Source organism: Acinetobacter sp. SH024, from assembly GCF_000163635.1.
Classification (GTDB): Bacteria; Pseudomonadota; Gammaproteobacteria; order Pseudomonadales; family Moraxellaceae; genus Acinetobacter; species Acinetobacter pittii.
Window position 1 is genome coordinate 265,411 of the sequence record NZ_GG753600.1, and the last position, 57,671, is coordinate 323,081.

The 57,671-nt window shown below is 37.3% G+C and carries 56 protein-coding genes and 1 pseudogene (2 of these 57 only partly in view); 20 read left to right on the top strand and 37 right to left on the bottom strand.

Features of this window, described 5'->3' with window-relative positions:
• The 3 genes from HMPREF0013_RS0105085 to HMPREF0013_RS07185 all read left to right on the top strand — a co-directional run.
• Positions 1 to 187, top strand: the final stretch of a protein-coding gene (locus tag HMPREF0013_RS0105085; RefSeq protein WP_002113731.1) for a 3-oxoacid CoA-transferase subunit B. The gene continues 455 nt to the left of window position 1, outside the view; 187 of the gene's 642 nt are visible here — the last part of the coding sequence; the start codon falls outside the window, past its left edge; the stop codon is at positions 185 to 187.
• 116 nt (positions 188 to 303) lie between these two features.
• The gene (locus tag HMPREF0013_RS07180) at positions 304 to 1,713 is read left to right on the top strand and encodes a short-chain fatty acid transporter (RefSeq protein WP_002113591.1); all 1,410 of its coding nucleotides are present in this window, start codon (positions 304 to 306) and stop codon (positions 1,711 to 1,713) included.
• 65 nt (positions 1,714 to 1,778) lie between these two features.
• Positions 1,779 to 2,951, top strand: a complete 1,173-nt coding sequence (locus HMPREF0013_RS07185) for a thiolase family protein (RefSeq protein ID WP_002113802.1) — start codon at positions 1,779 to 1,781, stop codon at positions 2,949 to 2,951.
• Between the two features lie 48 nt (positions 2,952 to 2,999).
• Here HMPREF0013_RS07185 and HMPREF0013_RS07190 read toward each other — a convergent pair whose 3' ends face one another.
• The 4 genes from HMPREF0013_RS07190 to HMPREF0013_RS07205 all read right to left on the bottom strand — a co-directional run bounded on the left by HMPREF0013_RS07190 (position 3,000) and on the right by HMPREF0013_RS07205 (position 6,093).
• Positions 3,000 to 3,893, bottom strand: coding sequence for a LysR family transcriptional regulator (locus HMPREF0013_RS07190; RefSeq protein WP_003651675.1), 894 nt, complete (start codon positions 3,891 to 3,893; stop codon positions 3,000 to 3,002).
• A 233-nt stretch (positions 3,894 to 4,126) separates the two neighbouring features.
• Entirely contained in the window at positions 4,127 to 5,020 is an 894-nt protein-coding gene (locus HMPREF0013_RS07195) for a LysR substrate-binding domain-containing protein (RefSeq protein WP_002113716.1), read from the bottom strand.
• 558 nt (positions 5,021 to 5,578) lie between these two features.
• The gene (locus HMPREF0013_RS07200) at positions 5,579 to 5,800 is read right to left on the bottom strand and encodes a hypothetical protein (protein WP_014206692.1); all 222 of its coding nucleotides are present in this window, start codon (positions 5,798 to 5,800) and stop codon (positions 5,579 to 5,581) included.
• Positions 5,801 to 5,910: 110 nt separating this feature from the next.
• Complete coding sequence (locus tag HMPREF0013_RS07205; protein ID WP_002113649.1) at positions 5,911 to 6,093, bottom strand: hypothetical protein; 183 nt, start codon at positions 6,091 to 6,093, stop codon at positions 5,911 to 5,913.
• Positions 6,094 to 6,497: 404 nt separating this feature from the next.
• Here HMPREF0013_RS07205 and HMPREF0013_RS07210 point away from each other — a divergent pair, with 404 nt between their 5' ends.
• Positions 6,498 to 7,916, top strand: coding sequence for an aspartate ammonia-lyase (locus tag HMPREF0013_RS07210; protein ID WP_005802236.1), 1,419 nt, complete (start codon positions 6,498 to 6,500; stop codon positions 7,914 to 7,916).
• Positions 7,917 to 7,970: 54 nt separating this feature from the next.
• Here the strand turns inward: HMPREF0013_RS07210 and HMPREF0013_RS07215 are convergent, their stop codons facing one another.
• On the bottom strand, positions 7,971 to 10,175 hold the full coding sequence (locus tag HMPREF0013_RS07215; protein WP_002113754.1) for a TonB-dependent siderophore receptor: 2,205 nt from the start codon (positions 10,173 to 10,175) through the stop codon (positions 7,971 to 7,973).
• Positions 10,176 to 10,691: 516 nt separating this feature from the next.
• On the opposite strand from HMPREF0013_RS07215, the gene HMPREF0013_RS07220 reads away from it, so the two are divergent.
• Together HMPREF0013_RS07220 and chrA are read left to right on the top strand one after the other, a co-directional pair.
• Entirely contained in the window at positions 10,692 to 11,978 is a 1,287-nt protein-coding gene (locus HMPREF0013_RS07220; RefSeq protein WP_002113740.1) for an MFS transporter, read from the top strand.
• A 183-nt stretch (positions 11,979 to 12,161) separates the two neighbouring features.
• Positions 12,162 to 13,511 carry a chromate efflux transporter gene (gene chrA / locus HMPREF0013_RS07225; RefSeq protein ID WP_005076109.1) on the top strand — a complete coding sequence of 450 codons (1,350 nt, stop codon included), beginning with the start codon at positions 12,162 to 12,164 and terminating at the stop codon, positions 13,509 to 13,511.
• 83 nt (positions 13,512 to 13,594) lie between these two features.
• On the opposite strand, the gene HMPREF0013_RS07230 is transcribed toward chrA, so the two are convergent.
• On the bottom strand, positions 13,595 to 14,203 hold the full coding sequence (locus HMPREF0013_RS07230; RefSeq protein ID WP_002113669.1) for an FMN-dependent NADH-azoreductase: 609 nt from the start codon (positions 14,201 to 14,203) through the stop codon (positions 13,595 to 13,597).
• Between the two features lie 95 nt (positions 14,204 to 14,298).
• On the opposite strand from HMPREF0013_RS07230, the gene HMPREF0013_RS24300 reads away from it, so the two are divergent.
• On the top strand, positions 14,299 to 14,694 hold the full coding sequence (locus HMPREF0013_RS24300; RefSeq protein WP_001983845.1) for a winged helix-turn-helix transcriptional regulator: 396 nt from the start codon (positions 14,299 to 14,301) through the stop codon (positions 14,692 to 14,694).
• Here the strand turns inward: HMPREF0013_RS24300 and HMPREF0013_RS07235 are convergent.
• Complete coding sequence (locus HMPREF0013_RS07235; protein ID WP_000331400.1) at positions 14,691 to 15,545, bottom strand: helix-turn-helix domain-containing protein; 855 nt, start codon at positions 15,543 to 15,545, stop codon at positions 14,691 to 14,693. The two genes, HMPREF0013_RS24300 and HMPREF0013_RS07235, sit on opposite strands and share 4 nt — an antisense overlap.
• Positions 15,546 to 15,711: 166 nt before the next feature.
• Between HMPREF0013_RS07235 and HMPREF0013_RS07240 the strand changes: the two genes are divergently transcribed.
• Positions 15,712 to 16,629 (top strand): DMT family transporter, encoded by a 918-nt coding sequence (locus HMPREF0013_RS07240; RefSeq protein ID WP_002113912.1) that lies wholly within the window; start codon positions 15,712 to 15,714, stop codon positions 16,627 to 16,629.
• Between the two features lie 33 nt (positions 16,630 to 16,662).
• On the opposite strand, the gene HMPREF0013_RS07245 is transcribed toward HMPREF0013_RS07240, so the two are convergent.
• From HMPREF0013_RS07245 to HMPREF0013_RS07260, 4 genes are all read right to left on the bottom strand, one after another.
• Entirely contained in the window at positions 16,663 to 17,667 is a 1,005-nt protein-coding gene (locus HMPREF0013_RS07245) for a homoserine dehydrogenase (RefSeq protein WP_002113700.1), read from the bottom strand.
• A 109-nt stretch (positions 17,668 to 17,776) separates the two neighbouring features.
• Positions 17,777 to 18,568 carry a sulfite exporter TauE/SafE family protein gene (locus HMPREF0013_RS07250; RefSeq protein WP_002113934.1) on the bottom strand — a complete coding sequence of 264 codons (792 nt, stop codon included), beginning with the start codon at positions 18,566 to 18,568 and terminating at the stop codon, positions 17,777 to 17,779.
• Positions 18,569 to 18,762: 194 nt separating this feature from the next.
• Positions 18,763 to 20,418 carry a bifunctional protein tyrosine phosphatase family protein/NAD(P)/FAD-dependent oxidoreductase gene (locus tag HMPREF0013_RS07255; RefSeq protein ID WP_002113927.1) on the bottom strand — a complete coding sequence of 552 codons (1,656 nt, stop codon included), beginning with the start codon at positions 20,416 to 20,418 and terminating at the stop codon, positions 18,763 to 18,765.
• Positions 20,419 to 20,427: 9 nt separating this feature from the next.
• Complete coding sequence (locus HMPREF0013_RS07260; protein ID WP_002113836.1) at positions 20,428 to 21,123, bottom strand: MBL fold metallo-hydrolase; 696 nt, start codon at positions 21,121 to 21,123, stop codon at positions 20,428 to 20,430.
• 191 nt (positions 21,124 to 21,314) lie between these two features.
• Between HMPREF0013_RS07260 and HMPREF0013_RS07265 the strand changes: the two genes are divergently transcribed.
• The gene (locus HMPREF0013_RS07265) at positions 21,315 to 22,586 is read left to right on the top strand and encodes a sigma-54 interaction domain-containing protein (protein ID WP_002113519.1); all 1,272 of its coding nucleotides are present in this window, start codon (positions 21,315 to 21,317) and stop codon (positions 22,584 to 22,586) included.
• Positions 22,587 to 22,655: 69 nt separating this feature from the next.
• Entirely contained in the window at positions 22,656 to 23,567 is a 912-nt protein-coding gene (locus tag HMPREF0013_RS07270; protein ID WP_002113810.1) for a bestrophin family protein, read from the top strand.
• 48 nt (positions 23,568 to 23,615) lie between these two features.
• Here the strand turns inward: HMPREF0013_RS07270 and HMPREF0013_RS07275 are convergent, their stop codons facing one another.
• From HMPREF0013_RS07275 to HMPREF0013_RS07300, 6 genes are read right to left on the bottom strand one after another with little or no spacing between them, the layout of a single operon-like run.
• The gene (locus tag HMPREF0013_RS07275) at positions 23,616 to 24,674 is read right to left on the bottom strand and encodes a 2,3-butanediol dehydrogenase (protein WP_002113553.1); all 1,059 of its coding nucleotides are present in this window, start codon (positions 24,672 to 24,674) and stop codon (positions 23,616 to 23,618) included.
• A 29-nt stretch (positions 24,675 to 24,703) separates the two neighbouring features.
• The gene (locus HMPREF0013_RS07280) at positions 24,704 to 25,489 is read right to left on the bottom strand and encodes an acetoin reductase (protein ID WP_002113744.1); all 786 of its coding nucleotides are present in this window, start codon (positions 25,487 to 25,489) and stop codon (positions 24,704 to 24,706) included.
• A gap of 26 nt (positions 25,490 to 25,515) precedes the next feature.
• A complete protein-coding gene (lpdA, locus tag HMPREF0013_RS07285; protein ID WP_002113563.1) occupies positions 25,516 to 26,919 on the bottom strand; it encodes a dihydrolipoyl dehydrogenase in 1,404 nt (467 codons plus the stop codon).
• 10 nt (positions 26,920 to 26,929) lie between these two features.
• Entirely contained in the window at positions 26,930 to 28,465 is a 1,536-nt protein-coding gene (locus tag HMPREF0013_RS07290) for a 2-oxo acid dehydrogenase subunit E2 (protein WP_005076132.1), read from the bottom strand.
• Position 28,466: 1 nt separating this feature from the next.
• Positions 28,467 to 29,486, bottom strand: a complete 1,020-nt coding sequence (locus tag HMPREF0013_RS07295) for an alpha-ketoacid dehydrogenase subunit beta (protein WP_002113812.1) — start codon at positions 29,484 to 29,486, stop codon at positions 28,467 to 28,469.
• A 13-nt stretch (positions 29,487 to 29,499) separates the two neighbouring features.
• Positions 29,500 to 30,462 carry a thiamine pyrophosphate-dependent dehydrogenase E1 component subunit alpha gene (locus tag HMPREF0013_RS07300; protein ID WP_001177517.1) on the bottom strand — a complete coding sequence of 321 codons (963 nt, stop codon included), beginning with the start codon at positions 30,460 to 30,462 and terminating at the stop codon, positions 29,500 to 29,502.
• A 362-nt stretch (positions 30,463 to 30,824) separates the two neighbouring features.
• Here HMPREF0013_RS07300 and lipA point away from each other — a divergent pair, with 362 nt between their 5' ends.
• Together lipA and HMPREF0013_RS07310 are read left to right on the top strand one after the other, a co-directional pair.
• On the top strand, positions 30,825 to 31,811 hold the full coding sequence (gene lipA / locus HMPREF0013_RS07305; protein ID WP_002113898.1) for a lipoyl synthase: 987 nt from the start codon (positions 30,825 to 30,827) through the stop codon (positions 31,809 to 31,811).
• A 156-nt stretch (positions 31,812 to 31,967) separates the two neighbouring features.
• Positions 31,968 to 33,107, top strand: coding sequence for a hypothetical protein (locus HMPREF0013_RS07310; RefSeq protein WP_002113737.1), 1,140 nt, complete (start codon positions 31,968 to 31,970; stop codon positions 33,105 to 33,107).
• Positions 33,108 to 33,155: 48 nt separating this feature from the next.
• Here the strand turns inward: HMPREF0013_RS07310 and HMPREF0013_RS07315 are convergent, their stop codons facing one another.
• The gene (locus HMPREF0013_RS07315) at positions 33,156 to 33,908 is read right to left on the bottom strand and encodes a TenA family transcriptional regulator (RefSeq protein WP_002113940.1); all 753 of its coding nucleotides are present in this window, start codon (positions 33,906 to 33,908) and stop codon (positions 33,156 to 33,158) included.
• A 320-nt stretch (positions 33,909 to 34,228) separates the two neighbouring features.
• Here HMPREF0013_RS07315 and HMPREF0013_RS07320 point away from each other — a divergent pair.
• Positions 34,229 to 35,457, top strand: a pseudogene (locus HMPREF0013_RS07320) (GGDEF domain-containing protein).
• 229 nt (positions 35,458 to 35,686) lie between these two features.
• On the opposite strand, the gene HMPREF0013_RS07325 reads toward HMPREF0013_RS07320, so the two are convergent.
• The 8 genes from HMPREF0013_RS07325 to HMPREF0013_RS07360 all read right to left on the bottom strand — a co-directional run bounded on the left by HMPREF0013_RS07325 (position 35,687) and on the right by HMPREF0013_RS07360 (position 43,091).
• The gene (locus tag HMPREF0013_RS07325) at positions 35,687 to 36,403 is read right to left on the bottom strand and encodes a hypothetical protein (protein WP_002113891.1); all 717 of its coding nucleotides are present in this window, start codon (positions 36,401 to 36,403) and stop codon (positions 35,687 to 35,689) included.
• Positions 36,404 to 36,732: 329 nt separating this feature from the next.
• Positions 36,733 to 37,824 carry a chorismate synthase gene (gene aroC / locus HMPREF0013_RS07330; RefSeq protein ID WP_002113712.1) on the bottom strand — a complete coding sequence of 364 codons (1,092 nt, stop codon included), beginning with the start codon at positions 37,822 to 37,824 and terminating at the stop codon, positions 36,733 to 36,735.
• A gap of 12 nt (positions 37,825 to 37,836) precedes the next feature.
• Positions 37,837 to 38,844 carry a 50S ribosomal protein L3 N(5)-glutamine methyltransferase gene (gene prmB / locus HMPREF0013_RS07335; RefSeq protein WP_002113580.1) on the bottom strand — a complete coding sequence of 336 codons (1,008 nt, stop codon included), beginning with the start codon at positions 38,842 to 38,844 and terminating at the stop codon, positions 37,837 to 37,839.
• A gap of 236 nt (positions 38,845 to 39,080) precedes the next feature.
• Positions 39,081 to 40,286 (bottom strand): tryptophan synthase subunit beta, encoded by a 1,206-nt coding sequence (gene trpB / locus HMPREF0013_RS07340; protein WP_002113726.1) that lies wholly within the window; start codon positions 40,284 to 40,286, stop codon positions 39,081 to 39,083.
• 36 nt (positions 40,287 to 40,322) lie between these two features.
• A complete protein-coding gene (locus HMPREF0013_RS07345; RefSeq protein WP_002113937.1) occupies positions 40,323 to 41,510 on the bottom strand; it encodes a vWA domain-containing protein in 1,188 nt (395 codons plus the stop codon).
• A gap of 15 nt (positions 41,511 to 41,525) precedes the next feature.
• Positions 41,526 to 42,377, bottom strand: coding sequence for an AAA family ATPase (locus HMPREF0013_RS07350; RefSeq protein ID WP_005802253.1), 852 nt, complete (start codon positions 42,375 to 42,377; stop codon positions 41,526 to 41,528).
• A 29-nt stretch (positions 42,378 to 42,406) separates the two neighbouring features.
• Positions 42,407 to 42,793, bottom strand: coding sequence for a hypothetical protein (locus tag HMPREF0013_RS07355; RefSeq protein ID WP_002113949.1), 387 nt, complete (start codon positions 42,791 to 42,793; stop codon positions 42,407 to 42,409).
• The gene (locus tag HMPREF0013_RS07360) at positions 42,786 to 43,091 is read right to left on the bottom strand and encodes a YcgL domain-containing protein (protein ID WP_005069366.1); all 306 of its coding nucleotides are present in this window, start codon (positions 43,089 to 43,091) and stop codon (positions 42,786 to 42,788) included. The genes HMPREF0013_RS07355 and HMPREF0013_RS07360 overlap by 8 nt, the downstream gene beginning before the upstream one ends.
• 466 nt (positions 43,092 to 43,557) lie before the next feature.
• Between HMPREF0013_RS07360 and HMPREF0013_RS07365 the strand changes: the two genes are divergently transcribed.
• Positions 43,558 to 43,722: a hypothetical protein gene (locus tag HMPREF0013_RS07365; protein WP_002113596.1), complete on the top strand. Its 165-nt coding sequence runs from the start codon at positions 43,558 to 43,560 to the stop codon at positions 43,720 to 43,722.
• Between the two features lie 72 nt (positions 43,723 to 43,794).
• On the opposite strand, the gene HMPREF0013_RS07370 is transcribed toward HMPREF0013_RS07365, so the two are convergent.
• From HMPREF0013_RS07370 to HMPREF0013_RS07380, 3 genes are all read right to left on the bottom strand, one after another.
• Positions 43,795 to 44,130: a hypothetical protein gene (locus tag HMPREF0013_RS07370; protein WP_019767826.1), complete on the bottom strand. Its 336-nt coding sequence runs from the start codon at positions 44,128 to 44,130 to the stop codon at positions 43,795 to 43,797.
• 178 nt (positions 44,131 to 44,308) lie between these two features.
• Positions 44,309 to 44,575 (bottom strand): hypothetical protein, encoded by a 267-nt coding sequence (locus tag HMPREF0013_RS07375; RefSeq protein ID WP_002113521.1) that lies wholly within the window; start codon positions 44,573 to 44,575, stop codon positions 44,309 to 44,311.
• Between the two features lie 97 nt (positions 44,576 to 44,672).
• Positions 44,673 to 45,524: a LysR family transcriptional regulator gene (locus HMPREF0013_RS07380; RefSeq protein ID WP_002113762.1), complete on the bottom strand. Its 852-nt coding sequence runs from the start codon at positions 45,522 to 45,524 to the stop codon at positions 44,673 to 44,675.
• A gap of 118 nt (positions 45,525 to 45,642) precedes the next feature.
• Between HMPREF0013_RS07380 and HMPREF0013_RS07385 the strand changes: the two genes are divergently transcribed.
• On the top strand, positions 45,643 to 46,317 hold the full coding sequence (locus HMPREF0013_RS07385) for an FMN-dependent NADH-azoreductase (protein WP_002113554.1): 675 nt from the start codon (positions 45,643 to 45,645) through the stop codon (positions 46,315 to 46,317).
• 460 nt (positions 46,318 to 46,777) lie between these two features.
• Here the strand turns inward: HMPREF0013_RS07385 and HMPREF0013_RS07390 are convergent, their stop codons facing one another.
• The 5 genes from HMPREF0013_RS07390 to HMPREF0013_RS07410 form a co-directional block, all read right to left on the bottom strand.
• Positions 46,778 to 47,902, bottom strand: coding sequence for a ribonuclease D (locus tag HMPREF0013_RS07390; RefSeq protein WP_002113905.1), 1,125 nt, complete (start codon positions 47,900 to 47,902; stop codon positions 46,778 to 46,780).
• 332 nt (positions 47,903 to 48,234) lie between these two features.
• Positions 48,235 to 48,831, bottom strand: coding sequence for a recombination mediator RecR (gene recR, locus HMPREF0013_RS07395; protein WP_002113756.1), 597 nt, complete (start codon positions 48,829 to 48,831; stop codon positions 48,235 to 48,237).
• Positions 48,832 to 48,840: 9 nt separating this feature from the next.
• Positions 48,841 to 49,170: a YbaB/EbfC family nucleoid-associated protein gene (locus HMPREF0013_RS07400; RefSeq protein WP_002113538.1), complete on the bottom strand. Its 330-nt coding sequence runs from the start codon at positions 49,168 to 49,170 to the stop codon at positions 48,841 to 48,843.
• A gap of 265 nt (positions 49,171 to 49,435) precedes the next feature.
• Positions 49,436 to 49,672, bottom strand: coding sequence for a hypothetical protein (locus tag HMPREF0013_RS07405; RefSeq protein WP_005802261.1), 237 nt, complete (start codon positions 49,670 to 49,672; stop codon positions 49,436 to 49,438).
• 169 nt (positions 49,673 to 49,841) lie between these two features.
• Positions 49,842 to 51,029, bottom strand: coding sequence for an O-succinylhomoserine sulfhydrylase (locus tag HMPREF0013_RS07410; protein ID WP_002122188.1), 1,188 nt, complete (start codon positions 51,027 to 51,029; stop codon positions 49,842 to 49,844).
• Between the two features lie 136 nt (positions 51,030 to 51,165).
• Here HMPREF0013_RS07410 and HMPREF0013_RS07415 point away from each other — a divergent pair, with 136 nt between their 5' ends.
• On the top strand, positions 51,166 to 52,251 hold the full coding sequence (locus HMPREF0013_RS07415; RefSeq protein WP_002122234.1) for an alpha/beta fold hydrolase: 1,086 nt from the start codon (positions 51,166 to 51,168) through the stop codon (positions 52,249 to 52,251).
• A gap of 113 nt (positions 52,252 to 52,364) precedes the next feature.
• Here the strand turns inward: HMPREF0013_RS07415 and HMPREF0013_RS07420 are convergent, their stop codons facing one another.
• The gene (locus HMPREF0013_RS07420; protein WP_002122151.1) at positions 52,365 to 52,829 is read right to left on the bottom strand and encodes a hypothetical protein; all 465 of its coding nucleotides are present in this window, start codon (positions 52,827 to 52,829) and stop codon (positions 52,365 to 52,367) included.
• Positions 52,830 to 53,683: 854 nt separating this feature from the next.
• On the opposite strand from HMPREF0013_RS07420, the gene HMPREF0013_RS07425 reads away from it, so the two are divergent.
• The 3 genes from HMPREF0013_RS07425 to HMPREF0013_RS07435 all read left to right on the top strand — a co-directional run bounded on the left by HMPREF0013_RS07425 (position 53,684) and on the right by HMPREF0013_RS07435 (position 55,760).
• On the top strand, positions 53,684 to 53,953 hold the full coding sequence (locus HMPREF0013_RS07425) for a YARHG domain-containing protein (protein WP_002122146.1): 270 nt from the start codon (positions 53,684 to 53,686) through the stop codon (positions 53,951 to 53,953).
• A 17-nt stretch (positions 53,954 to 53,970) separates the two neighbouring features.
• Positions 53,971 to 54,384, top strand: a complete 414-nt coding sequence (locus HMPREF0013_RS07430) for an HIT family protein (RefSeq protein WP_002122141.1) — start codon at positions 53,971 to 53,973, stop codon at positions 54,382 to 54,384.
• Positions 54,385 to 54,641: 257 nt separating this feature from the next.
• Positions 54,642 to 55,760 carry a porin gene (locus HMPREF0013_RS07435; protein ID WP_002122289.1) on the top strand — a complete coding sequence of 373 codons (1,119 nt, stop codon included), beginning with the start codon at positions 54,642 to 54,644 and terminating at the stop codon, positions 55,758 to 55,760.
• A gap of 109 nt (positions 55,761 to 55,869) precedes the next feature.
• On the opposite strand, the gene HMPREF0013_RS07440 is transcribed toward HMPREF0013_RS07435, so the two are convergent.
• Entirely contained in the window at positions 55,870 to 56,460 is a 591-nt protein-coding gene (locus HMPREF0013_RS07440; RefSeq protein WP_002122193.1) for a YidB family protein, read from the bottom strand.
• A 99-nt stretch (positions 56,461 to 56,559) separates the two neighbouring features.
• Positions 56,560 to 57,021: a DUF6231 family protein gene (locus HMPREF0013_RS07445; protein WP_002122130.1), complete on the bottom strand. Its 462-nt coding sequence runs from the start codon at positions 57,019 to 57,021 to the stop codon at positions 56,560 to 56,562.
• Between the two features lie 39 nt (positions 57,022 to 57,060).
• On the opposite strand from HMPREF0013_RS07445, the gene HMPREF0013_RS07450 reads away from it, so the two are divergent.
• Positions 57,061 to 57,671, top strand: the 5' portion of a protein-coding gene (locus HMPREF0013_RS07450) for a DUF2797 domain-containing protein (protein WP_005076175.1). 259 nt of this gene lie beyond the right edge of the window; 611 of the gene's 870 nt are visible here — the first part of the coding sequence; it begins with the start codon at positions 57,061 to 57,063; its stop codon lies beyond the right edge, outside the window.

Genomic DNA, 57,671 nt, shown 5'->3' on the forward strand with positions numbered 1-57,671 from the left:
AAAGATCGTTAAAAACTGTAGCCTACCTTTAACAGGTAAAAGTGTGGTTCATCGCGTCATTACTGACTTAGGTGTAATGGACATTACACAACAAGGCGTAGAGCTGATTGAACTTGCTAAAGATGTCACGCTTGAACAGATTCAAGCTGCTACAGGTGTTGAGTTTTATAAAACCTTAGTCGCTTAAATTTTAATTTTTAGTAAGCCAGATAAGACTTAAGTTAGAAAGTGAGCTTAAGTCTTAGCCCTTTTAAGCACCGGATGTGCTGTCTATAAATAAGAACGAGAAGGATTTTTTCAGCTATGGAAAAACAGCAAGGAATTTTTGAAAGATTTGCTCTTCGGATTAGTGACTGGTCTGAAAAATGGTTTCCTGATTCATATATTTTTGCATTACTTGGCGTCATTATCGTGTCAGTTGCCGCTTTAGGTATTGGTGCACCTATTCACGATGTTGCGACTTCCTTCGGTAACGGTTTCTGGAGTCTTATTCCCTTTACCCTGCAAATGACGATGCTCATTATTGTAGGTTATGTCGTTTCTGTATCTAAGCCCGTAAAGTTCCTAATCCAAAAAATGGCACGTATTCCAAATTCTGGACGTGGTGCTATTGTTCTAGTTGCAACCGTCAGCTTGTTAATTTCACTGGTCAATTGGGCAGTAAGCACGATTCTTACTGCACTTTTAGTGATTGCATTAGCAAAACGTAAAGAGCTGAATATGGATTACCGTGCAGCGGCAGCGGCAGCAATTATTGGTATGGGGGCAACTTGGGCACTTGGAATCAGCTCTTCGGCAGCACAGCTTCAAGCGAATAAAACCAGTTTACCTGAGTCAATTTACAACCTAACTGGTGTTATTCCATTTACTGAAACGATTTTCCTTTGGCAATCAATTGCGATGACCATTATTTTGGTCATTGTTTCAATCGCAATCGCGTATTGGTCAGCTCCAAAAGGTAATAATGTTAAAACGATTGATAGTTTTGATGTGCAGTTTGAAGAAGACAAACCACACGAGGAAAAATCTAATCGTCCAGGTGACTGGTTAGAAAACTCGCCTATCTTAACGATTATTGTGGTTGCATTAGGCTTAATCTGGATGTTTTTTGAGTTTTCAAAAAGTAATCCAATCATTGCTATTTCAAGTTTAAACACCTACAACTTTGTGTTTTTAATGCTTGGTTTAGCGTTACATGGCACACCACGAAACTTCTTAAATGCTGTTTCAAAGGCAGTTCCGGCTGTCTCAGGAATCTTAATTCAGTTTCCACTTTACGGAAGCATCGCCTTTATTATGACGCAAGCTTTAAACAGTCAAGATTTATCACTGTCGCATTATATAGCTGAGTTTTTCGTTTCAATCGCCTCAAAAGAAACCTTCGCAATTGTGATGGGAATTTACTCTGCCATCCTTGGGTTCTTTGTGCCATCTGGCGGTGGAAAATGGATTATTGAAGCCCCATATGTCATGCAAGCAGCAAATGATTTAAAGGTTCATTTGGGTTGGTCTGTACAAATTTATAATGCAGCCGAAGCTTTACCAAACTTAATCAATCCATTCTTTATGCTTCCAATGTTAGGAATTCTAAAACTAAAAGCAAAAGATGTGATTGGTTTTACAGTCACTCAGCTCGTTGTGCATTTTCCATTAGTTTTATTTTTATTATGGTTCTTTGGAAGAACACTTAGCTACACCCCACCTACTTTTTAATTTACTGGCGCCTTTAGTTTCGGCTAAAGGCAAATTTAGCAAATACATCAATAAGAGATATTAAGATGAGTTCAATTGTTATAGTTTCAGGTAGCCGTACTGCAATGGGCGGTTTTCAAGGCAGTCTATCGGCTTTAACTGCACCAGAACTTGGCGCTGCTGTTATCCGTGAATCTATTCAACGTGCAGGTGTTGCACCTGACCAAGTAGATGAAGTTATTTTTGGTTGCGTATTAAGTGCAGGTATTGGCCAAGGCCCTGCTCGGCAGGCGATGCGTAAAGCTAGTGTACCTGATCATGTCGGTGCAGTTACCATTAATAAATTGTGTGGCTCTGCCATGAAAGCGGTGTTAATGGCATCAGATACTCTAAAAGCAGGCAGTGCCAATATTATTGTAGCTGGCGGTATGGAATCTATGACCAATGCGCCTTATATTTTACCCAAAGCTCGCGGTGGTTACCGTATGGGTCACGGTGAAATTAAGGACCATATGTTTTTAGATGGTCTTGAAGATGCAGAAACAGGCCGCTTAATGGGTTCGTTTGCGCAAGACATGGCAAACACTAAAGGCTTTACACGTGAGCAAATGGATAACTTTGCAATTTCTTCACTTAAAAAAGCGCAAACTGCGATTACGGAAGGTTACTTCAAAGAAGAGATTGTTCCTGTTGAAGTAAAAACACGTAAAGGTGTCGAAGTTATCGATCAAGATGAGCAACCATTAAAAGCGAATCTTGAGAAGATCCCAACATTGCGTCCAGCTTTTAGTAAAGATGGGACAATTACAGCAGCTAACTCAAGCTCAATTTCTGATGGTGCTGCTGCATTAGTACTCACCACTGAAGAATATGCTCAAAGCCATGGTTTAAATACTTTAGCAAAAATTGTTGCAACTTCTACTCACTCACAACATCCAAGCGAATTTACCATTGCTCCAATTGGTGCAATTCAAAAAGTACTTGAGCATGCTGGCTGGTCTGTTGATGAGGTAGATGCTTGGGAAATTAATGAAGCTTTTGCAATGGTCGCAATGGCGCCAATTCATGAACTCGGGATTGACGAAGCAAAAGTAAACATCCATGGCGGTGCTTGTGCTTTAGGCCACCCAATTGGCGCAACTGGCTCAAGAATTATTCTTTCTCTTATCTATGCTTTAAAACGCCTTGGTAAGAAGAAAGGTGTTGCTGCGTTATGTATTGGTGGTGGTGAAGCTACAGCTGTTGCAATTGAAGTCTAAAAATCAAACCACGCAGAAGATGTAAGAATTTTTCTTACATCTTCTTTTTTAGACTTTAAAAAGTTCATAACAGGTTTGACGGAACCATTTATGGCTACTTTTATGATGGCAAGACATATGCCAATGTTGTTTAACATCATAAGTTGGGAAGTCTAGAGGTGCTGGTAAAATCTGTAAATTTTCTCTCACCAATAAGACTTGGCTTAAATAATACGGCACTGTTGCGATCGCATCTGTTTCTTGAACGACTAATCCCACTCCAAGATAGCTCGGTAATCGAATTAAAATATTTCGATCCAATCCTTTGTTCTGTAATTCATTTTTAATATGGTAATGCCCAATTCCCGCGTCAATGTCGATATGATACTCGCGCATATAATCATCTAAAGTAAAATTATTTGGGTCTAAACGAGGATGGCTCTTAGAGCTAATCACCACATAATGTTGTTTAAAAAACTTTTGTTGATAAAAGCCTTCTTCTAATTGGGGTAAAAAGCCAATTGCAAGATCAATCTCACCATTTGCCATTTGATAGCTGGTTTCTGGTGTAATCGGCCTAATATTCAAGCGAATTAAAGGCGCTTTCTCTTTTAAATAGTTTGTTAATTGCGGTAATAAAACCAGATGAGATACATCTGTCATTGCAATTGTAAAAAGCTGATCTGAAGTTAGCGGATCAAAGTTCACACTAAAGTTATTAATGCTTTCCACTTTATCAATAACTTCACTAATGAGCGGAAAAATCTCCTTTGCTAATTCGGTTGGGATCATCTCATTCCCAACACGAATAAAAAGTGGATCATTAAAATGCTGACGGATTTTGTTCAGTCCATTACTAACGCTCGGTTGTGTAAGGCCAATAGCATCAGCAGCCATTGAAACACTTTTAAACCGATAAATATGATAAAAAATATTTAGTAATCTACTATCTAGATCAAACAAAATTGTCTCCGTCTGGATCAAATAATCCATTCAAAAGGAATGAAATCAGGCACAGCAAATATAAAAATGCTCACTAGATTTCTGAATTATTGATATATGGTCTAAATTAACAAAGAATCTAGACCATGAGCAATGCTTTATAAAGCCTTTCATCACAAAGACAAAGGTGTGAGCTCTTTAATTGATTACTTTGTATGTAAATATCTTGAAGACATCACATATCATTATAAATTTTAATCATGCTGAGTTTGGAAGCCCTTCCAGATTTGCTGAACTGATTTGTTATCGCTCAAGTTATTTTTAAAAATGTAAATATCTTGCGGCAGGCAGTATTCATTATGGTCCAACATGACCAATTTTCCGGTAGCGAGATCTTCCTCTACATTAATTTTTGGAATCCATGCTACACCTAAACCTTGTAATACAAGCTCTTTCAAGTTGGTAGCATTGTCAGTTTCATATAAGGTTTTATAGATCAGTTTACCTTCAATCAATTGATCGACCAATTTGCGCAAATAAGCATGTTTACTATAAGCAAGTAATGAAAAATTACTCTGAATTGTATGCTTAGGCGTATGATCTGCTTCGGTAGCTGACACTGGAACAATCTCTGTTTCTGCGATCTTGATGCCACTTAAAATATCATCACCAACTCGATTAATATTAGATCGATCTGCATAACAAATCATAAAATCGCAGGCACCTTCTTTTAAAAGAGATAAGCCTTCACCACTATTCGTTGCGACAATTTCAATTTTTAAATCACGCATAAATGTTGGGAACTTTTTTAAAAAAGTGGTTAAAAAACCAGATGCTAATGAGTGGACAACACAGAAACGAATCGTAGATTCGGTTTCATTTTTGATGTTTTTAATCAGCTTTGCTGTTTCTTCTACCTGTTTCTCAATATTTTTAGACATCACCAGCATAATCCGTCCAATGTCTGTAAATTCAATATTATTTTTATTATTTCGAATAATAACTTCAGCTCCGATCATCTCTTCTATTTGCTGAATTCTACGCGTAAACGCAGATTGACTAATAAATCGTTTTTCGGCTGCTTTTGAAATAGAACGCTCACGCTCAAGTGTCAAAAGGTCTTCTACCCAACGTACTTCTAAGTTCATTTTATGCATTCCCTTTTTATAGTTATGTCCTTAATCTGTCTGGTTGGGAAGCTGAATAAATAGCTGAATAAATAGCTGAATAGATGAATAAAAACTATAAAACATGGGAGTACCTGCAAAAATGCGATGGAGGGTTGGCAAAGCCAAACAATAAAAGTAAGTATTTAAATAATTCTGACATAGAAAAGAGCGTAAGAGAATAAAAGACTTTGATTTAACTCAACAACTCATACAAATATAAAATTATTACTCTAAAAATTATTTTAAATCAAAAAGTAAGGAGCATATAACGCAAGTAAATAACAAGTTTTAAGTTAATAAAAAATAGAAATAATCCTATGCTTTAATCATGTTTTATTTTTTATAAAAAAGTCCGCACCTTGGGGAAGAATACGGACTGTAAAACTGAAAATGACTATCTTGCTTATTTCAGGAATTAAGCTCTTTGACTCAATAAATTCATTTAAATCAGAAGATATGCTTGTAGTATAGCTCAGTCCATAAAACCTGACTATTCTACTAAAGTATTTAACTTAAGATTGAATAAAAACCGAATTTCTAATATTCACCAATGAGGTAATATAACTTTCTTGAAATTTCAACCATCATATTAGAAGTATATTGAGTAATTTCAAAAACTTGCTTTTTCTGGGGATTGAACACCATATTGTCGTTTTCATCACTAAAAAAGATATAAGTGGTGTATTTATCCATATGGTGGATATGCTCTTTTAAGCTTAATTTTTCCCCAGAATTGGGATCATAGGCGATAAACTTCATTCTCATGAATTTTGTCTCTATACATACAGTCTTTTACCCAAATTTTAAGAAAATCTAGATAAAACAATATTTTGATGGATAATATGGAATGGTTAACCTAAGAACTAAGTCTACTTGTAAGATATGGGCACAATACTATTAGCTTTGTTTACAGAGGTTTCAGCAGAAGCGATTGATTGCTCTGCTTCTTTAAGCAGACGAGAAGTTTTAGACTCACTTTTCTCTTCACCATGGAAAAGCACATAGTATGTAAAACTTCCCAAAATAATTAATGCGGCTGTGACTTTTAACATAAACTTAAAACTAAGATTTTTTCGTATTATAGTGTTTTTTATGTGAAATGCATCACATTTTTATATGAATTTGTTAGATAAGCTTCACTTTAAAAGCTAATAATAAAGATAATTAAGTTGATATTTCACTTAAATTAACTAGTCTTAATTTTTACAATGGGTTTCTTTCAAAAATTAGATGACCATTCATTGTATCAAGCAAATTTTGAAATTAACTTCATCTAAATCTTAAGTTTTTAATTTATAAAGTTAAATTAATAGTTGAAAATGAACTTTCCTAGTTAGTTGACTATAAAATTAAAAAATTGATATGCAAAAAATGCATAATCAACTTGATAAATGCATTAGAAGTGAAGCATTTCGAAATCTAATATGAATTATCTTCTTTACTAATTCGAAGTTTAATGATGAACGCTGAAATTACCACCCGTATTGAGAAGGATCTTATTGGTTATAGAGAGATCAATAATAACGACTATTACGGAGTTCAAACATTACGTGCTCTAGAAAACTTTAATTTAACTCAAAGCAAGGTCGGAAATTTCCCTCACCTTATTAAAGCCTTAGCAATGGTAAAGCTTGCTTGTGCTGAAGCGAACTATAATTTAAAAAGTTTAGATCAGACTAAATTTGAAGCGATTGAATACAGCTGTAATCAACTTATTCGTGGTAATTTTCATGACCAGTTCCCGATTGATATGATGCAAGGCGGTGCTGGTACTTCAACCAATATGAATGCAAATGAAGTATTAGCAAACGTCGCTTTAGAATATATGGGACACGCAAAAGGCCAATATCAATATTTGCATCCTAATAACGACATTAACATGTCACAGTCAACAAATGACGTGTACCCTACTGCGATTCGCTTAGGTTTGTTATTAAGCTTAGATGAACTAAATCTTCCTTTTAACAATTTAATCTTAAGTTTCCGCAATAAATCTCAAGAATTTGCTCATATCCTAAAAATGGGCCGTACACAGTTACAAGACGCTGTGCCAATGACATTAGGTCAAGAGTTTGGTGCTTTTGCAGTAACTTTACAAAAAGACCTTGAACAAATTAACACGCTTATTCCAAATGTTTTAGCGTATATGAACCTTGGTGGCACGGCGATTGGTACGGGAATTACTACTGAATATAGTTACCGTGAACTTGCGATTCAAGCGCTTGCAAAAATTTCTGGTAAGAAAATTAAGTCTGCTCCTGATCTAATCGAAGCAACTTCAGATATGGGTGACTTTGTTCTTTTATCTGGTTTATTAAAGCGTACCGCAACTAAACTTTCAAAAATTGCCAATGACTTACGTTTACTTTCAAGTGGTCCACGTACTGGCATTAATGAAATTAATTTAGAAGCTCGCCAACCGGGTAGCTCGATCATGCCGGGTAAGGTAAACCCAGTTATACCTGAAGCAATGAACCTTGCTTGTTTCCAAATTATTGCAAATGACTTGGCTGTAACTTTAGCTGCTGAGGCTGGTCAATTACAGTTAAATGCAATGGAACCACTTATTGCATTCAAACTATTTGAATCGATGGATTTGCTTGGTAAGGCAATGGCAATGTTCCAAAGTAAGTGTATTGATACAATTACGGCGAACCCTGAGCATTGTAAAGCTTTGGTTGAAAACTCAATTGGTATCGTGACTGCACTTAACCCATATCTAGGTTATGAAACTACAACTCGTATTGCTAAAACTGCAAACGAAACTGGACAAAGCGTATTGGCTTTAGTTCAAAATGAAGGTTTATTATCGGCACAAATGCTTGATGATATCTTGTCGATTAATAATATGGTTAAACCAAAAATGTCGGCTTAATTACTGAAATAAAAAAGGAGCTTTTATAAGCTCCTTTTTTATTTGTTTTATATTTTAAAAACTGAAAGTTGTAGAGAACTGAGCTGTACGTGGATTACCTAAAAATAAATAGTCATCACCCATAAATGCCCCTACATCACGCCAATATTTCTTATTAAACAAGTTATCAATATTGAATCTAAAAGTTGTGTCATGCCCCGCAAAATTTGTTTTATAGGCAGCACCAATATTAAAGACGCTATAACCACCTACTTTTGCCGTTCCCTCTTTGTTTGCATATTTACTGCTACTGTATTGCATACCACTGAGTAATCTTAACCCTTCAACGGAAGGTACTTTATAAGATAACTGCGCAGTTGCGCGGACTTTTGGTACATTTTGAGTTTGATGCCCTTTGTAGCTGTCATTATCAATATCAACTAGACGAGATTTGGTATAGGTAATACCTGAACTTACATCGAGTTTATCAGTTAAAGCGCCTGTTAAACCTAATTCAATACCTTGATTGTGTTGTTCACCTTGTGAAACAAAATCGAAAGTTCCTTCTGCATTCACTTTGCTATATTGATTGTCTTGTTTTAAATCAAAAATAGCTGCTGTTACTAAGAAGTTCCGAATTTGTTGCTTAATACCAATTTCATATTGTTCAGAGTTTTTAGGAGATAGAACTTCTAGAGCATTATTAGCGAACCACGGAGCTTCACCACCATCCGATAAACCTTTGGCATATGAAGCATAAAGGTTAGTCCCAGCAGTTGGACTATACATGAGCGCTAATTGTGGCAAGAACTTGTTTAAGTCGGTATCACGACTTTGTTGCCCATCTGAATTATAAGTTTGCTCATCAAGATGAATAAGTTTTCCACCGAGTAAAGTTGACCATTGATCATTAAATTGAACTCGGTCAGATATAGTAAATGCAGTCTGATCACTTTCTAAGGCTTTATAGCGATCACCTAAGCTTTCCGATGACGGACTATAGTCAATCGTATCTTCATAGATATTGCCTGTTCCTACCACTACATTCAGTGGTGTATGGTGCTTTAAGGTTTTATATGTACGTTGTAATTCGAAAGCGATTTGATGCTGGATATTAGCAGTGTTGAATTGACCATTTAACCCAGCAGCGAACTGGTTAGTAATACGTGTATCATCTGGGCTGCGGAAGTCATAAATGTCATAATTTCCGTGTTTATCAAAAGTATTGCCCAAACCAGAATATTCACAAATATCGTTATAACATCCCCATGGAAAAGCACTATTATCATCAATCACAACACGGCTTTGTGATGCACTTAAGGTACCATTCCATTGATCGTTAAATGCATATTGATATTTCAAACTTGCATTTACACTGTTATTTACAACAGGTTTACTCCAAGACTGATAACCCAATAAACGGTCTTGATCTACATTTGTTGGTACTTCTTGTCCATCAAGCAGTTGATAACCCGGTACTGAACGTTGACTTTGATGCTGGGCTTCAATATCAAACAATAATTTAGAACGCTCATTAATTTTCCAGTCTAAAGCAACTGAACCAAATTCTCGTTTACCATTTGCGTGATGAACATTTGGATGGATGCTTTCATGCGCTAAATTGATTCGATAACCAAAACTATCATTAATAAAGCCGCCAACATCTGTTGCTAGTGTATAACCGCCTTCTGAATTTGCATCTACAGCAATGTTTTTAACATCGGCAGGCCGTTTGGTGACATAGTTAACCACACCACCTGGTGTCGACATTCCACTTTGAATTGCAGAAATGCCTTTTAAGATTTCAACTTGTTCTTTATTTTCTAAAGCCACGTTTTGTTCGCCACGTATAGTATGGCCATTAATGAGATAACTTGAGCCTAAATCAAGCGCAAAACCACGTGCTACAAAATTTGGATAGTAGCCAATTGCAGCGTAGCCATCCCCTAACGAAGAATCGTTTTTAATAACATCAGTTAAAGTTTTTGCGTGTTGGTCTTCTATACGCTCAGAGGTAATGGTTGTAATAGATGCAGGAACTTTCTTTAAATCATCAGTTTGAAAACCTGATAAATTAACTTTTTTAGACGTATATAGTGCATCATTATTTTGTGTAGCATTCACAGTAATGGTTGGGAGCTGCGAAACCTCCGCTTCATTTGCATAGACGACAGATGTTATGAGTGCAATAGATGAAGCCAATGCTGTTTTAGAGCATGTCATGAAGTGAAGATTTATCGAACGTCTTTCCATTGAATAACTACCTGCCATACCGTGCATAATTCTAAAGCGCTAGAAATGAGTGCGGAGTCTATTTTTAGCCACGCAAGAATACAGCTACATATATTGAGAAACAATACATTCTGTACTTTTTCGATTAAGTGTATTTGATACAAATTTTATGAACTTATCATTATATAAATTTCATTTATTTTATTAGAAATTGACGCTATAACTTTTTAAGTATTACCAAATATTCGAAATAAACTTAAGCTCGAAATGAAACTTAAAAGGAGAAATAAAATAGAAAAGTACCGTTGTAAATTAGCTCACTGATTTTAAATAGAATTAATTATTAAGTTAAATGAAAGGAAGTGTTCGATCATTGGTAAAATTATCTTTAAATCGAACAAAAGGACGTAATTTTACTAGAAACGAATTTTAAAATTAGAAAAAATGAATGGTTAGGAATTTAAGGAAGTGCTCAGGATTGAGTGATATTTAAAGTTTCATTCTATTTTCTATCCAGCATATCTAAAAATTCCTCATTTTTGTCTGCAAAATGATGGAAGAAATATGACATACACTCAGGAAGAAAAACGTAGCAGAATACGTGGGATTGTAGGCGCAGCCTCTGGTAATTTAGTTGAATGGTTCGACTTTTATATCTATGCAGTATTTGCTGCCTACTTTACTCAAGCATTAACAGCACCTGATATGGATAGTACGACTAAATCTATCTATGTTTGGGGCGTATTCGCTGCAAGCTTTTTTATGCGTCCTATTGGTAGTTGGGTATTTGGACGAATTGCAGACCGGCATGGTCGAAAAAAGTCGATGGTCATCTCAATTTGTCTGATGGCTTTGAGTTCTTTTCTATTTGCAGCCCTACCTACTTATGACCAAGTCGGCTTATTTGCCCCTTTTCTTTTACTGGTAGTGCGCTTACTTCAAGGCTTATCGGTTGGTGGTGAATATGGTGCAGTAGCAACATATATGAGTGAATTAGGATTAAAAGGCCAACGTGGTTTTTACTCATCTTTCCAATATGTCACCCTCTCTGGTGGTCAGTTACTCGCAAGCTTACTTGGTGTAATTTTATTAACGTTCTTAAGTGAACAACAATTACATGATGGTGGATGGCGTATTCCGTTTGTTATTGGTGGTATTGCAGCAATTTTATCTTTGCTTGCACGTAGTCGTTTAGAAGAAACGCTTTCTCATCAAGACAGCGAACGAAAAGAATCTGGCAGCTTAAGAGAACTCTTTAAGAAACATTGGAAAACCTTTTTATTGGTGGTTGGATACACTTCTGCTGGTTCATTAACGTTTTATGTAGAGACCGTTTATTCAAAAACCTATTTAACCAATTTAGGGATGGATGGAAAAACCGTTGGTTATATCATGACCTTCGCCCTATTTGTCTATATGTGTGCTCAACCTGTATTTGGTGCTATTTCCGACCGTATTGGGCGACGCTCTTCAATGTTGGCCTTTAGCTTATTGTCTGCGATTTTTATCTACCCAGTCATGGTGATCGGGATGCGTGCCTATATTGATTCGCCGATCATTATTGCCTTGCTACTCATTTTTATGATGATGTTACTCAGTTTCTATACATCTATCAGTGGCTTGGTAAAAGCTGAAATGTTCCCACCTCATGTGCGAGCTTTAGGTGTAGGATTTTCTTATGCGGTGGGTAATGCGCTGTTTGGTGGTTCTGCACCTTCAGTTGCCTTACAGTTTAAAGCTGCCGGAATTGAAAATACCTTCTTTATATATGTCATTGTCATGCTGATTATCTGTTTCTTATGTAGCCTTGCGCTTCCTAAAAAACCAGATTATTTAGAACATGATCATTAAAAAGTAAAAGATAGATATTCTTCTAGAGATTTTTTAGAAGAATATCTTTTTAAAATAATAAGAAAGTCATTTTTGTTCTGTATGCTATAGCTGCCTAGCACATCTAACTTATTCAATTAACTAAAAGTTACTAGTTTTTGATGTTCTTGATCCGTATGAATCAATTTTTTGATGGGATAAAAAATGGAAAACGAAAAATCCCCTTTACCTGAAAGTATTATTCAAGTCACCTTCTGGCAAGCCTTTTTATTTTGGCTCAAGCTCGGCTTTATTAGCTTTGGGGGACCAGCTGGACAAATTGCTGTGATGCATCAGGAACTCGTTGAGCAAAAACGCTGGATATCCGAAAAAAGATTTTTGCATGCCCTGAACTACTGCATGTTATTACCTGGTCCTGAAGCACAACAATTAGCAACCTACATTGGTTGGCTTATGCATAGAACTGCTGGAGGATTAGTTGCAGGTATTCTATTTGTATTACCCTCCTTATTTATTTTAATTGGGCTGTCTTGGGTTTACATAAAATTTGGAGATGTTCCTGTTATTGCAGGCATTTTCTACGGGATCAAGCCTGCCGTCACCGCAATTGTCTTTCATGCAACATACCGTATAGGTAGCCGCTCACTTAAGAATAAATTTTTATGGTTCGTCGCAATTGCTGCGTTTCTTGCCATTTTTGTCTTAAAGCTCCCTTTCCCGCTTATTGTTTTATCAGCAGGTATTGCTGGCTATTTAACAAGTAAAAAATACCCGGAACTATTTTCCTCAGCAGCAGGACATAAATCTAGTCAAAAAGATTATGGTTCGGCATTTATTGATGATGATACCCCGCCCCCAGAGCATGCTAAATTCCATTGGCCACGGTTAGCTAAACTTATTTTTGTAGCAATCGCTTTATGGCTATTGCCAATTTTAGCTTTAGGCGCATATTTTGGATGGCATCATTCTTATACTCAAATGGCGTGGTTCTTTACCAAAGCTGCTTTACTTACGTTTGGGGGGGCCTATGCAGTTTTACCTTATGTCTATCAAGGAGCTGTAAATCATTTTGGATGGCTTTCACCTACACAAATGATTGATGGTTTAGCTTTAGGTGAAACTACACCGGGTCCACTGATTATGGTAGTGGCTTTTGTTGGCTTTTTAGGAGGCGTCAATCATTCATTACTTGGCTTTGAGCATCTATTTTTTGCTGGAGCACTTGGTGCAGTCATTGTGACTTGGTTTACCTTTCTCTTTTCATTTGTATTTATTTTTGCGGGTGCGCCCATTATTGAATCTACACATAATGAAATTAAATTTACTGCGCCACTCACTGCAATTACCGCGGCTGTGGTCGGTGTAATTTTAAATCTCGCACTATTTTTTAGTTATCACGTGTTATGGCCACAAGGCTTTTCAGGGCATTTTGACATTGTTGCAGCCTTCATCACTGTTGGTGCATTTATTGCTTTATTCCGCTTTAACGTGAACGTGTTATATGTGATTTTTGCATCAGCGCTGGTTGGACTCGCTGTCACTTTTTTTAGTTAACTATTGATTTAAATATTTTTTAAATTCAGAAAATCTTATCAATAAGGCCGAACAGTTTCTTTTCTGTTCGGCTGTTTATATTTTTACCCCGCTAATTGTGCGATTTGTGCTGCTGCATTATCTAAGGCAGCTTGACGTGCTTCTGGGCCGAAAGCGATCCCTTCCGCGCGCACAAAAGTGATATCAGTCACCCCAATAAAATTGAAAAACGCTTTGATATAAGTTTCTTGATAGTCTAAAGCTTCGGCTGGTGAACCTTCTGAATACACACCACCACGCGAAGAAGCAATAATGACACGTTTCCCTTCTACTAAACCTTGAGGACCGTTTTCCGTGTAACGGAATGTTTTACCAGCAACAGATAGACGGTCAAGCCACGCTTTTAACTGTGATGGGAAGCTAAAGTTATACATAGGTGCGCCAATTACAACGATATCTGACGATAAGAACTCATCCAAATATTGGGTGTTTCTTGCAACACGTTGTTGCGCTATTTCATTATTAGGTTCAACACCTTGCCATGCTAAAAACTCAGCATCAGACAAATGAGGAATTGGCTCTAAAGCAAAATCGTGATGAATAATTTCTGCATCTGGATAAGCTGTGCTGAGCTGACGAATAACAGATGAGGTGAGTTGGCGGCTAACAGACTGCTCACCTAAAATACTTGTGTCAATTTGAAGTAGTTCCATCGCTTATACCTACAGTATAAAATTGTTACTTGAGCTAATTATGTTACTACTATTATTCTTATGCACAAGAAGGCACATTTAGGGAACCAAGTAATATGACTGTAACCATACCTCATGATATCCAGAGTTCAGATTGCCAAAGAGTTAGTCAAGTATTGGCTAGAGTTGGAGAGAAATGGAGCATACTCATTGTAATGACACTTGCATCACATCCTCATCGCTTTTCTGAAATAAAGAGACGTATCAATGGAATATCGCAGCGTATGCTTACATTGTGTTTGCGTGGTTTAGAACGAGATGGGTTGGTTAAACGTACAGTTTATCCTGTAGTTCCACCTCATGTTGAATATGAATTAACTCCACTGGGCCATTCACTTACAGAACCCGTAATTGCTTTAGGCCAATGGGCTCAGCAGCATATTGCGGATATTGATGCGGCAAGAGCTGCATTTGACGCAGCTCAGGAGAAACCAATTACATTAGACACTTAACGTAACTGCGAAGGACTCATGCCATAAAACTGTTTAAAGCGATGACTTAAATGGCTTGCTGAACTAAACCCACATACTAGAGCAATATCTTGCAAAGAAAGCTGAGATGACTGAATTAGTCCTTTGGCCTTAGTTAAGCGTCTTTGCATGACATATTGGTGAGGCGCCATATTCATGGACTGCTTAAACATATGAGCAAAATGGTATTCGCTTAAATTCACAACATTTGCCAAATCAGACAAAGTGAGTGCCTGATCTAGATGATCTTCAATCCATTCCTGAATATATTTGAGTTTATGAGGTGCCAGCCCACCCTTGATAGTAGGCTGTTGCCATTGAACACTGCTATATTTTCGAATTAAGTGATTCAACAATAAACTGGCAGTGGTACTCATTTGCAAATGATTTGAAGAATCTTGCCAATCGCAATCTAACAAGAAAAATTGATATAACGCCCGAATCCGTTCATCGTCATTAAAGACAACTTCGTTTAGTTCAATTTGATTCGGCTCTTTGTCCCATATTTTTTCAGCAACATCACGCAAATGTTGGTCGGTGTAGTACAAGTGGACAAATTTAAGTCCACCACGTATGTCCCAAGTCGACTCCTGATGCTCGGGCAATAGGCAAAAACGTCCTGGTCCACCGCCATTTTTCCAGCCCGCAGGTGTTTTTTGATAGCTTTCATAACCATCTTGAATATAAAGACTTAAAGTGTGGTGATCGCTACAGACACTTACACGATCTTGCTGATTAGACCAAAATGCAAGTTGCATATTTTCATCAAGCACCACAGTTTCGTGAAGCTTGGCTTTAGACTGCTGCAGCTGTTCTAAAGTTTGATAAGCCATGCAAAATTAAAACGAATATGATTGAGCTTAAGTTAACCATATTCAGCAAAATTCAGCTAGTTTAGATCTATAAAAAACGCAAGATCTTGCATGTACAACACAAGAATATATACGTGAAAAATGAAGCAATCCTAGATACTTAAGTTTGGTAATCGAGGATGAAGTTATGAATATTTTACTCTATGTTGCGGTGGTGTTGATTTGGGGAACAACATGGATTGGAATTGCCGTTCAAAGCCATTATGCAACACCAGTTGTCGCAATTTTATGGCGTTTTGCCATTTCAGCCTTATTACTGTGGGTTGTTTTACTATTTTCAGGAAAATTACAGCGAATTGCTTTAAAAGATCATTTGTTCTGTATGCTGCAAGGCCTTTGTGTTTTCGGCCTAAACTTTATTTGTTTTTATACCGCAGTTAAATATGTAAACAGCGGTTTAGAGTCCGTTATTTTTTCGATGGCCGTTTTCTTTAATGCTATTAATGCGCTAATCTTTTTTAAGCAAAAACCATCACCAAATTTTGCCCCAGCTGCAATTCTAGGACTCATAGGTATTGTTTTACTGTTTTGGCATGACCTTGTTAATAGTCAGTTTAATGCACAATTATTAATGGGTATCGGTCTGTGTGCAGTAGGCACTTACGGTTTTTCTTTAGGGAACATGATTAGTGTTAGACACCAAAAACGTGGTCTAAATATCTTTTCAACCAACTGTTATGCAATGACTTATGGCGCATTGGTGATATTAAGTCTAGCTTTATTTACTGGCCAAGATTTAATGCCTCCAATGAATTTCCCATTTTTAAGCTCGGTACTTTACCTAGCAGTATTTGGTACGGTTATTGGGTTCTCTGCTTACTTTTCTCTTGTTGGACGAATTGGCGCAGCCAAAGCAGCCTATAGCACGTTGCTCTTTCCTTTAGTTGCTCTAACAGTTTCTACTTTCTTTGAAGGATATGTATGGGCTTTAAATGCGGTATTTGGAATTTTATTAATCTTACTTGGTAACTACTTAATGTTTAGTAAGTTAGAAATTGGAAAAAAGTTATTTAATAGTCAAAAAAATTGTGAGAAGCAGGCCTAAAAGCCTGCTTTTTTTATAAGTAATAATTCATCTCTAGCAGCCCGTTTTAAGCATCAACTCAAAATCTTTTAAAGCCGCGGCTGCTGTGGCTAAAGGCGCAGATGCCCCTCCACTGACAACAAATTCCCCCATTTCTTGCGTTAACGCCCGAATGCATTTATTGGAACCTTGCAGATGAGCAAAAGGATGATTTGCTGAAACTAAACGTAATTCAACACCGGTTTGAATTTGCTGATTCTTAATATGAATAAAACCGACCAGACGAGGAATTACATTTTCTTTTTTCCAATCACGAATATGATCGGCAGTCACATGACTAATTCCTTGTCTTGGAATATCTTGAATTTTTACATCAGCCCCCAAAACAGTATTGGCTAGTATCGTAATTTTGGCAGCAGTATCCCATCCATCTACTTCGAAAGAGCTGTCAGGTTCTGCAATACCTTTTGCTTGAGCTTTTTCAAGAGATTCTGCAAACGCACATTCATGTTGCAACATATCATTCAAAATAAAATTCGTGGTGCCTGTAAACACACCTTCTATTTCTAAAATTTGGCAGCCAGCTAAGTTATATTCAAACAAATCAACAGTTGGTAAGGCAGCAGCTGTTGCACCGCTAAAAAATAGTTTTTTATTGTGCTGAGGTGCCAAGTTAACTAATTTTTTACCATCTACGACTAAAGCACCTTTAGATACCGCAATCGCATTCATGCTATGTGTTAAAGCATAATCTAAATAAAATAGGCCTTTTCCACCTGTTACATAGTCACTTGGCCCTGTCTCAATAATGACATCTGCTTGAACCTGTTCTAAAAACTTTTGCTCAGTTAGGCCTGCTTGATATTGTGTTTTATCTAGCCACTTTGAAGCTTGTAAACCTTCTTGATCAATTAAGCCTGACGATGAGTTACAGACACCCACTAAACGGGCATCAATTTGATATTTTTGTTTATAGTAGGTCGTTCGATTTAAAAGGAGCTCTGCAATTTGTTGTCCAATCCGTCCAAAACCGCAAATTGCCAAGTTAACTCGCTTCATATCACTTTCTCAAAAATTTATATGGTTTAAATCAAATTTCCAAAGAGAATTTTAACATCTCGTCTTTGGAAAATTGCTAACTACAGAGATAGTTAAAATACTATATTACTTAGATATTTGTTAGATTAACTATCTTAATGACCATATAAATTGCGACAGCAAAAACCATTAAAGCAAAGACTTTTTGCACAATTGCAGACGGAATAAAACGAATAGCTCTGCGCCCTAATAACATACCAACTGCACATGCGAGCGCAAACGCACTAGTAATGCCTACTGGATAGTGAAAACCCTCTGCAATATGCATCACAATACTCATTCCACTGATGAGAAAAATAATCATAAGTGAGGTTGCTACAATGCTATGCATATCCAAATTTGTGACTTTTCTAAGCGCTGGCACAATTACAAAGCCGCCACCCACACCAAGCATCCCAGTTAAAAGCCCCGCAATAATTCCAATGCCCGCAAGTACACCACCAGTTTTAAAATTCCAGATAAAGCGTCCTGTACTTGGATTGACCTGACACGGCGGGTTATGAAAATCTGATACTCGGTTACTGATAAGTCGATAGCCCACTGTAAACATGACTAAGCTGAACATTAACATGAGCCAAACAGGTGAAATCGCGTTGGCTATTAAAATGCCGATATGTGCCATAGGAGCACCAATTAAGGCAATCCAGATCGCAGCACGATAACGAACAATCTTTTTAAATAAGCCTTCAATGGTTCCAATGAGTGTAGATAGCGCAACCGCCAATAACCCAATCGGCGCAGCTTGAGCCACGCTCCAGCCTTGACTGGTCATAAGCGCGGGTACAGCAAGAATACCCCCACCTGCACCAGTAAGACCAAGTAAAAAGCCAATCACGATGCCTTCAACGACAAGTAATAACATATCAAAAGCCTAAAATTGCATATACATCATTTGCAGTAGACTGCTGGTTAATGAGTGAGTAGATCTCGTTTTCTTGCGAAGCTTTAGTCGCTTCTCAGGACAAAGCGTTGCTTTACTTATCCTCTTCCACTCGAACATAGTTCTCGTCTTCTTGCGAAGCTTTAACCGCTTCTCAGGGCAAAGCGTTGCTTTACTTATCCTCGCTCAGGTTTGACCATCCACTCGCGGCCTTTAAGCATGCCTTGCCAATAAATCGGTGGTAAAATCTGTTCTTTAAGTAGCCAAGCCAAACGAGATGGCTTTTGCCCATCAATTATCCATTTCGGAAAACTTGGAAGTAATTTGCCGCCGTAGCCAAACTCAGCCAGAACGATTTTTCCACGCTCTACGGTGAGTGGACATGAGCCATAGCCGTTGTATTCACATAAATTTTGCTCACCGTTCAGTTGTGCGAGAACATTTACTGCAACGATCGGAGCTTGTGCTCGTGCCGCAGCAGCAGTTTTGGCATTAGGTGCATTCATTACATCGCCTAAAGCAAAAATATTGGCATGTTGTGTATGTTGTAGGGTTTGAGGATTCACGCTCACCCAGCCTGCTTCATCAGTGAGTGTGCTGGCACGAATAAAGTCTGGGGCTTGTTGCGGTGGAACAACATGCAACATATCGAAATCAGTCTCGACCAATGCTGTATTTTCATTGTTCACTACCTTAAACCATGCTTTTTTTGCAGGCCCATCTACTTTGACAAGTTGATGGTTAAAATGCAGTTCAGAGCCATATTTTTCGACATATTGCATTAGTGCAGGTACATATTCCTTCACACCAAATAAAACAGCGCTAGTGTTATAAAAATGAATAGAGATATCTTTAAGTTTGCTTTGCTTTAACCAGTAATCGGCTGAAAGGTACATCGCTTTTTGAGGAGCACCGGCACACTTAATCGGCATAGGTGGTTGGGTAAAGATTGCCTTTCCACCGTTTAGCTGTTGCACCAGTTCCCATGTATACGGCGCCAAGTCATATCGATAGTTAGACGTCACCCCATTTTTACCTAAAGTTTCGACTAAGCCTTCAATGCCATGCCAATTTAGTTTTAAACCAGGACAGACGACTAAGGCTTTATATTGAATGGGTTGGCATCCTTCCAAAATAACTTGATTATGCTCAGGATCGAATCCGGCAACTGCTGCTTTCATCCACTTCACTTTTGAAGGAACCACACTTGCCATTGAGCGTGCGGTTACTTGTGGTTTGAAAATACCGCCACCGACCATGGTCCAGCCCGGTTGATAATAATGGGTATCTGCCGGATCAATAATCACAATATCTAAATGAGGTTCACGACATAAAAGACTAGACGCTACAGAAATTCCTGCTGCTCCGGCGCCCACAATCACAACGCTATAACAAGGAATTGTCGCTGGTTCATGATCACGTTTTAAAATACGTGGCACTAAGCCTTTTAAGTTAAAACCAAGTTTGTTACCTGCTTCTACTAACAGTGCTGCATCTTGTGGAGCAACTTCAGCCAAAGCCCATAAACTGATTGCACGCATACCAGAACGGCAATACGCTAAAACGGGCTTCTGAGCATTCTGATAAAGCTGCTTAAACTCGACAACTTGTTGGTCGGTAATTTTGCCACTGATAACAGGCTGATAGATTACGTTTAGGCCATGTCGCTGAGCTGCTTCTTCAATTTCAATCACATTGGGTTGATCTGCACCTTCTCCATCTGGACGGTTACATATAAGAGTTTTTATTCCTTGGCCTGCAATTTTTGCAATATCGTTGGCAGTAATCTGGCCAGCAACATAAAAATCTTGATTAACTCGTTTAAGTTCCATATTGCCACCTTATAATTGTGAAATTGAGCCGCAAGCCTGATTGGCAGGAAGTGCTTTATCGATTTGTTTTGGATATGGCAGGTTTAAGTTATTCATCAATTTAATAAAATCTTCTCGTGAGCGATTCTGACCTAAACGTGAGTTATTTAAACGTTCATTACCAATTGTTGAAGACAGGCGACCTTTGTAATCGTGTCCCGGATACACAATAGTGTCGTCAGGTAGGCTAAAAAGTTGTCTATGAATACTGTCATAAAGTGTGCCCGCACTACCTTGCTGGAAATCGGTTCGACCGCAGCCGTCAATTAATAATGCATCACCAGTGAAAATCATGTTTTCAACTAAATAACTCGTACAAGCATTGGTATGACCTGGTGTATAACGTGCTTCAATACTGAGGTTGCCAACTTTAAGCATGCAACCATGAGTAATTAAAATGTCTCCGCAACTTACTTCTGAGTTTCGATGTAAAACCGATTTGCAATGGAAACGTTCGCGAAGTAAATCTGCAGCGGTAATATGGTCTGCATGAACATGAGTATCTAAGGTATAGATGAGTGTAAATTGATGCTGCTCTAATTCTTTTGCATAAATCTCTATATCTGATGCAACTGGGTCAATTAAAACAGCCCCTCGTGTTTCTTCACACCCAAGCATATATGTATAAGTCGAACTTTCTTTTTCAAAAAACTGCTTAAAGAACATGATTTATACCCTAATAGTTTATTTCTTTCCTATATTTTGCAAATAAGATGCCAATTATTTGAAATTAAATAATAAATATAAAAATCAAATATTTAAAACAATAAGTTGAATTAAATTTAGAAAACAAACTCAACTTGATGTTCCTTTGAAACTCAAGTATGTTTCAATGAAACGATTGTGAAACACATGAAATGGCAAAGTTAAATTTTGAGTCAGAACAAGATTTTTTTATTTTATTTGAGCAATTAAAAGCTTTATTCCCAAATGCGAGTCTGTTTTTAGCAGACACAACGACTCAAGCAATTCACTATAAATTTAATACAGATGACATTTCTGTAGAGAACATGGCAGCGCTTATTCAAGATCATCATAATCAGTATCTTGAAATTAATACTCCTAAAATGAGAAAGCGATTTATCTATCAAGAACATGATATTTACATCGCAGAGCATCGCATTATCGGGAAATTGCATATTTTACAGCCCGTTAGCATAGAGAATGATATTGCTGATCAAGGAGAGCTAACAGAACAATTGGAAGACTTGGCTAAAGTTTTTAATAGTTGTTCACCAGAAATGACTCGCATGTTTTCAATTATTCAAAGAGTGGCAATTACTGAGTTTCCTGTGCTCGTCCGCGGCGAATCTGGTAGTGGTAAAGAACTTGTGGCAAAAGCAATTCATGATTATAGCCAACGTAAAAATAAGATTTTTGTAGCGATTAACTGTGCAGCTTTAAATTCTAATATTTTAGAGAGTGAACTCTTTGGGCATGTGAAAGGTGCTTTTACGGGAGCAATTCGTGACCATAAAGGCGTTTTTGAACGTGCCGCAGGTGGAACACTGTTTCTAGATGAAATTGCCGAGATTCCTTTAGAGCTTCAAGCTAAATTATTAAGGGTGTTAGAAACAGGTGAATTTACTCCTGTAGGTGGTGAAAAACCAATTCAAGCCAATGTCCGTATTATCACTGCAACGCATAAGGCGCTACGCGAAGAGGCTAAGGCTGGGCGTTTCCGTCATGATTTACTCTACCGTTTGCGTGTGATTCCAATTTTTATACCACCACTCAGAGAGCGGAAAGTCGATATTCCTCTCATTGTCGATCAGATTTTAAAAGAGAGCTCAACTCAACTCGACACCATGCCTCGTCATGTCAATCAAAAAGCCATGCAAGTTCTTTTAAATTATGACTGGCCAGGAAATGTTCGTGAGCTTAAAAACACCCTTCTTTATGCTTTAACCATGGCAAATGGTAAAGATGAAATTGAAGTCGAAGACTTACCAAATGAACTCTTAAATGCGGAGGATTACGTTAAATTACCCGAGACAAATACAGAGCTTAGTCCAGAAAATGTACAAGCAGCTTTAGAAAAATATAACCATAACTTGAATATGGTCGCGAATATTTTTGGTATTAGCCGTACTACTCTTTGGCGATACAGACAAAAGCATAAGCTTTAGCTAGGTATTTAGCTCATCTAAGGCGTATCATATTGTACTTGGTTAGGTTCGTTAGTTCAAAGGCTTTATATGATTGTCCGTGATAAAAGCAATGTATTTAAATTATTATTTGCTTGGAAAGGAACAATTTTGCCGAAGGTTTTGCCTGCACTGAGTTTTGTTGTACTTATTTCAGCATGTGTGGTCTGGCTCTCTTATTATCATTGGATTCAAATTCCTACCGTACCCGCGATCGGATTTACCATCTTTGGTGTGATTCTTTCGATTTGTACGGGTTTTCGAAATAATGCGTGTTATGACCGATGGTGGGAAGGTCGCAAACTTTGGGGTGCACTAATTGCCAATGCTAGACATATTGTTAGAGATAGCCATGTTCTAACCAATGAACAACGTGAACATTTAATTCATCAGGTCTTAATTTTTAGTAATTTACTGCGTGATCGTTTACGTCAACAAACAGTCGAACCCACAAAATTTCTTGAACATGCCTATTTAAATAATTCTTCACTTAATTATTTAAATGAGCATATTAATGCCCCTCAGTTTGTACTCGAAAATATTCAAAAAGATTTAGTTAAAATACTAAAAGACGGCGAAATTAGTGACATTATCTATAGCACGCTAAATCGACATATTATTGAGCTAGGCAATATTCAAGCGGGTTGTGACCGTATTGCTGGGACACCTTTACCCTACTCATATTCAGTACTTTTACATCGCGCTGTTTATTGTTTCTGTTTCATATTACCGTTTAGCCTTGAAGCAGCTTTAGGTATTTGGACACCGCTTATTGTTGGCTTAATCGCTTATATGTTTTTAGGGCTAGATGCTTTAAGTGCTCAAATTGAAGAACCTTTTGGTTTACAAGAAAACGATTTACCGCTCGATTCAATTGTGCGTTTGATTGAAAGAGAGTCTCTAAGCTCTTTAGGACAGCCATTACCCCCTATTATTGAAGCCCAAAACAACAATTTACTTTAATAAAAAAGAGCAAATCATCGCTCTTTTTTTATAGGCTTAAGTGTCTATTTATGGATGTACGATAATCTTAACGGCGGATTCATTGTTATGAATTAAGGTTTCAAAACCTTGTGAAATCAAATCATCCAGTTGAATGCGCTGCGTAATAAAAGGTTCAAGATTTATTTTACCTTCTTCAACCAGTTTAATAGTCTCCTCATGGTCATTTACATAGGCAATAGTGCCTCGTACATCAAGCTCTTTCATTACTACACTATGCACATTAATTGATGCTGGATGGCTCCAAATCGAAACAATAACTATAACTCCTGTTGGTTTCACTGCCGCAACCAAAGTATCTAATACCTTGTTAACGCTACTACATTCAAACGCGACATCGACACCATCACCATTAGTAATTTTCATGACCTCAGAAACAACATCAACTTCTGACGGGTCTAAAATATAATCTGCAACTCCCGACTCTTTGGCTTTTTCTTTACGTTTGGCACTTAGTTCGGTAATGATGACCTTAAGACCTTTGGCTTTTAAAATTGCCGAAAGCAACAAACCAATGGGGCCTGCACCACCAACCAGTGCAATATCACCAGCCTTTGCACCACTGCGCACATAGGCATGATGACCTACCGATAACGGTTCAATTAGTGCCGCCTGATCTAGCGGAATTTTATTGGAAATTGGATGCACCCAACGGCGTTTAACCGCAATTTTCTCCGATAATCCACCGCCACGTCCGCCTAAACCAATAAAGTTCATATTTTTGGAAAGATGATAATTATCGCCCGGTCCAGTCGGCACATCATCGGACACAATATAAGGCTCTACGACGACATGCTGACCAATTTCAATATCATCAACACCTTTACCTACAGCATAGACGACACCTGAAAACTCATGGCCCATAGTAATCGGTGCAGATTCGCCTGAAATAGGATGCGGATGTCCACACGGGGGAATAAAAATTGGCCCTTCCATAAACTCATGTAAATCTGTACCACAGATTCCACACCAAGCCACCTTAATGCCTACAGTGCCGGGAGTGACTTCTGGTTCAGGGATATCTTCAATGCGAATATCGCCTCTGTCATAAAAACGCGCTGCTTTCATTATTATCTCCCTCAAATCAGGATGTTGTTTTAGCGATAGACAATGCCGCCGTCCGTTAAAATGGATTGACCCGTAATATAGTCCGAATCATTACTTGCCAGAAAAGCAACTAATGCGGCTACATCGTCTGGTGTTTGGGCTCTACCTAAAGCAATACCTTCCACATACTTTTTATAAGTTTCACCAATTGCGGCACCGGTAATTTCAGCAAAACGTTTATCGATTTCAACCCACATATCAGTTCCGACAATTCCGGGGCAATATCCATTTACCGTAATACCGTGACTGGCATATTCTTTTGCCGCAGCTTGGGTAAGTGCTCGTACCGCAAATTTGGTTGCCGAGTAAATACCGAGTAAAGCAAACCCATCGTGGCCTGCAATTGAGCAAGCATTAATGATTTTTCCTTTATGTTGACGTTGCTTAAATTTTGCAGCAGCAGCCTGTATTCCCCACAGCACGCCGCCAATATTAATATCAACAATTTTTTGGAATTCATCAGGTGTGATATCCGCAATCGCTTGTACTTGTGCAATTCCAGCGTTATTAATCATGACATCAAACCCACCAAGTGTCTGCTCAGCATGATTTATAGCGGCATACACTTGCTCGCGGTCACTTACATTAGCAATAAATATGCTCGCATTTACACCTAAAGCTTGAATTTCCTGCTGCACATCGTTCAGTTGATCTTGTTTCATATCAACTAAAGCAATATGTGCTCCTTCTTGCGCCAAGCGCAGGGCAATCCCACGGCCAATGCCTTGAGCTGCCCCAGTCACTAAAACGACTTTATTTTTTAATCCCTTAACCATGTTCAACTCCTGTAAATTTAGAATTTCTACATATGAATCGCTCGTTGCATTGAAGCCAAAATGGATTCATGCATGGCTTCTGATAATGTTGGATGTGGGAAAATCACTTGAGCTAAACTTTCATCAGTTGCTTCTAGATATTTCGCAATCGCAAAGCCTTGAATATGTTCGGTCACTTCATGACCCACCATATGTGCACCAAGTAATTCACCCGTTTCTGCATGTATCACCGTTTTAACGAAACCTGACGCATCTCCAATTGCCAAAGCTTTACCATTTGCAGTTAAAGAAAACTTACCGATTCGTATAGGTAGATTCTGAGCTTTTGCTGCATTTTCCGTTAAACCAATACTCGCCACTTGTGGATGTGTAAAAATACAACCCGGTATCTGGCTACGATCGAGTGAATGGACGTTTGCTACACCAGCGATTTTCTCGACACATATCATGGCTTCATGGCTTGCTTTATGGGCAAGACACGGTGCACCAGCCACATCACCGATGGCATAAAGCCCTGCTACATTGGTTTTACAATAGTCATCAATTGCCACAAAACCTTGTGGATTGAGTTCGACACCTAAATGTTCTAGTCCTAGCCCCGTGGCATTAGGCTGTACACCAATTGCCGAAAGGACACGGTCAAAAACAATCGTTTGAACGTCATTTGCCGTTTCAATCACACAGTGAACTTGACCATTTACAATTTGAATACTTTGAACGACAGCATCAGTTAAGACTTTCATTCCTTTTTGTTCAAACTGCTTTCTGACAAATTGAGCAACTTCTGCATCTTCGGTTGGTAAAATCTGCTTGGCTAAATCAATAAGCGTGACCTGACACCCCAAGTCTTGATAAAGGCTAGCAAACTCACTACCAATTGCACCTGAGCCCACAACCAGTAAACTTTTCGGTAAATCCTCTGGCACAAGCGCTTCTTTATAGCTCCAGACGTACGTTCCATCGACAGGAAGTTGAGGAACATGTCGAGCTTTAGCTCCAGTTGCCAAAATAATATGGGGTGCGCTCAAAGCCTGACTTTTACCTTGAGCATCGGTCACTTCAATTTTTTCTTTCGCCGTAAGCTGAGCACGACCATTAAAAACAGTGACGTGATTCTTTTTTAGTAAGTAATCGATACCTTGTACTAATTGAGCTGACACTTGTCTGCTATGTTGCACAAGCTTTTGAATATCAAAATCGAGTTGCGATACCTGAAAACCAAACTGTCCTGAATGTTTAAACTGTGTTGCGAGCTCTGCCCCTGCAAGCAAAGCTTTAGTGGGAATACAGCCCCAATTTAGACAAATTCCGCCTAAATGTTGCTCTTCTACAATTGCGGTTTTTAACCCGAGCTGGGCTGCACGAATTGCAGCCACATACCCACCCGGTCCCGCGCCAATCACAATTAAATCAAACTGAGCTTCTGACATGCGGGTTCTCCTACACCAAAATTAAAGCAGGGTTTTCAACAAACTGCTTAAAGCTGGCCAAGAATTTCGCCCCAACTGCGCCATCAATGACTCTGTGATCACATGACAATGTCGCTGTGACAATCTCACGAACCACTACATTGCCATTTTCGACAACAGCGCGAGATTCCGAAGCACCTAAGGCCATAATTGCACCTTGCGGTGGGTTAATAATGGCATCGAACTGTTTAATGCCTAACATTCCTAAATTTGAAATGCTAAAGCTACCACCCTGAAACTCGTCAGGTTGTAACTTGCCAGTCTTAGCACGGGTTGCCAAATCACGCATGTCATCAGAAATTTGTGCCAAAGATTTTTGATTCGCAGCTTTCACAATGGGTGTAATTAAACCGTTTGGAATCGCTACAGCCACCGAAATATCCGCTTGAGAGAACTGTAAAATTGATTGAGTCGCCTCATCAAATTGAACATTCACTTCAGGTACTTTAATCAGTGCCGCAGCAGCTGCTTTAATTAGCATGTCATTAATAGAAAGTTTGACTTGAGGAACCGTTTCATTAATCTGCTTACGTAATTTTTGCAAAGCCTCTACGTTTAGATCGACCACTAAGCGGAAATGCGGCGCATTACGTTTTGCAGCCTGTAACCGTGAAGCAATCGCTTTACGCATCCCATTCATCGCCACAGTTGTAACGGTCGATTGTGGTTGAGCTGCACATTGCACAGGTTGTTCATTTACCGACGTTGGGTTATTACGATAGTAAACTGCTTCAACATCTTCTTTACAGACGCGGCCACGAGTACCTGAAACACGGCAGTCATTTAGGTTAATGCCCCATTGTTTTGCTAAACGGCGTGCTACAGGCGTCGCTAAAATTTGGCTATCATCAGCTGTAGATTTAACCACTTTAGTTTGAGTTTGCTGCTTAACATCAGGCCATTGACCACCAGCAGCTTGTACAGCTTTCTGGATGTCTTGAACACTAATACGTCCTTCACGACCAGAACCTGTGACTTTTGCCAAGTTCACATTGTGCTTTTCTGCAAGCTTTAACGCATGCGGTGTTGTAAACAACTCATCAGATGCTTGATAGCCTTGTAATGACTCGGGTACAGCGTAGTCACCTTTAGCAGTCTTTACTGGAACTGAAGCACTTGCAGCTACAGGCTGTGGCTGTTCTGCCTTTTCAGTAACAGGTGCAAATGTTTCCGCTTTACTTTGCTCCGAAGGTGTTTCAGGGGCTTTAGCTGCTGAACCACCTAGTGATGCAATAAACTGCTCAATTTCTGCATCAGAAATTTCACTATCAGCACATACCGCAATAAGACCACCAACAGGTAAAGTATCACCATCTTTCGCTAAAATTTTACGGAGCGTTCCTGCAAAAGGCGCTTCTAATACATTGACGATTTTTGTGGTTTCAATTTCACAAATTTCATCGCCTTTATTAAAGCTATCGCCTTCTTTAATCAACCATTGGGCAATCGTGCCTTCTTCCATGGATAATCCCCATTTCGGGATCTCCAGCGTTTTAATTTCGCTCATCCTAAGCCTCCAATGTTTTTCGCACAGCTTGCTCAATACGCTCTACACTTGGAATCCATTCTTTTTCTAAAACCGGAGAGAATGGAACAGGCGTATGTGGTGGCGTTACGAGTTCAACAGGTGCTTTTAAATAGTGGAAACCTTTTTGCGCGATCAGTGCAGCCACATCATGACCAAAGCCACAGCGTGCTGCTGATTCATCCACAATAACCACACGCCCAGTTGATGCAACAGACTCTAAAATTCCTTCTTCATCCAGAGGTGAAATTGTGCGAGGGTCTACCACTTCAACCGAAATGCCATCTTTTGCCAATTTGTCTGCTACTTCATTGGCACGGTGTACCATCAACCCTAAAGCAATAATGGTCACGTCTGTCCCTTCACGGGTGTAATTTGCTACACCAAAAGGAATGGTATAGGCAGCATCTGGAACTTCGCCTTTAATGTCATAGAGCATTTTATGCTCACAGAACACCACAGGGTCGTCATCACGAATGGCCTGAATTAATAGCCCTTTCACATCATATGGGCTAGATGGAACCACAACTTTTAAGCCTGGAACCGCGGCAAATACGTTATATGGTGACTGAGAATGCTGAGCTGCCGCAGAAAAACCTGCGCCAATCATGCCACGTACAACCATTGGCGCTTTTGCTTTTCCGCCAAACATATAACGGAATTTAGCGGCTTGGTTATAAAGCATGTCATGACACACGCCATAGAAATCCATAAACATTAAATCAGCAACAGGACGTAAACCTGTTGCAGCCGCACCGGCGGCCATACCGATAATTGCAGACTCGGTAATTGGTGTATCAATCACACGTTCTGAACCAAACTCCGTCCATAAACCTTTGGTTACACCAAGTACCCCACCGAAGCCTTCAAGCTCGTTCTCTTCGGTATTTTTACCGCCGTGCCCACCACGAACATCTTCACCAACAACAAATACGGTTGGATCACGACGCATTTCTGATTCAATGGCTTCTTTAATTGCATTACGAAAACTTTTATTTGGCATCTTTACTATTCCTTTAGTAAGAGACATAGACGTCAGTAAGGAGTTGTTCTGGTTTTGGATAAGCCGCAGCACGAGCTTTAGCAACGGCGTCATCAACATTCGCCTTAGAAGCTGCATCAATCTCGTCTAACTTAGCTTCATCAATTTTGCCTTTAACTTTCTCTCGGAAAATTTTCAAAGGATCTTTATTTTCTTTGATGAACTCGACTTCTTCTTTAGAGCGAATCAAGCCAGGATCACCTTCGAAGTGGCCATAAAAACGGTTTGTAATGGTTTCAATAACACTCGGACCTTCACCACGACGTGCACGTTCAATGGCAGTTTGAGCAGCTTCATAGACGGCAAAGAAATCGGTCCCATCAACTTTAACTGCAGGTAAACCAAAACCTGCTGCACGACCAGCAATGTCCTTGCTTCCTACAGCGTAATCATGACCAGTCCCCTCACCAAAACCGTTATTTTCGAAAACGAAAATTACTGGAAGTTTAAGTACAACAGCCATGTTCATCGCTTCAAAAGTAAGGCCTTGGTTTGAACCACCATCGCCTGTAAAAGAAAGTCCGACACCACCAGTCTTTAAGGTTTTCGCTGTCAACGCCGCACCAATGGCTAAAGGAGGTCCACCACCCACAATCCCGTTGGCACCGAGCATACCTTTATCTAAATCGGCAATATGCATAGAACCGCCTTTTCCACGACATAGCCCGTCATCTTTACCGAAAATTTCCAGCATCATGGCGTGAATGTCACAGCCTTTTGCAATACAGTGTCCATGTCCACGGTGTGTTGAAGTGATATAGTCTTTGTCGGTTAAATTTTCGCAAATCCCGACTGCTACAGCTTCTTCACCACTGTATAAGTGAATAAAGCCAGGAATATCACCATTGGTATTTTCTTCGTGAAGTCGATCCTCAAATTCACGAATATCGCGCATGCGTTTATATGCTGCGAGTAATTGCTCTTCCGTTAATTGCATATCCTTTTCCTTTATTATCTTGATTATTAAAAATCAACCAAGTTTCAGCGAGAGTTATATATTTCGCTATAAATAATAAAGCTCAATTTAATTTAATATGCTATTAGACTAAAAAGTTTCAAATGGTTTTTATGGTTATTATTTTTTATTTTTCAAGAACTTGTACAGCAAAAATAAAATTAAAAAATTTTAATACATTTCATTAGCTTGTGAAACAAACCTTTAACCAACCTTTATTAATTTATAATATTAGCTGTGTACTACGCTCATTAATAAACTCCATATTCTTTATTTAAATTATAAGGATTTTTATTATATAGAGTCTAGTTGAAAATTATTTAATATAAAATGGAATTTTATATATGGACTTAAAAAGGCAAATAGAAACTGGTATTAAATTAAGAGGAGCGGATAAAGTTGCTCGCATTCCGATTAAAATTTTACCTACAGAAGAGTTACCGACTAAACCGGATTGGATTAGAGCCAAAATAACCGATTTTGAAGAAATTAACCGCATAAAAAATTTGCTACGCCAACAGAAGTTACACAGTGTTTGCGAAGAAGCGGCGTGTCCAAATTTACCGGAATGTTTTGGTGGAGGTACGGCAACATTTATGATTATGGGCGATATTTGTACTCGTCGCTGCCCATTTTGTGATGTCGCTCATGGCCGTCCAAAACCGCTAGATGAAGATGAACCTAAGCATCTTGCAGAAACAGTCAAAAATCTAAATTTAAAGTATGTCGTGATTACCTCTGTAGACCGTGATGATCTGCATGATGGCGGCGCTGCACATTTTGTAAAGTGTATTGAAGAAATTAGGAAACGTTGTCCAGAAACATTGATTGAGATTTTAGTACCAGATTTTCGTGGTCGTTTAGAGACGGCGCTTTCGACTTTGAGCTTATCGCCTCCCGATGTGTTTAATCATAATATTGAGACCGTTCCTCGTTTATATAAAGCGATGCGCCCCGGTTCAGATTATCAACATTCACTAGAGTTACTTAAACGCTTTAAAGCATATTGTCCCGATATCAAAACCAAGTCTGGCCTGATGGTTGGATTAGGAGAAATAGAGGCTGAAGTGCTTGCCCTACTCAACGATTTAAAAGACTATCAAGTCGATCTTGTCACGATTGGTCAATATCTTCAGCCTTCAAAATCACATGCGCCTATTCATCGGTTTGTAAATTTACAAGAATTTGAACGATATACCCGACACGGTAAGCGATTAGGTTTTAAAAATATTTGGAGTGGACCTATGGTTCGTTCTAGCTATTTTGCTGATCGACAATATTTCGGAGAAGAAGTGCCAAAGCCTTTTAGCCGACAAGATGTCTTATCTTAATGATTAGGCAATTAACAAAACTTATCCAATAGGATAATGGTCAAGCCTTATGAAATTATTTAAGGTAAGGAGATAACTAGGAAATAGTCACAATAAGAAAGTTATAACTATTGAGCGGCTAAGGATACGCCATTTCAATGATAAAGGAATTTCGATATGGATATGTCAGAACAATTATCATCGCCTTTAATAGATACTACCCCGTCCTTATTTCGGCCGGAATCCTCATCTCATTCTAAACAATTAGGGAAAAAACCATCACTTGACCTTGAGGCAGCGCCTTTGTTTGATCTGGGTGAGGAATGGGAACATTCATTATTTGGTCGTTCGATTCACGAGTGCCATCGCAACTTAATGCATATTGCCGAAGATGCCGATATGGCCATTGGTGTGACTGATCCTCATGGTACTCTACTTTGGACATGGAGTAGTACGCCTATGCGTTCATCTGCCGAACAAGTCCATTTTGTTGAAGGTGGACAATGGTCAACTCAAGCAGTTGGTCAAAATGCAATTGGTCTTGCCCTAAATACACATTCTGCAAGTTGTGTTTACTCACATGAAAACCAAATGAATAGTGTCAGAGACTGGGTCTGTTATGCAGCACCGATTACCGATGCGAATACAGGTCAGTTTTATGGAATTATGAATTTATCGACCAAATATCAAAAACATAATTCACTTGGAGTTTTAGCAGTAGAGCGTTGTGCTGACATTGTTAAACAAGCAATTCAGCTTCATCAGAAAAATATCTTATATATTAAAGCCTTCGGCACTCCTAAAGTTCAATATAACCAACACAGCCTTACATTGACTCAACGTCAAATTGAGATTCTGTGCATTCTAACCCTTTGTCCCGAAGGGATTAATCTTGAAGAACTTCATTATGCTTTATATGGTGATCGGCCTGTAAGTACTACCACTTTAAAAGCAGAACTTTCTCAACTCAGAAACTTAATACCCGACGTTATCGAGTCACGACCATATAGACTTAACTGCGAAATTCAATGTGATTTTTTAATGGCCGAGCAAGCCTTAAACCTTGGCTTCACATCAACTACGCTTACACTCTATAGAGGAAGTTTCTTAGCTAAATCAGAAAGTCCTTTTTTATGCGCATGGAGAGATTGTTTTGACGCTCGTTTGAGTCATGTAATTTATCAAATTGAAGATATTGATCAATTATTACGAGTGGTCAGTCGTGTACCAGACCGTGTAGATGCCGTTGAACGTTTACTTGAATTATTACCCGAAGAAACACCTTATCGAACTAAACTCTTAAAATTGCTCGAATAAAATAAAAGGGAGAATATCCATACGATATTCTCCCTTTTTAAGGCTAGATCAAGCAGAGGCTTGAAGCTGTACCCTATAGCAGTCGTCCAAAGCTAATTCATAATATCGCAGCCCTTCTTCAGCAGCATGAAATGCTTTTTGCTGCCAGTCAGGACGGTCATTACATAAGCGTTTAATCAACTCCATAGCTTCATATGGATGAAGATCATCGTAATGTGCATGAGCGCGCAACCAAGCTAAAGAACGTTTATCAATCGTGACTTCAGGATGATTAGTATAGGTATGAATACCTTTATACACCTGAATAGACCAATCTCCAGTTGCCCATTCAATCGCCAAATTTGTTGCAGCCAGACATTCTGCCAAATTGCCTCGATGACTCATATTCCATAGAAAATGGTTTACAGCATTCATAGCAGCGGGTGGTCGTACATGATCAAGTTCTTCAACTGTTAAGCCAAAACCTCCAGCCCAATCGCGATACCATTTTAAGTGTCGCTCTTCTACCTTAATATTTTGAATTAACCAATCTCGCGCTTCAGTAACTCCCGGTTCAGAAAATCCAGTCGCTTTCCCCAATGCTCCAGCCATATATGACGGGAAATGGGCGACTAATGGATAGAAATTAAGTAGAGCATAACGGAAACTATCTAGGCTCAATCCCCCATTGGCCATTTCCGTAAAAAACGGATGTTTACTCACCCGTTCTTTCGCTGGTAACAGGTCGTCCCAGAACCGTTGTGACCATCCATTATGCGGCGTAATTTCTAAATTCATTCCATATTGATTTAGAGCAGTCATTGCTAATTTTCCTATTTATATGACAGCAATCATCTGTATTTCACGCTATAAGTCTATCCGAAAATGATAAAGATACAATCGTTAATCGACCATTTGTAACTTTTTTCGATGGATTGTGGAACTTTAGATAATTATTAGGCTAATCATTGAAATGTCGTGATTTTTATCACATTTAACATAGATAAAAATCATTACTTTTTTAAAAAATCTGTATTATTATTTTGAATAAACCACACATTATATAATCAATATTTTTAGATGGAACTTTACTTAAAATAAGTCTCATTTTATGACAACTTCCAATATAGAGAGCATTAATTATGAAGTTGCAGGGTTCCAATATATTGGGACAGGAACAAATAGATTTATTAACCACACGAGGATTAAACTTTGTATGGTTTCCAAAGCAGCTTGAAACGATTTATCGTTTTCAATACCAAAACGGTGCTGCCTATGAGTTCCGCTATAGAGCGCCTATTATTTTAATATTATATATATTTTTAAGCTTTGGTATATATCAAGTTTTACCAAGTGAACAAGTTTTATCCTGGTTTAGCTATTATTGTTGGGTTGGTGTAATTGTTCTTATCGCTTGGATTTTATCATTTATTAAAAAATTAAATCAGTATTTTGATTATTATGTAGGAGTTGGCTCGGCTTTAGCGGTAGCAATTACTTTTATTTTAATTAACGTTATTGAGAATGGACAAGATAATGTTCTTTTTCATGCTGCCATGATGTATGCAATCGTTATTATTTATGGTGCTGTTGGTATGCGCTTTTATACCGCCATATTTGCTGGATGGATGGGAGGACTGGTTGGAATTTTAGTAAGCAACTACTTAAATGGTGTGATCGACTGGACGTTCTTAAACCGAACTTACACTTTTAGTAGTTTTTTGGGAATGACCCTCGCCTATGCAACGGACCGTCAACATCGAGAAAACTATCTACAAAACTGTATGATTGAGCTGAATCGCATTGAGCTCATGCAACAAGCGCAGCAGTTATCCTTACTTTCTCGCAAGATGCACTTACTAGTTTAGCCAATCGACGTTATCTAGATGAAACTTTGGATAATGAATGGCGCCGTGCATTACGACATGAAACCCCACTCACTATTATGATGGTCGATATCGATTATTTTAAAGCATACAATGACACGCTAGGACATCTCAAAGGTGATGAATGTTTAAAAGAAATCGCAATTGCTATTTCTTCTATTGCTGCTCGTAGTGGAGATTTAGTTGCTCGTTATGGTGGTGAAGAGTTTTTACTACTATTTCCAATGACAAATTCTCAGCAAGCTTTGATACAAGTCGAACGTTTAATGAATGCGATTAATAAAATTGCGATTAAACACCCATGTAGTGATGTTTCACCACACGTCACTATTAGTGTAGGAGTCGCAACCACAATTCCACGTCTAAACGATTCTATTTCTGCTTTTGTGGCACGAGCAGATCATGCATTATATAAAGCAAAAACCAATGGACGTAATCAATATAAGATTGCTGTAAACGAAGAACAAATTGTAGATTTGACTTAAAATGGAAAATAACTTTTGGCTAGTGATTAAATTATTTGTTTTTGATATTACTCTTTTAAATTAAAATAATAAAAGATCCCTCTATTTAGCTTTTCCATCCGTGGTAAAGCTAAAATGTAATCTAGATTTAATATGTACTAAATATTTTTGTTTAGTTCTTAATATTAAATTAAGAATGATTTAGTTAAGATTAATACATACCTACTCTAAGCTAAAAAATTCCAGTTCATCAGAATTCTCCTTTTAACTTCTTCCAAAGTTTATTTATAAAATAGAGCAATAAGTTTTGCTCCATCCTTAGAGGTGTTGTCTGAACAACTTCATTTGAAAATGGCAATATCGAGACAATATTCTCATGTATCGTTTCATAGTTCGGATAAGCCTCTTTTTTAATAATCTCTATAATTTTTTGTATTTCATCTACAGATAAGTTCAAGAATTTTTTAATTTCTTGGACTGTCTTTGATTCAATAGATAATAAAGCACAAACTCTAGTTACATTAACAATTTGCTCTGCATGAATATTTTTAAAGTTTGGATAACAAACAAGTTTATATAGAATTTTTGTCTCAAACGGATCTGTAGCAGTTATATTTCCTATTCGTTCTCGATAAGATTTTTTAAAATATTCATTATTTTCAATTTCTAATAAAATTTTTAAAAGCTCCTGATACCTTAATGGCCTCTTTAATCCATATTGATAACCTTTTAAAAGCTCAGGATTATTACTTAATACAATTTTAATTTTTTTAGGAAGAAGAATATTTGTATAGCCGCTGTCTAAATCAATAATATATATATCTGGGTTATCATCACTATATATCCAATTTTCAGATAGCTGAGAGGATAAAGATAAGTCATGAATAACTTTTATCATTGCCTCTAAGTTTTTAGGCAATAGTTTATCCTTTGACATACAGCCAATTCTATATGTACATTGATTCATTGATATTTCCCCAATTTCAATGATGACTTTGAAAATTATTTGTTTAAAGTAATAAAATTTAAATATGTAATAAACTTATATAAAACTAATTTGAATAAAATTAGCTTTAAGATATAAATATCATGAGCAAGTATAAAATTAATAAGACTTTAATTTCTTACTTAAGCAGATAAATATATTCAGAAATAAATCGCGCGTATTATATTTATATAGAGATTATAAGACAAGGAAATAATTTAAAATTTAATAGAGCCCAATGTGATAAAAAATTAAAGCCCCCAAGTTTAAGTTAAATATGGGGGCTTAATTTACTACAGTCAGAATTATGACTATGGTTCAATTGGTGCAAACGGTGGAACAACATCTGCATTTTGTGCACGATGGCGTAGGAAGTGATCCATTAGGACAATAGCCAACATTGCTTCTGCAATTGGAGTTGCTCGTACACCTACACATGGGTCATGACGGCCTTTAGTCAATACATCAGTATCTTCACGGCTTAAATTAATCGTTTTACCTGGTGTTGTAATACTTGCAGTTGGTTTTAATGCAATGGCAACTCGAATGGTCTGACCACTCGAAATACCGCCTAAAATACCGCCTGCATGGTTCGCTAAGAAGCCATTACTCGTCAACTCATCACGTGTTTCATGACCAAATTGCCCAGCAACTGCGAAACCATCCCCGATTTCAACACCTTTAACCGCATTAATGCTCATCATGGCATGAGCAATGTCAGCATCTAGGCGATCAAAAACAGGTTCCCCCCAGCCTACAGGAACTTTTTCAGCTAAAATTTCTAGCTTAGCCCCGCAGCTTGTACCTTGTTCACGTAAAGACGTAACCAATGCTTCAAAACGAGGAACAGCATCTACATCACCACAGAAAAATGGATTATTTGGAACTTCATTCCAATCCAGTTTTTCGGCAACTTCATTACCAATTTGTGTGACGTGACCGCGAATCAATACACCAAATTTTTCTGCTAAATATTTTTTAGCAATAGCACCCGCTGCAACACGCATCGCAGTTTCACGTGCACTCGAACGACCGCCACCACGGTAATCACGGAAACCATACTTTTGTGTATAGGTGTAGTCCGCATGACCCGGTCTAAAAGTCTGAGCAATATTGCCGTAATCTTTCGATTTTTGGTCAGTATTACGAATGAGTAAACCAATTGGCGTACCAGTAGTTTTACCTTCAAACACACCAGAAATAATTTCAACCTGATCAGGTTCTTTGCGCTGAGTCGCAAATTTTGATGTACCCGGCTTACGGCGGTCCAGATCTTTTTGTAGATCTTCTTCGGTTAACTCAAGACCAGGTGGCACACCATCAACAATTGCCATTAAGCCAACGCCATGAGACTCACCACATGTCGTTACACGAAAGAGTTGTCCAATACTGTTCCCTGCCATATGTACAACTCCTTATGCTTGTTGCTGTTCAAATAGTTTTCTATAACGACGACATTGTTCTGCGGTTAAAGCAAAAATGCCAGAACCACCTTTTTGGAAAGTAAGCCAGTTGAAATCAATCGTATTGAAGTTTTGGCGCATGGCCCATTCAGAGTTACCCACTTCAATGACAATTAAACCATCTTCAGTTAAATAATCTGCTGCTTGAGCAAGCATTTTACGCACGAGGTCTAAACCATCTTGGCCTGCTGCCAATGCAAGCTCAGGTTCGTGTAAAAACTCTTCCGGTAAGTCAGCCATATCTTCGGCATCAACGTACGGAGGATTACTTACAATTAAATCGTACTGGTTTTCAGCTGGAATCTTGGCAAATAAATCAGATTCAAGTAACGCAACTTGATATTGCTTATTGTGGTGTTCAACATTAATCGATGCTACTTCTAAGGCTTCTTTAGAGATGTCCGTTGCATCCACTTCCGCATCTGGGTATGCATAAGCCAAAGCAACAGCAATACAACCAGAACCTGTACACATATCTAAAATACGCTGTGGAGTTTTAGGTTTTGCATTTTCTGGCAGGTTGTTAAGTGCTTCACGCATTTGACCATTTTCATCTAAGCAATATGGTGCAAAGCGCTGTTCAATTAATTCAGCAATTGGTGAACGCGGAATAAGTACGCGCTCATCCACATAAAATGGCTTATTAAAGAAGTAAGCTAAATTTAATAAATAAGAAGTCGGAATACGGTCATTAATACGACGTTCTAACAAACTTAAGAATTCTGCTTTTTCACTTGGCAAAAGCTTAGCATCTAAAATCTCTGAGTCTGCTGACCATTCAAGAGATAAGGTTTGTAAAACTAATGCAGAACTTTCTGCAAAATAATCTTCAGTACCTTGTCCTAAATGTGCATCATGTTGACGTAATGCTGATACCCCAAAGCGAATAAAATCTCGAATTGTAGATAAATTTTCAGCAGCTTCCTGTAAATGTTCAGGGCTAATCGTCGGTCGCTCCACTTAGGCGTCTCCAAAGGCAAATTTTGCAAAGTGACTATTCTACTGAGTGAGACAAAGCAACGCAACGCTTTGCCTTGTGAAGCAGTGTTTTACACACCTATCTCTAACAATCACAGCTTAAAATCAGAATACTTTGTTTTAATTAAGAAATAATGAACTTTTAACCAGGTATAGATTTCGCCTATGAAATAAAAAAGCGGTCAATATTTAAAGACCGCTTTTTGTGTTTAGTTGGTTTAAAGCTTAAGTTTTTCTGCCACATAATCCGAATCTTTGTCTCCACGACCAGAAAGATTAACCACAATCATGGTTTCTTTCGACAGCTTTGATGCTTCTCGTATTGCCCATGCGACAGCGTGTGAGCTTTCAAGCGCAGGAACAATTCCTTCTACACGAGATAAGGTCATAAAAGCATCCAAACATTCTTGATCAGTTGCTGTGCTATATTCAACACGGCCTAAATCTTTTAAGAAACTATGCTGTGGCCCAACACCAGGATAATCCAATCCTGAAGCAATAGAATGCACGGGTAATGGTTCACCAGCTTCATTTTCAAGCACGTAACACGCCATACCATGAATTTGACTTGGTTTACCTAAGGTTAAAGTTGCCGAATGCATGTGAGTTTCTAAACCATGTCCTGCTGGTTCAACCCCAACCAATTTCACATCCGAATCATTTAAAAATGCCGTAAAAGCACCGATTGCATTTGAACCGCCACCAACACATGCAACAACATAATCTGGGTTTTTACCAAAACGATGATGCGTCTGCTCTTTAATTTCATTGCCAATAATCGATTGAAAATCTCGAACCATTTTTGGAAATGGATGTGGTCCAACCACAGAACCAATTGCATAAATAAAGTTTTTAGGGTCTTTTAAATATTCTTCAAACGCGCTATCTACAGCATCTTTTAAGGTTGCTGTACCACGTGTTACTGAAACTAAATGAGCACCCAAAATTTTCATTTTGACCACATTAGGGTGTTCTTTTTCAATATCGACTTGTCCCATGTGAATTTCACATGGAATACCAACTAAAGCACAAGCCGTGGCTAAAGCAACGCCATGCTGTCCCGCACCTGTTTCAGCAATAACTTTCTTTTTGCCCATATATTTGGCAAGAAGAGCCTCACCTAAACAGTGATTAATTTTATGGGCACCCGTGTGATTTAAGTCTTCACGTTTTAAATAAATTTGTGCACCGCCTAACTGCTCAGAAAGACGTTTTGCGTGAAATAAAGGACTTGGACGACCTACATAATTTGTAAAGAGGTCTGATAGTTCATTTTGAAATTCTGGTGTATGGCGAATTTCCTCATAAGCAACATTAATTTCATCCATTGCTTCTTTTAAATGCGGAGGAATAAATTGGCCTCCATATTCACCAAAAAATCCCTGTTCATTTGGCAAAGCAATACCATTAATTTGATGTTGCATATCATCCCTCTTTTTAAATTATTAAAGTTATCAAGTTTATCGAGAAAGGTAGCGTGTTAAGTCCTCAATGCCTTTTAAGGTCATTGGATACATATGGTTTTCAAAAATCTCTTTAATCCAACCAATGGTTTGAGTGTAATGCCAATACCCTTCAGTTTCAGGGTTTAACCATGCTGTTTTATCAAAATGTTGACGTAGGCGACGTAACCAAACCTCACCTGTTTCATCATTCATATATTCAACCGAGCCACCTACCGATTTCAGCTCATACGGTGCCATACTGGCATCACCTACGACAATTACACGATAGTCGCGTCCGTAAGTATGGAACAGATCCCACGTATTCATACGCGTTGCTGTTCTTCGGTAGTTATCTTTCCAGACATAGTCATAGAGACAATTATGGAAATAAAAGTATTCGAGTGTCTTAAACTCACTTTTAGCAGCACTAAAGAGTTTTTCGCATTGAGCAATATGAGCATCCATCGAACCGCCCACATCGAACAACATCAGTACTTTTATTCGGTTTCGACGCTCTGGCACCATCTGAACATCCAAGATACCTTGTTTGGCTGTTTCTCGAATAGTTCCATCAACGTCTAACTCTTCAGCTGCGCCTTGGCGAGCAAATTTGCGTAAACGTCGTAACGCAATTTGCATCTGACGAGTTCCAAGAACTTGGTCATCATCTAGATTTTGGTATTTCCGCTGTTCCCAGACTTTAACCGCCGAACGTTTACGCCCCGGCCCACCAATTCTGACGCCTTCTGGATGGTCACCAAAAGCTCCAAAAGGTGAAGTTCCACCTGTGCCAACCATACGGTTACCACCTTGGTGTTTCTTATGCTGTTCGCGTAAACGTTCTTCTAGCATTTTCATCAGTTCTTCTAAAGAACCTGCTTTTTGGAGTTCAGCTCTTTGCTCTGGTGTTAAATGCTTTTCGAGAAGTTCTAAATCGAACCAGTCTTTTGGTAATTTATGAACTTGCTTAAGCAACTCATCGATATCAAAAGTTTCAATACCATCAAAGTAATCTTTCATGGCACGATCAAACTTATCAAAAAATCGCTCATCTTTAACTAAAATAGTTTTAGCAAGCTGATAGAACTCTTCTTGGTCGGCAAAAACCAAACCTTCACTCACCGCACGGTTTAGATCAATGAGTTCACGAGTGGTAACTGGAACACCATATTTACGTAAGGTGTAAAATAACCGCACAAACATGGGTTACTCCCTCCCTTAACGTCGAGACATAAAAGCCAAGCGTTCGAGAAGTTGTACATCTTGCTCGTTTTTGATGAGAGCACCATATAAAGGTGGAATAGCTTTAGAGGTATCTCGATTACGTAATACATCTTCAGGCATATCATCTGCCATGAGTAAGCTTAACCAATCAATTAACTCAGAGGTTGATGGTGGTTTCTTCAAATTAGGAATTTCACGTAGTTTAAAGAAAACCTGTAAAGCTTCGTTTACTAGTGTTGCAGAGATATTTGGGAAATGAACCGCAATGATTTCTCGCATTGTGGCTTCATCTGGAAACTCAATATAGTGGAAGAAGCAACGACGCAAGAATGCATCTGGTAATTCTTTTTCATTATTTGAAGTAATAATTACAATTGGGCGTTGCGTTGCCGTAATTGTTTCATTCGTTTCATAAACATAAAAAGACATTTTATCGAGTTCATGCAACAAGTCATTTGGAAACTCGATATCGGCCTTATCAATTTCATCAATTAATAATACGCAACGCTCTTCACTGGTGAAAGCTTCCCACAATTTACCGGGTTTAATGTAGTTCTTAATATCGTAAACTCGGTCATCACCTAACTGGCTATCTCTTAAACGAGAAACTGCATCATATTCATACAACCCTTGCTGTGCTTTAGTTGTAGATTTGATATGCCAAGTAATCAGTTTTAAACCTAAACTTTGTGCTACTTGTTCAGCAAGTAAAGTTTTACCCGTGCCCGGTTCACCCTTAATCAGTAAAGGCTTTTGCAAAGCACGAGCTGCTTTTACAACAAGCTTAAGACTATCAGTCGCGATATATTGATCTGTACCGGTAAAATGTTGGGTATCAGCAGACATGTAAAGACCTTATTTTTCTATTTCAATGGTTAGATGGAACGCATGCTTTTGTTTGTTGAATATTTTGACCAACAATATCCAATCACCAAACCTAGACCAACTACAAACAGAATTAAAGATAAATTTGACCAAATTAACGGACTATCTTTAGTTAAAACACCAAAAAGAAGTCCAAAAATAGCAGGTGCTACAGATGCATTCGGTCCTTCAGACACTGTTGGTGTAACTAAAATAGCAAATACAATCAACCAGCTAATTGCACCAAAAGTGGTAGGAAGACGGCGCATTAATCGCCACCAACACCACAAAGCAATAATAGCGCCTATTCCATAAGCTGTTAAAGCAATAACACCTTCAGGAATAACATCCAAAAAAGAGAATAACTGATTCATTATTCCAGTTTGATCTTCACGCACCACGTAAGCCCTCTGGTTCAACTGCATTCGGGTTAATTAACCCTTCTGGCGGCATCTGAATAAAGAAACCTTTTGTTTGTAATGAGTCTAAAACATGTAAAACATTAACACGCGCCAATTTACGTGTTGGAGCCAACTCTAAATGCATGACAAACGTTGCACGACCAAACGCTTGTAAAACAGCTTCAGGAACATTTTCAAACGGATCAGCTTGTTCCGTATTGTCAGGATAGTTTGGACGAGCAATATACATGTACATTTCATCTTTTTTGCTCGATCTATAAATATCACAGTGCATTTCAAATCAACTCTTGAACTAAGGACAGCATACATGAAAAAAAACGACATACACACGCAGGTTTGTTTACGCATCAGTCGTTTTTTTAATTCTTGAGAAATATTAACCTACAACATTGATTAAGGTCGATAATAACTTTGTTCCAAACAGGTGCTAGCTTTTGTAAAAACAATATAAGTTTCTGATTTTAAATATTAAAATGCAAAATCTATTTTATTGAAATAAAAACCAGTTTTAGGACTTTTAAAAAAGTATTCATCATCAAATACTTGATAATAGTAGTCTTGCAAGATTTATACTTAAGCTATCAAAAATAATAAATTTCTTTTTCACCTATTTAAGAATACACACTTGAGTAAAACTTTTAACTACTTCACTACACATCACCAGATGTTACTTAACTCGTTTAATAGCGAGATATGTTTCAATAATAAGTATCTTGTTCATAGATATGGAGGATGAACTTATGCCTCGTGGTGATAAAACTGCTTATACAGCAAAGCAAAAACGTCAGGCCAAACATATTGTTGAGAGTGAAGTAGATAGAGGCCATTCTCAAGAAGAAGCCGAACGAATTGCATGGTCTACCGTCAACAAACAAGATGGTGGCGGTAAGAAAAAGTCCCATTAATATATAAAAATAAATACTTCTTTAGCCCAAACTAAAGAAGTATTTCTTATTTAAGGACGTGTTAATTTTTTTCTAGAAGACGCGAGAGCTTTTTATATAGTCATCGCTTACTTGATTTAAGGCACTCAAAATAGCGCTATCATCTTGACTTAATAAAGCCTCATTAAGACTTTCCATATAAGCGATGAGTTGGGTTTTAGAAGTATGGGCAAATTCGGTCGTTACAGCTTCATCTTCATATAAGATTACGTAACTACGTGCGAAACCGTAGATTAGGTAAACTGCTGCTTTTTCTTTTGTATCTTGAGATTCTTTAAGAGACTGCTCACACGCATTTTTTAAGTCTTTAAATGCATCTGTACCAGTAGATTGATTTTTGAAAGATAAAAGTATTGTTTGGAAGTTCATATCCATATTCCACTCAAAAAGTAAAGCTACAGAACAAGATAGAACCTGTCAAATAATATACTGATTAATATAAATTTAATTGTAAATAAATTTATATTTAACTTCTTTTGGCTCACGATAAATCATGCAATAAAAAAATCACTCCTTTTTAAGAGTGGTTTTTTAAAACAATCATTCATTAGAAGCTTATTTCAATTGTGATCGTGGTACCAGAGTGCTCAATATTAGTTGAGACATTAAAACCTCTACTTCTAAGTTCCTCTTCAACCAATGTAAGATGATCAGGACTTATAGCATCAACAGGAAACCAGAAAGTTGCTTTTCGTTTCCCCTCCTTAGATTCAGACTCAGTACCAGTTAAAATTTTTTCCAATATGACGTCTTGATTTATTTTAAAGTTTTTAGCATTTTGACGAGCTTGTTCAGCATTAAAGTTATTAAGCATATTTATCTCTCTAATTATTAATTTATCTAATTTTATATCATAAAAAGGCTATATAAGTTTTAGTGTTGTGTAGTTAAAACCAATCAGAGATATAGGTTTATTGATTGAATAAACTTTCCACCCATTCGATAAATTTTCTGGCATTTCTATTTTTAAGATCCTCCTTATTTGGAATGTAGTAACACAGCTTTGATTGAACGGCTTTAGTTTTAAACTCCTGTAAAAGATTCGCCTTAACAAACCTTTGGGTAAGTGTAGTAGAGCAAAATACTAATCCATTGGCAGATAAAGCCTCGTGTATCCCAAAAATTTCCTGATCAAATTTCTTAATCGTCACCCTATCTTGGTTCCATTCATTTTCCTCAAGCCAAGCCTCTAGTGGTGGGCTTGATAACGCCTTATTTTTCCATTCTGTCGTAAATAAAGTTATTGGTTCACTAGAACATTTAAGCAGATCAAGTTTAGGTGAACCAAATACATTAAAAGACTCATATTTAACAATATCTTGAGACTGGACCAAAGATACGTCGCCATATCGAATAGGTAATGTATATAAGTGATTATCTAAAGTTTCGCCTGTAGAAAACTCAACAGATATATTGGGATGCAATTGATAAAATTCATTTATTGAAGGAATTAGCAGCATTGCAGCTAGTGAAGACGTACTAGCGACTCTTACTATGTTTCCATTTACTGTTATTTCATCTAGTGCATCTTCAATTTTACGAAATCCTTCAGAAATTGCTCCAGCAAGTCTTTGCCCTGTCGTTGTAAGGGTTATTTTCCTTACCTGTCGATGAAATAAATCAACATTTAATCTGCTTTCTAGATTCGCAACATGATGTGAAATTGCAGTCGGTGTAAGCGAGAGTTCTTCAGCAGCCAACTTAAAACTACCCAATCGAGCGGCTGATTCAAATGCTTTAAGTGCTTGCAAAGAAACTTGCATGTCTCCTCCCCATTTACAATTATAGATGAACTAAAATCATCTATAGTTGTAATTTTCTCGTTTGTCTACTTATGTTTTAAAACTCAAAATAAATTAAATCCTAACTTTTCTGGAATTAATGATGAGTAAAATATTACATATAGATGCTAGTGTCAGAGCTGCGATTAACCCCAACCCAAATCACAATTCTATTTCAAAAAATATTGCCAGTCGGTTGATCAACTCTTGGAAACAACAATTGTCTATAGATGAGTATATTTATCGTGACGTAGGAATGAATCCACCACCCTTTATTAATCAAGACTGGATTGATGCTGTATTCACACCTGACAATAAAAGGACCGAAGCTCAACGTGATGTTTTATCTATATCAGATCAATTAATAGCAGAAGTTTCGAGCTCAGATATTCTTGTAATTTCTTCACCTATGTACAATTACGGCATGCCTGCTCAACTGAAAGCATGGTTTGATCAAATTATTCGTATCAATAAAACATTTGATTTTGACCTAGCTCGTGGAGACTTTCCCTTACAACCTCTTTTAACTGGAAAAATTTTAATTATTATCACTTCCAGCGGTGAATTTGGGTTTGAGAAAGATGGGATTCGGCATGATATGAGTCATCTTGTACCCCACATTCGTACACTGAGCAAATATTTAGGCGTAGAAAAAATTTATGAAATTACTTCTGAGTATCAAGAGTTTGGAGATCATAGGCATATAGAGTCATTAGAAAATGCTTTTCAAAAAGCTGAAGAAGTTGTTTCTAAACTTGCTGATTCATTTAGATAATATCTGTAGATTTTAATACTCATTTTTAAATTTCATAAAATTAAGTTACTTTAACTAAGCCATATCATTAAAAATAAAAAAGCCTACCCAATTGGGTAGGCTTTTCATTTCTGCACCGAAACAAACTTATAGTTATATATTATATAAATTGAAGTTGTTTTTCTTAAATCCAAGAATATACAGACCTGTATGTTTAATCAATTGAATTTTTCTCATTATATAAGTTAATTTAATTCATTATTGAAATTTCAAATTATATTTACTTTATTACATTATTTTATGAATTTTATCAGGCTAAATAATTATTTAGATAAACTACAGAAAATCTATTTTTTGTATACTTAGATATTATAATTAGCTCATTTTAATAATTAATTAAAAATTTAACAGAATAATTATGCTTTAGTTAAAAAGGCTCATCATATGATGAACCTTTAAATTTCTAATTATTTATTGCATTTTAAATAGATAAACTTTGTTTTTCTTCTTGAAACAACTGGATTAATGGTTGCGTTAATAACTCATAACGCCATCCTAATAGATAGTCAGGTAAATCCTGTTCATCCCCTTGACATAGAACATGTTGATGAATGGCGTTTAACCATTTTTTTCTCAACAACACTTCTTTAGGAATAGAAGTCTCATTTATTGCATGAGCAAGTACCATATCCATTTTATTTAAAGTCTCTTTAGACGTAATCTTAAATGGTTTTGCAATCTTTGATGGCCATTTGCTTTCGACTGGCAAATCTTTAAGAAGTTCTAAAATCGTTTTGCCGTACTCGCGAACTACGTTTGGACGAATATCTTTAACTTGCGAAAGTTGAAAGCTATTGCGAGGGTTTTTTTCAACCATATCAATCATGGTTGAATTTCTAAGAATAAAACTGCGTGGCTGATTCGTTGCTTTCACAATGTATTCACGCCATTCACTTAAATTTTGTAATTGCATTAGCTGACGACGTGAGTGACGATAATTTCCCACATCGGTATATAGTAATTCGTTAGGGGTTTCACTAATGATTTCTTTAGTTAGACTACTACAGTCCTCAAGAACATAGTTATAAAGCCCTTTCTGCTTAAGCTGTTCTTGAATATGATGAGCTAACTTCATTAGATACAAAACATCGTTAGCAGCATAACAAAGTTGTTGAGGAGATAAAGGTCTAGCTAACCAATCAGATCTGGTCTGATCTTTTTCAATATCAATATCAAGACAAAGTTTTAAAGCACCTTGGTAACTCACTTGCAGGCCATGACCTAAAAAAGAAAGGCCCACTTGAGTATCAAATACATTAAGCAAATCTTCTTGATCAGCATAATGATAGATTAAATCAATATCTTCTCCACATGCATGAAAAATGTTTTGCTGCGCGAGGAAAATCTTTTTCCAAAACTGGCTTAGATCTAATGAAACACCATCCAACAGATAGACATCACCATTTACATTGACTTGGCATACTCCAAGTTTAGGCCAGAGTGTGTCAACCTTAATAAATTCTGTATCAAGTCCATATATTGAACATTGATCCATTTTTTGAAGAACATCAACCAATTCGGTTTGCTGTTGGATAAACTGAAACATGCTTTCTCAAGTATTGCAAAGAGTGCTTTAAACTCTGGTATATATAACATAGAAGCAGAAAAATGCTACTTAATCCTTTATGAATACTCTATTTTTGAACAATTTTTCGAAAATAGATAATTTTTTGATCTTTTAATTGTACTTTTTAAATTTATCTCCAAATGTTCTTTATTTAAAATTTATAAGACCTTTTTCATTCTTATATTCATATTTTATTTAAACGATCTTTAATAATAAAAGACAGAATAATATTTATGTTTAATAACTGAATTTAATTAATAAATTTAATCAAATTGATAGTACATTCATTAATGAAATAAGCATCGGAATGCTTATTTCATTCTCATGCGGTTATGCACTGCCTGACTTAAAGTATGACTATCTACGTATTCGAGTTCACCACCCTGAGGTACACCTTGAGCAATACGCGTCATTTGTATTGGTAAATGTTTAGTCGCCTCTACCAAATAATGGGCTGTCGCTTGTCCTTCTACAGTCGCATTAGTTGCCAAAATGACTTCTTCAATAGTACCTTGGCTTAGACGCTGAATGAGATAAGGAATACCAATTTCTTCCGGACCAATACCATCTAATGGAGAAAGATGGCCACCTAAAACATGGTATTTTCCACGAAAGCTACCGCTTTGCTCAATCGCCATCACATCCGCTGGTGATTCAACCACACACAATAACTGATCATCTCTGTCAGTTGAGGCGCAAATATCACAAATTTCATGTTCAGTCAGAGAATGGCAGACACTGCATTCATGTATATAACTTGAAGCCTCATGTAAAGCATGCGCTAATGCAAATGCCCCTTCTCGATTTTTCATCAAAAGATGTAAAGCCATACGTTGAGCCGACTTCGGACCAACGCTTGGCAATATACGTAAAGCTTGAACGAGTTGTTCAAATCTATCGCTAAACACTGAATTTCCTTAGAACATGCCCGCTAAGCCAGGTGGTAAACCCATACCAGAATTTGCTTTTTGCATTTTTTCTTCAGAAATCACTTCTGCTTGACGCACAGCATCATTTACTGCAGCAGCAATTAAGTCTTCAATCATGTCTGGTTCATCTTGAAGTAATTCTGGATTAATTTCGATACGTTTTACGATATAACGGCCAGTCATTGTGACTTTAACCAAACCACCGCCCGCTTCAGCGTGTACTTCAGTTTGAGCAAGCTCTTCTTTAGCCTTTTTTATATTTGATTCCATATCTTTTTGCATGCGCTGCGCTTGCTGCATAAGCATATTGATATTCATAAACCTAACTCCGTATCTCTATCAAATATTTCAAGTATTATTGATAGTCACATAACACTGCAAAACTTAAACTCTTTCTACTCCCCCTATAGATCATCAAGATCATTGAGGTTAGTACGTTTAAATCAAAATTAATCCGTAATTCTGACACAATAAATCAATGTTTTCTATTGGTATCTATGAAACTATTTTCTATGGTCAATCCACTATAAAGCTTTTATATAAAAAACTTTTGATGAATAGAAAAAAGTAAAATTTAGAAAAGTTACTGGGCAGCCTGTAGACTTTTATTGTTTATTTTATATTCACTTAAAGGAACTTTCTTGAACGAAGTATTGGCTTTTTCTATTGAAAGATCAGCATCTTGAACGGATTTGTTTGCATCATTAATTAATAATACAGTTTCACTGATCTGTGTCGGTTCATCTTTTTGAGCAAATACTTTATATCCAACCAGTCCAATTGCCCCTATCGCAACTAAAATAATTATTGGTTTAAGCATGACTAAAGACTCTCTTTGTTATTTTTATTAAATTTAGAACTTTTATACGTTGAAATTTTAGACTGATTTATAACAATACGTAGACTTTTTATTGCTATTGTTGCTTATTAGTAACACAAAAAAGCCACATTAAAATGTATGTGGCTTTTCCATAACAAACATAATTTAATTAGATTAAATCTAATCCACGCGAGATATCACCAATAATGTCATTAATATCTTCTAGACCAACAGAAACACGAATTAGACCTTCTTGAATACCAGCTGCTTCTTTTGCTTCAACAGAAAGTTTGCCATGAGTTGTGGTTGCTGGATGGGTAATCGTCGATTTCACATCACCTAGATTACCTGTAATCGAGATAAACTTAGTATTATCAATAACCTTCCACGCACCTTCACGCTCGCCTTTAACAACGAAGGATACAATACCGCCAAAGCCATTTTGTTGTTTAGCAGCAAGTTCATGACCTTCATGAGCAGGTAAACCAGCGTAGTAAACCTTCTCTACCTTTTCATGTGTAGATAACCATTCTGCAAGAATTTGAGCACTCTCACAGTGTGCTTTCATACGTAAACGTAAAGTTTCTAGACCTTTTAAGAAAACCCATGCATTAAATGGGCTCATTGATGGTCCAAGCGTACGAACAACACCAAAAACTTCTTCTAACAACTGATGATTACCAACAACAGCACCACCTAATGCACGGCCTTGGCCATCTAAGTATTTAGTCGCAGAGTAAATCACAAGATCCGCACCAAACTTGAGTGGTTGCTGCAAAACAGGTGTACAGAAACTGTTATCAACCGCAAGTAATGCGCCATTCGCATGGGCGATATCTGCTAACGCTTGTATATCTGCAATCTCAGCTAGAGGGTTAGACGGTGACTCAACAAAGAAAAGTTTGGTTTCAGGACGTACAGCATTTTTCCATTCATCTAAATCACATAAATCAACAAATGTAATGTCTACACCAAACTTGGCAATATATTTTTCAAATAAGGCAACAACTGAACCAAAAACTGCTCTTGAGCAAATAACATGATCACCCGCTTTTAGGTATGCCATAGCAACTGATAAAATTGCGCCCATTCCAGAGCTCGTCGCTACAGCTCGTTCAGTACCATCTAAAGCTGCTAAACGTTTTTCGAACATCGATACAGTCGGATTAGTAAAACGAGAATAGATATTTCCTTGAACCTGACCAGAAAATTTTGCTGCAGCTTCAGCCGCATTTTCATATACAAATGATGAAGTCAAAAAAATCGGTTCGCCATGTTCGCCTTCAAAACTACGAGTATGTCCGGTACGAATGGCTAAAGTATCAAGTTGGTATTCTAAATCATCAGACTGGTTCATTAAATGTTCGCCTTTACTGGTCATGTACTAAAAAACTAACATCATTTTGAGTGTCTAGGGTATTTAAGGTCAAGGTAAACCTTAAAATTATCGCTTAGACTTTATTCAACTTTAGTAAATAGTTGGTAAAAGCAAGATGAAACGCTTAAAGTCCCTTGTCTCTGAACAAAGTCAAATCAAGCACCTCTCTACCCGACTATTTCACCCACAGACATTAGTATTATCACAAAGCACTCCGTTTGAAGTGATTGGTGAATTCAATCAAACCCGTATTCGTTATTACGCCGCTAACCAAAAACAATTTAAAGAACCTTTGGTATTTGTTGCTCCTTTAGCTATTAATATGGCGATATATGATTTATACCCTTATCGTTCTCTTATTAAATACTTCCAAAATGCTGGTTTTGATGTCTATTTGGTAGATTGGGGCCGTTTAAAGTTTAAGGACAGACATCTTAACTTTTTATCATTTATTGAAGATTTCATTCCTAAAGCCATACAACTTGTCAGAACACACTCTGGAAGTGAACAAATCTCGCTTCACGGATGGAGTATGGCAGGTATATTCGTCACTTTATATACAGCGCATAATCATCCAAATTATGTTAAAAATCTTATTGTTCTTGGTAGTCCAATAGACAGTTATGCTTCTGGCTATATTGGGAAACTCTATCGAACCATAAACAACACGATTGGCCGCAATAAAAAAATTCAAGACCGTATTTACTATGGACTACCAAAACGTCTGATTCATAGCCCAGGAATTTTAAATTCTTTAGGTTTCAAAATTCTCGACCCTAAAGGCTGGTTCGATGGTCATATTCAACTACTAAAAAATCTTAATGATCTTCAGTTCGTACAAGAGCATGCCACTCTAAGTAGCTTTTTAAATAATATGATTGATTACCCAGGTGGAATTAATCAGGACATGTTGTTCAATGTTTGGTTGCAAAATCCATTGAAGCGCGGCTTTATTCAGTTAAAAGATAAAAAAATTGAATTAAAAAATATCGACTGTTCTCTCTTAGTGGGCGCTGGTCGTAGTGATCAATTGGTTACCGCTGATGCAGCTCAACCATTAAGCCAGTTAACCAGTAGCCAAGATGTTACGTTTACTCTCATCCCTGGCGGACATTTGGGCCTCATGTCGAGTCAGGCAAGTGCATTGGAGTTCTGGCCACAACTAGCAAAATGGCTCACCGAACGATCAACGCAAATTTAAGAATGAGGTCATAATTCAATCCATTGCTTTTATTGGCTTGGCTACAATAAGCCCTCGTGTAATGGTGCATTTACCAAAAATATTATTGTTTTAATAGAAAATTATTATTTTCACTATGAAGGCACTTTATTAACTTTTTTATAATCAGATGATTTAAAGTAATTTACAATCATCTGTGCACTTTTTTCAGAAGAGGCCTTGGCCTGCTCCAGTTTTGTTACATAAGGATTAGTCACTATACAGCTCGGAAGTAAACTATTTGTAAGCGGTGGAAACTTTTCTCTTCCACCTACAGTAATTTTTTCGATAAAACTCGCTAACCACATAATGTACTCACTTTTATTCTTATAAATTGGCATTAAGCTGATATCAAGTTTAACTGAACATTCCTTTGCAGGTTTATTTAAACATTCTTCAAAATCAATAAAGTTATATTTTAGTTTGTACGAAGTGTCTTTTATCTCTTGCCGGATAATACTAACTAAGCTATTCAAGTGCCCAATTACATCCTCGGAGAAAAGTTTTTCTTCTTCGAACTTTTTATAAACTTTTTCAGCAATTAGTAAAAATTGTGACATCACCTATTCCTTCAATATTTAGTCTTAACGAATGACTAGATCCTTTAAGGAAGTATGATGAATATACTATTACTATGTGTAAGGGTATGAGGGTAGAAAGTAACTATCAGGGCAATTATGAAAGCAACATTTATACTATATCACAAAATCCAAATATAAGGCGAACTTATTCTCAATATAAAATACTAAATTTTAATGATTCGAAATAACTTTAATAAAAAAAGCCCATTTCATTTGGAGAAATGGGCTATAAAAACAAAAACTATCAAACGCAGCAATTAAGGGGCATATAATAAGACTTTAAATATGTAAAATCAATACATCTTTCAGGTGAATTTTAATCTTAAATAAAAGTCGAAAATAATTTTATCTCTGTTTCAATAAGAGAAGTCCATTTCCGTCTAAAATAAATGGGCCTAGTGAATTCCACCTAATCCTAAAATACAAAATGTGACAATTATCACGCTTTGTTTTTTGATCATGGCATTAATATCTTTCTTTTCCATTGACCAAAATTCAAACTAAAACTGTCTTTTCAGCAAAAGATGAGTCATGAATATGGCTTTTCTACGAACTTTTTGTTTTTTTATTTAATAGAAGCAAGCTTCCTATTTCCTTCATTATGAGCAATTACAAGGTATTAGATAGTAGTTAAATTATGGAAAGATATATAAAAATTTAGTTAAGTTTTTGTTTTTATTGTTTATTTTTAAAACATTGATATATAAAGATTTTATTCATTTTTTGCCCAAAATTCAAACCAAAATGACACTTGAGTAATTAATAGTCATTGAAATATTGGTAAGAAACCTTATATTGAGTACAGGTTCATACCTTTAACTGAGGAAAAGCTCATGAATAAATTTATGGTTGCAGTCTTTACTGGCATGGTGAGCATTGCTAGTTTAGGCGTACAAGCTGCAACACCTGAGCAAGAATGTCAAAAATTGCAAGATGATTACAATTTGATTTATGCGTCAAAAGGCTTTTGTTTTAAAGATCCTGATGCTAAAGAAAAATATGGTAATGAGAACTGTCATACGACAAAACCAAAGTTTTCTGACAAAGAGCAACAACGTCTTGACGCTATTAAAGAACGTCAAAAAGAATTGAAATGTAAATAATTTTAAAGGAATAATACATGGCATATGATGATCAAAATATCTTCGCAAAAATTTTACGTGGAGAACTTCCAGCGATAAAAGTCTATGAAGATGATCAAGTTCTAGCTTTTATGGATATTATGCCTCAAGCCGATGGTCATACATTAGTTATTCCAAAAACACCTGCTGTAACACTGCTGGACTTACCTGCTGAAGCAGCAGCCTATACTATACAAATTGTTCAAAAGATTGCTAAGGCAATGGAAAAAGCACTCAATTTGGAAGGTATTGTATTGATGCAACTTTCTGGAGCAGCAGCAGGACAAACTGTTCCACATGTTCATTTTCACCTAATTCCAACAAATGTGCAGCATCTTCGACGCCATGCTGTTGAGTTAGGGGATCAAGAAAAAATTAAAGAATTAGCTGAAAAAATTAAAGCAGCTCTTTGATTTTTATATGGTTAAAGCGGAGTTTAGACTCCGCTTTTTTTCGTCTAAAAACTATCAAAAAAATGAAAACAACTAATTTATTTCTAAATTTTAAACGTCATAAAACTGTCATTTATTCTTCACTTCTCTGTCACAAATTTTGCCGATACTGCTTAGCAAGTTGGTGAGCTTTTGTAACTTTTTGTACATAAGTCAACTACAAAATAAATAGTTAGCTAGGCATACGCCATTTTTAAATACCTTTTGGAGAAATCTCAATGAAGAAATTGCTACTCGCTGCCGCAGTTGCAACTTTGAGCGTAAACGCGGTGCAAGCAGCGCCAACTTTGTATGGCAAACTAAATGTTTCTATTAACCAAGTTGATAATAAAAATTTCGATGGTAAAAGTGACGTTACCGAAGTTAACTCAAACTCTTCTCGTATTGGGGTAAAAGGCGAAGAGAAATTAACTGACAAGTTATCTGCTGTTTATTTAGCTGAATGGGCAATTTCTACTGATGGTTCAGGCTCTGATACTGACCTTAGTGCTCGTAACCGTTTTATCGGTTTAAAAACTGAAGGTGTTGGTACATTAAAAGTAGGTAAGTATGATTCTTACTTCAAAACAGCTGCTGGTGGTAACCAAGACATCTTTAATGACGATACACGTTTAGATATTACTAATATCATGTACGGTGAAAACCGTTTAGACAACGTGATCGGTTTTGAATTAGACCCTAAATTATTAGCTGGTTTAACATTCAATATCATGGCTCAAACTGGTGAAAGCACCTCTGATAGCAAACAAGGTGAAACTGGTAAAGACAGCAAAAATGATAGCTTTGACTCTGTATCAACATCGCTTGGTTACGAAAACAAAGATATCGGTTTAGCAATTGCTGCTGCTGGTGACTTTGGTATTAAAGGTAAATATGCAGCTTACGGTCTAAAAGATGTTTATACCGATGCTTACCGTGTAACTGGTTCTTATGATATTGCTAAATCTGGTTTTGTTGTAGGTGCTTTATGGCAACACGCTGAACCTACTGATGACTTGACTGCTTATAAAACGTCAAAAACTACGCGTGTAGATGGTGTTGATAAAACTACAGATACCTATACAAACTACAAAGGTTTAGAAGAAGAAGCATATGCAGTAACAGCTGCTTATAAAATTCCTAACACTAAACTTAAAGTGAAAGCAGAATACGCTTCTGCTGAAACACAAGTAAGCGGTAAACAAGATCGTAAAATTGACTTATACGGTTTAGGTCTTGATTACCAAATCAACAAACAAGCTCGCTTCTACGGTATCGTTGCTCAACAAAAACGCGACTGGATTAAAGAAGACGACAAACAAACTGTTGTAGGTACTGGTATCGAATATAACTTCTAATCGGTTATGTTTGATTCAGATCTAAAATAAAAGGGCTTATGCCCTTTTATTTTTTGTCCTGAGTAAAAAAAGCCGATATAAGACTTATCGGCTTTTGTAGATTTATATCTTATTTTAAAAAACCACTTACAAGATTCATGACATTTTGAATATCTTGGTTTGCTTCTTGATGATCGGTACTGTCACCTTGAGGTGTTAAAGAGTCAATGACCTGAGGTAAGACGGATGCGATTGCACCGTAAACTTGCTCTTTTGGCGCTTGGGCTTGCTCAGCAACTTGTTCAATGTCAGCTGGATTAAATAAACTCTGTAATTGCTGAGTCGGAACTTCGCTATTACTTTGATTTGGATCAACCCAGCTTTGAACCTGGCTTCCTAAACCCGCACCTTTCAACTTTTCTAATGCAGCCTGTAAACCACCTTGTTGCTGCACCCAACCTAAGATTAAAGGCACAACTGCAATTAATAAACTTTGTACACCGCCACCTGCTTGAGGTGTGTTGTTATTGCCAGTCACTTGCCCTAATACAGAACCTAGTACGCCCCCAAGACCACCTTGGGTACCAGATGAAGTATTACCCCCCATTTGTCCTAGCACTGAACCTAAAATTCCACCTAAACCACCTTGACCTGACGCTTGCTGATTCCCACCTAAAGCCTGCTTAGCCAAAACTTCTACAATGTTGCTTAAATTAGTCATGTGTAACTCTTATGTATGGTTTATACATGAGCATACGCGGATTCTTGTTAAGACAGCAAAAACCAAATTGTTAAATTTTGAAAGAGATTTAAGGCCCTTTTACCAGCGGAATTTATTCCAGTTTTCCGGGTTCGCCCAGAACTTTGAATTAAACCAGTCTGGAACATGTTTATAAGTCAATATATTAAATTGCCATAAAGCAAAATCACTATCATGTGAAGTTTTATCGATAAGTTGAGTAAAACCTAAAGAACGTAATAATTGCTCATCACTGCGCTTGCTCACGACAACAATACGTTTTGTTAATAAATCTCTTAGCTTTACTAATAATTGTGATTTTTGCACATCGCTGATGTTCTGCATTTCGTCAGTATCAAACAATACAAAACCCAAATCATAACGCTGAGTAAAAGGCAGACTTAAAAGCTCAGTTACGGTAAAATAGTGCCATTGAATTGCGTTATTCTGGTCAATTTTCTGGCCAATACAAAGTGCAGTATGAATGGGCTGTTCGTTTGATAAATCGTCTAGCATAGAAGTGATGACATTTTGTTCAGCCATAACTGCAACCCTTAATTGAAAGATGTGAGTTTAAACTTTATGGAACTACAAGGCATTTGCCATAAAATGCATGCAGGCCTAAAAGATGCTAGTGTAACTGATCAACAGACAACCAAGGCAAATGTTGAATACAAATTTGTATTAGACCGTTCAGAAATTGATCTTCCTTTTAATTTAGGACAAGAACTAGAAATCGAATGGACAGGTAATATTTATTGCACCTCTTGTGGCGCTAAAACACCGAAGTCTTATTCTCAAGGCCACTGCTTTAAATGTTTTAAAACCAAAGCAGAATGTGATCTTTGCATTATGAAACCTGAAACATGTCACTATCATTTAGGTACATGTCGTGAAGATGACTTTGCCCATAGTGTTTGTTTCCAACCACATATTGTCTATTTGGCAAACTCTAGTGCTTTAAAAGTGGGTATTACGCGTGTTAGCCATATGCCAGGTCGTTGGTTAGATCAAGGTGCAACTCAAGCCTTACCTATTTTAAGAGTTGGATCACGCCGTTTATCTGGTCAGCTTGAAACCATGTTCGGTTCTTTAATTGCTGACAAAACAGATTGGCGCAAACTCCTCAAGGGTGAAGCTGAACCTTTAAATATGGTTGAACAACGTGATCAATTAATCGAAGAGTTCGCCCC

Excerpts from the sequence above, each read along its gene's own strand:
- HMPREF0013_RS07365 (WP_002113596.1), top strand. The coding sequence starts at position 43,558 with ATGCCTCGTGGTGATAAAACTGCTTATACAGCAAAGCAAAAACGTCAG.
- HMPREF0013_RS07315 (WP_002113940.1), bottom strand. The coding sequence starts at position 33,908 with ATGACTGCTCTAAATCAATATGGAATGAATTTAGAAATTACGCCGCAT.
- HMPREF0013_RS07430 (WP_002122141.1), top strand. The coding sequence starts at position 53,971 with ATGGCATATGATGATCAAAATATCTTCGCAAAAATTTTACGTGGAGAA.
- HMPREF0013_RS07440 (WP_002122193.1), bottom strand. The coding sequence starts at position 56,460 with ATGACTAATTTAAGCAACATTGTAGAAGTTTTGGCTAAGCAGGCTTTA.
- HMPREF0013_RS07295 (WP_002113812.1), bottom strand. The coding sequence starts at position 29,486 with ATGCCAAATAAAAGTTTTCGTAATGCAATTAAAGAAGCCATTGAATCA.
- HMPREF0013_RS07405 (WP_005802261.1), bottom strand. The coding sequence starts at position 49,672 with ATGCTTAAACCAATAATTATTTTAGTTGCGATAGGGGCAATTGGACTG.
- HMPREF0013_RS07390 (WP_002113905.1), bottom strand. The coding sequence starts at position 47,902 with ATGTTTCAGTTTATCCAACAGCAAACCGAATTGGTTGATGTTCTTCAA.
- HMPREF0013_RS07310 (WP_002113737.1), top strand. The coding sequence starts at position 31,968 with ATGGATATGTCAGAACAATTATCATCGCCTTTAATAGATACTACCCCG.
- lpdA (WP_002113563.1), bottom strand. The coding sequence starts at position 26,919 with ATGTCAGAAGCTCAGTTTGATTTAATTGTGATTGGCGCGGGACCGGGT.
- HMPREF0013_RS07210 (WP_005802236.1), top strand. The coding sequence starts at position 6,498 with ATGATGAACGCTGAAATTACCACCCGTATTGAGAAGGATCTTATTGGT.
- lipA (WP_002113898.1), top strand. The coding sequence starts at position 30,825 with ATGGACTTAAAAAGGCAAATAGAAACTGGTATTAAATTAAGAGGAGCG.
- HMPREF0013_RS07255 (WP_002113927.1), bottom strand. The coding sequence starts at position 20,418 with ATGGAACTTAAACGAGTTAATCAAGATTTTTATGTTGCTGGCCAGATT.
- HMPREF0013_RS07375 (WP_002113521.1), bottom strand. The coding sequence starts at position 44,575 with ATGCTTAATAACTTTAATGCTGAACAAGCTCGTCAAAATGCTAAAAAC.
- HMPREF0013_RS07245 (WP_002113700.1), bottom strand. The coding sequence starts at position 17,667 with ATGAAGCGAGTTAACTTGGCAATTTGCGGTTTTGGACGGATTGGACAA.
- trpB (WP_002113726.1), bottom strand. The coding sequence starts at position 40,286 with ATGCAACATCAAATTAATGGTATTGCTTTGCCAAATGAACAGGGATTT.
- HMPREF0013_RS07370 (WP_019767826.1), bottom strand. The coding sequence starts at position 44,130 with ATGAACTTCCAAACAATACTTTTATCTTTCAAAAATCAATCTACTGGT.
- HMPREF0013_RS07380 (WP_002113762.1), bottom strand. The coding sequence starts at position 45,524 with ATGCAAGTTTCTTTGCAAGCACTTAAAGCATTTGAATCAGCCGCTCGA.
- HMPREF0013_RS24300 (WP_001983845.1), top strand. The coding sequence starts at position 14,299 with ATGACTGTAACCATACCTCATGATATCCAGAGTTCAGATTGCCAAAGA.
- HMPREF0013_RS07290 (WP_005076132.1), bottom strand. The coding sequence starts at position 28,465 with ATGAGCGAAATTAAAACGCTGGAGATCCCGAAATGGGGATTATCCATG.
- HMPREF0013_RS07410 (WP_002122188.1), bottom strand. The coding sequence starts at position 51,029 with ATGAACCAGTCTGATGATTTAGAATACCAACTTGATACTTTAGCCATT.
- HMPREF0013_RS07385 (WP_002113554.1), top strand. The coding sequence starts at position 45,643 with ATGATGAGTAAAATATTACATATAGATGCTAGTGTCAGAGCTGCGATT.
- HMPREF0013_RS07195 (WP_002113716.1), bottom strand. The coding sequence starts at position 5,020 with ATGAACTTAGAAGTACGTTGGGTAGAAGACCTTTTGACACTTGAGCGT.
- HMPREF0013_RS07425 (WP_002122146.1), top strand. The coding sequence starts at position 53,684 with ATGAATAAATTTATGGTTGCAGTCTTTACTGGCATGGTGAGCATTGCT.
- HMPREF0013_RS07350 (WP_005802253.1), bottom strand. The coding sequence starts at position 42,377 with ATGTCTGCTGATACCCAACATTTTACCGGTACAGATCAATATATCGCG.
- HMPREF0013_RS07240 (WP_002113912.1), top strand. The coding sequence starts at position 15,712 with ATGAATATTTTACTCTATGTTGCGGTGGTGTTGATTTGGGGAACAACA.
- HMPREF0013_RS07260 (WP_002113836.1), bottom strand. The coding sequence starts at position 21,123 with ATGTTCTTTAAGCAGTTTTTTGAAAAAGAAAGTTCGACTTATACATAT.
- HMPREF0013_RS07185 (WP_002113802.1), top strand. The coding sequence starts at position 1,779 with ATGAGTTCAATTGTTATAGTTTCAGGTAGCCGTACTGCAATGGGCGGT.
- HMPREF0013_RS07325 (WP_002113891.1), bottom strand. The coding sequence starts at position 36,403 with ATGAATCAATGTACATATAGAATTGGCTGTATGTCAAAGGATAAACTA.
- HMPREF0013_RS07435 (WP_002122289.1), top strand. The coding sequence starts at position 54,642 with ATGAAGAAATTGCTACTCGCTGCCGCAGTTGCAACTTTGAGCGTAAAC.
- aroC (WP_002113712.1), bottom strand. The coding sequence starts at position 37,824 with ATGGCAGGGAACAGTATTGGACAACTCTTTCGTGTAACGACATGTGGT.
- HMPREF0013_RS07280 (WP_002113744.1), bottom strand. The coding sequence starts at position 25,489 with ATGGTTAAGGGATTAAAAAATAAAGTCGTTTTAGTGACTGGGGCAGCT.
- HMPREF0013_RS07300 (WP_001177517.1), bottom strand. The coding sequence starts at position 30,462 with ATGCAATTAACGGAAGAGCAATTACTCGCAGCATATAAACGCATGCGC.
- HMPREF0013_RS07205 (WP_002113649.1), bottom strand. The coding sequence starts at position 6,093 with ATGTTAAAAGTCACAGCCGCATTAATTATTTTGGGAAGTTTTACATAC.
- chrA (WP_005076109.1), top strand. The coding sequence starts at position 12,162 with ATGGAAAACGAAAAATCCCCTTTACCTGAAAGTATTATTCAAGTCACC.
- HMPREF0013_RS07230 (WP_002113669.1), bottom strand. The coding sequence starts at position 14,203 with ATGGAACTACTTCAAATTGACACAAGTATTTTAGGTGAGCAGTCTGTT.
- HMPREF0013_RS07250 (WP_002113934.1), bottom strand. The coding sequence starts at position 18,568 with ATGTTATTACTTGTCGTTGAAGGCATCGTGATTGGCTTTTTACTTGGT.
- HMPREF0013_RS07215 (WP_002113754.1), bottom strand. The coding sequence starts at position 10,175 with ATGCACGGTATGGCAGGTAGTTATTCAATGGAAAGACGTTCGATAAAT.
- HMPREF0013_RS07275 (WP_002113553.1), bottom strand. The coding sequence starts at position 24,674 with ATGAAAGCAGCGCGTTTTTATGACAGAGGCGATATTCGCATTGAAGAT.
- HMPREF0013_RS07270 (WP_002113810.1), top strand. The coding sequence starts at position 22,656 with ATGATTGTCCGTGATAAAAGCAATGTATTTAAATTATTATTTGCTTGG.
- HMPREF0013_RS07220 (WP_002113740.1), top strand. The coding sequence starts at position 10,692 with ATGACATACACTCAGGAAGAAAAACGTAGCAGAATACGTGGGATTGTA.
- HMPREF0013_RS07420 (WP_002122151.1), bottom strand. The coding sequence starts at position 52,829 with ATGTCACAATTTTTACTAATTGCTGAAAAAGTTTATAAAAAGTTCGAA.
- HMPREF0013_RS07235 (WP_000331400.1), bottom strand. The coding sequence starts at position 15,545 with ATGGCTTATCAAACTTTAGAACAGCTGCAGCAGTCTAAAGCCAAGCTT.
- HMPREF0013_RS07415 (WP_002122234.1), top strand. The coding sequence starts at position 51,166 with ATGAAACGCTTAAAGTCCCTTGTCTCTGAACAAAGTCAAATCAAGCAC.
- HMPREF0013_RS07445 (WP_002122130.1), bottom strand. The coding sequence starts at position 57,021 with ATGGCTGAACAAAATGTCATCACTTCTATGCTAGACGATTTATCAAAC.
- HMPREF0013_RS07345 (WP_002113937.1), bottom strand. The coding sequence starts at position 41,510 with ATGTTTGTGCGGTTATTTTACACCTTACGTAAATATGGTGTTCCAGTT.
- HMPREF0013_RS07360 (WP_005069366.1), bottom strand. The coding sequence starts at position 43,091 with ATGCACTGTGATATTTATAGATCGAGCAAAAAAGATGAAATGTACATG.
- HMPREF0013_RS07200 (WP_014206692.1), bottom strand. The coding sequence starts at position 5,800 with ATGAAGTTTATCGCCTATGATCCCAATTCTGGGGAAAAATTAAGCTTA.
- HMPREF0013_RS07400 (WP_002113538.1), bottom strand. The coding sequence starts at position 49,170 with ATGAATATCAATATGCTTATGCAGCAAGCGCAGCGCATGCAAAAAGAT.
- HMPREF0013_RS07265 (WP_002113519.1), top strand. The coding sequence starts at position 21,315 with ATGGCAAAGTTAAATTTTGAGTCAGAACAAGATTTTTTTATTTTATTT.
- HMPREF0013_RS07180 (WP_002113591.1), top strand. The coding sequence starts at position 304 with ATGGAAAAACAGCAAGGAATTTTTGAAAGATTTGCTCTTCGGATTAGT.